The following is a 56,849-nucleotide window of genomic DNA, read 5'->3' on the forward strand; positions in this document are numbered from 1 at the left end:
TTGCATATTCTGCTTGCTTGGAGAAGCTGTCAGCGATTTGGTTCAGTGTGAAGCTTTGCGCCATCCAGTATGCCAGGCCACTTGGGTCTGCTGGGCGATTGAAGTAAGCGATGTAAAGCTTTTGGATGTCTGCTGCTGTGTTGGCCATTAGGAACTCCGGACAAATACAAGAAGAGGAATGTTGCTTAAATAATATGCTATTTCTTAGATCACAACATTATAGAAAGTAATAATTTTATTGAAATGAATTTGTTATGAAATGTAACAATTTTTTTAAATTGCGCACACACTTCACACAGAATGCACCAATTCAAAATATTCATTTGACAAAATGGAACTTATGCCGATGAGCTTGCACCTAACCTAACGTCAGGGTTTATCATCCCGCCCGTTACCATCAGGAATACAGGGACAAACAACATGAAGCTAAAAATAGGTGACCTGGCGAAACGTACTGGCCTGACCGTGCGCGCCCTGCACCACTATGACAAGATAGGTTTGCTTTGCCCAGCAGTAAGAGCGGACAACACTTACCGTCTCTACGATGAAGAAGATGTATTGCGCCTGTACCGCATACAGGCCTTGCGAAGGCTGCAATTGTCGCTGGAGGAAATACGTTCAATACTTGATGATGACAGCGTCAGCATGGGCGATATCGTCAAGCAACAAATCAGCCTGATGGAAAAACAGGCGCGGGAAGCACTGGCCTTGCGCGACCATTTACTCAACCTGTCCGCACATTTGGACGGTGCGCAGTTACCTGTCGTGGATGACTGGCTGACAGCGCTGGAGATGACAGTGCATAGCGAAAAATATTTCACCACAGCAGAACTTGCTGCCTTGCGCCGTCAACGCACGGCATCGGATACGACAGACAAATCTGCACTCATCCATGCCTTGCATGGTTTGATGGAAAAGCAGGTGTCGCCACAAGATGCACTGGCACAATCATTGAGCCAGCGCTGGCTACAGTGCATGCAGGACGAGAGCGGCGGCGACGCAGCGATACTGATCAAGTTTTATCAGATGCAAAGTGAAGAAAAGGCTTTGCAATTATTCTCGGGACTGGACCAGGCCACGCTTGATTACATGGTGCGCGCTCTGGCCTGTGCCAGCCTGCCTTTGTACGAGGCCTATTGTCAGCCGGAGGAGTTGGACATACTACGCCAGCATAGCGTGACAGATGCCGCCGCCTGGCCAGCCCTGATCGCTGCCTTGCATAGCGAATGTGTCGCTGGCAGTCGTGTCAGCCATCCCAAAGTGCAGGAACTGGCAAAAGCGTGGCAAGCACTGTCGCTGAAAAAAGCGGGCAATAAACCAGCATTGCAAAAAAAAATCCAGCAAGCCTTTGCTGAGCAGCCGGAGTTACGCATGGGCATAGACAATCGCCTGTTCGCCTATATACAGTCTGCATTGAAAACCATGGCAGGATAAAATGCCTGTTTTCACTTCTTTCCAATCGCTACCATGAATCAAGCCAGTGTCAGTCATGCAGCCAGGATCTTAATGGAACGGCGACTAAACGGTACGCAGGGTGATGCCCTGCCTGAGACACATCGCCCGCATGACCTGGATGCGGCATTTGCCATACAATGTGGCGTCAGCAAGTGGATGGATCAAGCCATTGTTGCCTGGAAATGCGGCATGCCCGCAGCAGACAAATGGATAGTGGCGCCTATCTATGCAAATGATGTGCGTGAAGCGAATACACAGCCATGTGCGGTATGGGCCAGACATGGCCAGGTCAGGATAGAACCAGAACTGGCTTTCATACTCGCCCATGATTTACCTGCCAGGGCCGCGCCCTATAGACCTGAAGAAGTCGATGCAGCAGTGGCAAAAACAAGGCTGGCACTGGAACTAATTGATAGTCGCTATACGCATGCGGAGCAACTGAATTTTTATGACCACTTTGCTGATGGCTTGTTTAATCAAGGCCTGCTACTAGGCCCTGTAGTAGATTCAAAAATAGCCTGCCAAACCAGTCAGCTCGCCATCAAGTTGACTATCGCCGGTCATGAAAGCATCGCACTGGAAGGACAACACCCGGCTGGCATGCCACGTCTGCCCTTGTACTGGCTAGCAGAATTTTTACGCAGCAAGGGGCTGGGCTTGCAGGCAGGTCAGGCTGTCATTACAGGATCCTATGCAGGCAGCCCGACTGTGCCTGTTGGTGCCGATATCCAGGTGCAGTTTGGTGAACTGAATTTAATACGGACGCACTTTGAAGGAAAATAAACCAGCACCGCGTGGTCTGCCTGAAGTGACAGGCCATTTCCGCCCACGCATCACCCTGCAAACCCTGCACAGGGGTGATGGCTTATTGGGTATGAAACCCAGCGGTGACTTTGGGCCACGCGGTGGCAGTGTGACGGTGGTGGAAATAGACTGGCTGTATCACACCGACACTGGCTTGCGCTGGCAAACTGCAGCGCCCACAGCCTTGCTGAACCGCAGACCACATTCCACCCAACTATTGCACGATACAGATGGCAAGCCTCTGAGTCTGCTGCGTGATCTGGGTGCAGAAGCAGATGCACTCGACAAGGTGTGGGATATAGGCTTGCAACCCTTGCCCGCTGCCAGCCTGCAATGGCGCAACGGCAGCATTGCAGAAAATTTTGGGCCGCTCTGGAGCTTGGTGCAAGAAGGATTTTTTGCCGACCTCTGGGCTGAAAAATTACCTGAAATGCAGGCGTTGGGCTGGCAAGTTATAGTGCGCCCCGGCTTTGCACATGAGAGCGTGCCTGTCGATGCCTGGCATCTCATCATCGATGAAAACACAGGTGCGATTACTGGCAAGCAGGTGGTATCACGCATGCGTGGCCGTAACGAGGTCATCACGCCACTCGGTCTGCCAGCGCGCGAAGGCTCATGGATGCTGAGCCTGGGCATAGAGATCGAAGGTGAGGTACTGGACCTGGTGCCCATGCTGGCACACCTGTTGCAACGCGATGCGCGCTGGTTGAGTGCCAGGCAAGTACGACAGATTGACGACATGGCCATCATACAATTACGCGCCCCTGGTGGCAGGCGTATTGATGCCATCGCAGCACCGCTGAAAGCCATTGTCATTCACATGCTGGATTTGCTGGCAGACAGGCCGCAAGCAGAAGGGCCGGTGCAACTATCTTCCTGGGACAGCTACAGACTGGAAGCCTTGCGCGTCAGCCTGCTCGATAGCCAGCCTGCGCGTGCAGGTGACTATGGAGGTTGGCAATTGCAGGGCGATGTGGGCTTGCGCAGCCTGGCGCAACGTCTGAAAAAAGTTGGCAGCCCGCGTGTAGTGCTTGCGCCAGATGGCTTGGGAGTGACGCTGCGCCCCTATCAATTGCATGGCGTAGCCTGGCTGCAATACCTGCGCGAACAACATCTGGCTGGCATACTGGCTGATGACATGGGTCTGGGAAAAACCGCGCAGGTTCTCGCCCATTTACTGATAGAAAAGCAGGAAGGGCGGATGAACATCCCTGCCCTGATCGTGCTGCCGACTTCACTGATTTTCAACTGGCAAGCCGAGGCCAGCCGGATGGCCCCTGCCCTCAGCGTATTGACGCTGCAAGGGCCAGAGCGCGCAGACTTGTTTGCAGATATCAAGCAAGCTGATGTGGTGCTGACGACTTACCCTCTATTGTGGCGCGACCTTGACGTGTTGAAGGCGCAGGAATTTCATTTGTTGATCCTCGATGAAGCGCAAACAGTCAAGAATGCAGCCAGCCGCAGTGCTGATGCGGTACGACAGATACGCGCCCGACACAGACTGTGCATGACAGGCACGCCACTTGAAAATAATCTGGGTGAACTATGGGCGCAATTTGATTTTTTGATGCCCGGCTTTCTGGGTGACATGCGCAGTTTTTCACGCTTGTGGCGCAAACCCATAGAGGTCAATGGCGAAACCCTGCGCGCACAATTGCTGGCGCAACGGGTGCGTCCGTTCATCTTGCGACGACGCAAGGATGAAGTGGCGACAGAATTGCCACCCCGCACGGAAGTCATCAAGCGCCTGCGTCTGCAAGGTAAGCAACGTGAATTGTATGAAAGCGTGCGCGTTGCCGCTGATGAACAGGTGCGCCGTATATTGCAACGCAAGGGCTTTGACGGCGCGCAGATCACGATACTGGATGCGCTGTTGAAGTTGCGCCAGGTCTGTTGTGACCCAGCTTTGCTGAAAGGCCAGAATCTGCCTCCAGAAATGGAAAGAGCCAAGCTGGAAATGCTTAGCGATATGCTACCTGCCCTGGTGGCAGAAGGCCGCCGCGTACTGGTGTTTTCACAATTTACTGAAATGCTGGAACTGATTGCCACTGCGCTCACTGAACTGGACCTGGCTTATCTGATGTTGACTGGTAAAACCGCAACGGCCAGCCGTGGTGCAGTGGTGGCCCAGTTTCAAAACAAGGAAGTACCCATCATGCTAATCAGCCTGAAAGCAGGTGGTGTGGGCCTGAACCTGACTGCTGCTGACACCATAATTCATATGGACCCCTGGTGGAACCCGGCCGTGGAGGAGCAGGCCAATGCCCGTGCTCATCGCATAGGTCAGGAGCGAGCTGTCTTTATCTATAAATTATTGGTGGAGAGCAGCATAGAAGAGCGCATCATGGGCCTGCAGGCACGCAAGGCTGCGTTGGCTGAAGGTGTGCTGGGCAGTGACACTGCCTTTGCCAGCAAATTCAGTGCAGAAGACTTGCAAGCCCTGCTGGCCCCATTAAGCACGGTGATCTGAAGCTTGTTCACGACATCAACCTGCATGAATTCCCTCCTTGCAGTCGCTTTTATGTCAATTTTACAAATTTTGCATTTTTGTACATTGACAAAAAAACACAATTGGCACATCTTAGTAACAAGTGCGTAGTAAGTAAACGCGCGAGCATGTTACGCTTGAGTAAAATTCCATACGGCAACATACACTTTTCCAGCAGTAGTTTCTTATTGGCAAACTGATCGCCCTCATCGCTACAAGTCGTACGTAAGGTCAGCCAGGCTTCATCTCCGTCAGCAATGTTGAAATGGCAGGTTCTATATGATGACTACTTCACGCAATCGGTACATTGGCATCGTGACGGTGCTGTACTTTTTATTTGCGATGGCGTGGATATTATTGTCTGACAGCCTGTTGACAAGCTTTAGCGATATTGAAGCAATTACCTGGCTATCAACGGTCAAAGGTGTATTCTTTGTTGTCATCACGACTGCATTGATTTTTTTGGCTATGCGTGCGGTTCCGCAAGTAAGTCTTCATGAGCAATCTGCCCTGGATAGTTCGTTGCTTTCAGCCTTTCACTCACAATTTCAGCTACGCTGGCCCATTTATCTGCTGGCAATTGCACTGCCCTTGTCTGTCCTGTTGCTGCGCATGGCGATGGCCCAGAGTTTTGAAAACCGGCCCATGCTGATCATGTTTGTGCTTCCCATCATTTTAAGTGCAATGCTGGGAGGACTAGGCCCTGGCCTGGTGTCAACATTGGTCGCCAGTGTGGGACTAAGCTACTTCCTCATCCCGCCTTTGCATAGTTTTGCCATTAAATCCAATCAGGACATTCTGCAACTGGGCTTTCTGGTGGTGAATGGCATTGCGGTCAGCATACTCAGCGAGGCAGTACGCGAGTCTTTGCAAAAGGTGAAAAATAGTCGTAATTTGCTCGATGCCATCATCAGCGGTACTTCTGATGCCATTTTCGTTAAAGACCTCAAAGGGCGTTATGTACTGGCCAATGAGTCGGTTACCAGGTTCATCGGCAAACCTGCGGATGAAGTCATTGGACATGGTGACCATGATCTCTTCCCGCCAGAGTCTGCTCAATTGATAGCCAAAATCGATCAAGGCGTGTTAAGCAGCGGCCAGATACAGTCGCATGATGAAAGTATTAGAACCCACAGTGGCAAGTCCATCGTATTCATGGTGACCAAAGGGCCGATGCTGGACAAGTCTGGCAACGTGCAGGGCTTGTTTGGCATCGCCCGCGACATCACTGAGCGCAAGGAGGCCGAGGCTGCCCTGCGGGAAAGTGAAGCTGCCATGAAAGTAGCGCAGCGCCTGGCCGCCGTCGGCAGCTGGAACTGGGACGTGCGCAGCGATGTGCATACCTGGTCGGAAGAAGTGTATACGATTTATGGTCGGGACCCGGCGCTGCCACCTGCCGCCTACCCTGAAGTGCAGCAATATTTCACGCCCGAGAGCTGGTCCAGACTGGCCGCAGTAGTGGAAGAAGCCGTCAGGCATTGCACCCCCTATACCTGCGATGCAGAAGTTGTCCGGCCAGATGGCAGCCACCGTTGGGTTATCACCCGTGGCGAAGCCTTACAAGATGCAGAGGGCAGACTGATCAGGCTGCATGGAAGCGTGCAAGACATCACTGAACGCAAGGTCGCAGCCATGCAATTACAAGCCAGCGAAGAGCGCCTGCAAATGGCCATCGCTGCCACCAGCGAGGCGCTGTGGGATTGGGATGTTCCTTCCAACAAGGTCTATCGCTCACAACGTTACTATGAAATGACTGGCTATTCAGAGAATGAAGATACCCAGGATATGGATTTTATCAAGCGCCAGATTTTTCCTGACGATGTCTCTCTGGTCTTACAACATATCAAAAACTACAGGACCACTCACAGCGCCGATATCGATTTTGAATACCGCCTGTTAACCAAGCAAGGTGAGGTCAAGTGGGTGCATGCTCGGGGCCGCGTCGTTGGCCGCGATAGCAAGGGTAACGCCTTGCGTGTGGTCGGCACACTGGCAGACATCAACGAGAAAAAAATTATTGCCGCTGAGTTGCTGGAGAGGGAACAAAGGCTGGAGCGCGTGATGTTGGGCTCGGATCTTGGATATTGGGACTGGGACTTGGTCAACAATACCTTCAAGGTCAGCGCACGTTGGGAAACCATGTTGGGTTACGCACCTGGCGAAATGAAGGTCAGTCCTGAACACTGGTCAGATCATGTTCACCCTGATGACTTGCGAATGGCACAAGAGTCCCTGAACAGGCATATCCAGGGACAAACGGCCAGCCATGAACTGGAATTGCGCCTGATGAGCAAATCCGGCGAGTGGCGCTGGGTGCTGACCAGAGGGGCCATTGTTGCCAGAGGTGAACAAGGCAAACCCCTCATCATGTCTGGCACACACACTGACATTACCGCACAAAAAATGATGGAATTGGCACAGCGCGAGGCTGCCACCGTGTTTTCCAGTAGCTTTGAGGGCATCATGGTGGTCAATCCTCAGGGTTGCATCACCAGGATCAATCCAGCCTTTACCCGCATCACAGGCTATACCGAAAAAGAAGTGTATGGCAAACCCACCAAGATACTGGCATCTGGCCACCACAATGCCAGTTTTTATGCCGAGATGTGGAATGCCGTCAAGGAAGATGATTTCTGGCGTGGCGAAATCTGGAACAAGCGCAAGAATGGAGAAGTTTTCCCGGAACTCTTATCCATTTCTTCGGTTCGCGACGCTGCCGGTGAGATACAGCACTATATTGGCATCTTCACCGACACCAGCGAACTCAAGACCCATGAAGCAGAACTGGACCGCATGGCCCATTATGATCCGCTGACAGGTGCACCTAATCGCCGCTTGCTGGCAGATCGCCTGAGCCAGGCCGTCAACCGCGCCAATCGCACCAATAAGTCACTGGCAGTTTGCTTTCTCGATCTGGATGGATTTAAAGAAATCAATGACAAATATGGGCACACTGTCGGCGACCGCCTGTTGATAGGCGTGACAGAAAATCTCAAGCATGTTCTGCGCGCTGACGACACATTAGCCCGTTTGGGAGGCGATGAATTTGCGGTGCTGCTATCCGACATTTCTTCAGCAGAGGAAAGTGCGATGATATTGGACCGCGTCTTGGTGGGCGTCAGCAAACCGATACAGATAGATTTGAAATCAGTAAGCATCACAGCCAGCATAGGTGTCAGCCTGTACCCGGATGACAATGTCGATTCCGACACTCTACTACGCCATGCTGACCACGCCATGTATCTGGCCAAGGAAGCTGGCAAGAATCGTTACCATCTGTTTGACCCTGAAAATGACCGCAAGGCGCAGCAGCGCCGGCAGATACTGGAAAGGCTGGAAATTGCGCTGGACCAGAATGAATTTATCCTGTACTACCAGCCCAAAGTAGATTTGATCACCGGTGAAATAGTCGGTGCAGAAGCACTGATACGCTGGCAACATCCAAATCGCGGCATACTTTCCCCTGCAGAATTTTTACCACACATTTATGGCAGCAAACTGGAAAAACCCCTGGGTGAATGGGTTATCAAGGCAGCCATACAACAAGCCTACCACTGGCAACTACGCGGCATCAGCATCCGCGTGAGCGCCAATATCAGCGCCCATCATTTGCTGGCACCCGATTTTTGTGACTACCTGCAAGCTGCCCTACGGGCCCACCCATATTTCCAGGCCACCAATTTTGAGCTGGAGGTATTGGAAACCGCCGCCATTGCCGATATGGAACAGGCCGTTGCCATACTCAATCGCTGCCGTCAATTAGGCATACATTTCGCACTCGATGATTTTGGCACTGGTTATTCATCCTTGACCTATCTGCGTAAGTTGCCCGTGGATACCCTCAAGATAGACCAGAGTTTTGTACGCGACATGCTGACCGATGTCGAAGACCTGGACATCGTCGAAGGTGTGATACGCCTGGCCGGTGCTTTTAACCGCCAGGTCATTGCAGAAGGCGTTGAAACCATGGCACACGGCGCTAAGTTACTGGAACTGGGTTGCCGCCTGGCGCAGGGCTACGGCATCGCCCGCCCCATGCCGGCAGACCAGTTTGTTGAATGGTCTGCACGCTGGAAGGCAGAAGCACGCTGGCGCGACTTGCGCACCAAGCCAGCCCTGCAAATTTTGCACTAATTCTGTATCACGCTAACAATCCTGCCGACTTACTTTTTACGGAATACCAAATCCCACACGCCATGACCAAGGCGTAAGCCACGGTTTTCAAATTTTGTCACTGGACGATAATCAGGGCGCGGGGCATAACCGTCAGCAGTGTTTTCCAGCGCCGGTTCAGCACTTAACACTTCCAGCATTTGCACAGCGTATTCTTCCCAATCTGTTGCACAATGCAGGTAGCCACCAGGTGCCAGGCGCGAAGCCAGCAAGGTCACTAATGGGCCTTGTATCAGACGACGCTTGTTATGGCGTGCCTTGTGCCAGGGATCAGGAAAAAACACGTGTATGCCATGCAGGGACGCTGGCACGATCATGTTTGTCAGCACTTCAAAGGCATCATGCTGGATGATGCGCTGGTTTTGCAAACCCATTTCATCCGTCAGTTTGAGCAAGCTGCCCACACCGGGGGTGTGTACCTCAACGCCGATGAAGTTTTTCTCTGGCATGCCAGCAGAAATTTTGGCACTGGTCTCGCCCATGCCAAAACCAATTTCAAACACCGTCGGTGCCTGGCGGCCAAACGCCGCATCGACATCCAGTGGCGCTTTTTGATAAGGGATACAAAAACGCGGGCTCAGGTTTTCTATCGCCCTGGCCTGCGCATCAGACAAGCGCCCGGCACGGGTGACAAAACTACGGATACGGCGTTCAGTAGGGTCGTAAAACAGCGGTTTAATACCGTCAGCAGGTTTGGATTCAGACATACGGAAATGATAGAAAATAGGAAGAAGTTCTGTGGCGCGGGACAGGGCATCAAAGTCATGCTCATGTGGTGAATGTGAACACACATATCAACCATGCAAGACGCGCCCAGCCAGTGCAGACCCGCAAAGTCGATATTTTAACAGAAGGGATGGGTAAGAAGAAATCTGGCTTTTTTGGCATGCAAGCAGACCAGCTTGATTGGTTTGCAGATGATTTGCAGCATTGCACTGCTTTCTGCCAGGACAAAGCTGGCCTTTAGCCTGCGTCTAAGCTTGACCTGATTGACTTCCACAACGGACAAATCCTGCGCCTATGCATGTGCACAGGATTTGTTTTAACTGGCGACAAATGTCGCCAGAAAATAATATCTATCTCTTTTTGACTTCGCAACAGAATTTTTCGTTAGTTTCAGATAATTCTGGTACTGGTGCGCCCAAGATTTTTTCTGCTGCTTTCGCATTGCTTTTATTCTTCTGGCCAGGTGTCAACAACATGCTCAGCTTATCGGTTTCGACTATGCCATACTCTGGCACACACACTGAGCCACCGCAATCAGACTGAAATACGAGCATTGCCTTTCCGGATTTATTTTTCAGGCATGCCGCATCAAAATTACCTGCACCAAGCGTAAACAATTTTTTCTTCTCTTTACCCTTTATGCCATAGAGATCAAATTTCGTCTCCAACGGCCCTCCTTCGTTTTTCATCTGTACTTCGAATTTGCTTTCGCCACAGGTGGTCGTCACCGTTTCAGCATAAGAGGAACAGGTGATAGTTAGCAAGGCGAATGCTGCAGATATAAGTTTGCATAGACTGACCATCAAATTACTCCCTTTAGATTAAAAATCACGAGCTAATCACCTTTTAAAATTTTCAGGTACTGATTTGCAAGTGGCATCACAATATCGTTAGAAATTCCCAGACCACCGTAATTTTTGCTTGGTCCATCATGATGATATTTATATGCATATTCTATCCCCTGCCCACGTTTTTGTGCGAGATTCAAATTATCTACCGTATGTTTTACCAAAGCATCGGCCTGAGTACCGAGATCCCAGCGATTTGCATTGTTTACTCCATAATGCTTCCCCGTTTTATCTATAAACTGTCCGAGGCCAGAAGCGGAAGTTGTGCCAGCAGTAGCATCTGGATTAAATCCTGATTCGGTATGCGCAATCGCCAAAACCAGAGCAGTTTGCTGATCATTTAAACCTGCCTGTCTGGACTTTGCGATAAGGGCATTAATTGCAGATTTCTGAACATCGGGATTAGCATCGCCCCAAACACGAGAATTTCCGGCCATTCTACCGTTTGAATTGTCAATTTGATCGTAGATGTGCGATCCATCAACAATCTGATCCTGACTGTATTTGGCACCCTTCTTTTTCACCAACATCTTAGAATAGTCGATCGGGCTATCAGAGAAATTTTCACTCGCTAGATTTCCGCCATCAATAGAATTCTTCGTACTACCAATTCCAGAACCTTGAATCTGTGCTTTTAATATCTTAAGCTTACCAGCTGCAGCATCCAAAAAACCACGATCTTTTTCAGCTTGAAATCTTGCATCGCTATACTCTGGCACTTGGGTACTTTCATTGAATAAAGTGCCGTAAAGATTCCGTGCCGCCGCTATTCCGTATTGTGCCTTAAGTCTGGCGCTATCCAGTAATGACCTGTTTTGTTCCGCGCTGAACCTGGTATCATTAAATTCGGCAGAAGACCTTGGCTGTCTAATGCTCTCCCAAAGATTCTCCCCTGACTTGAGAAAATCTCTTTTGGCAGCCTCAGCATATTGCATCTTGAGTCTTACACTATCCCAAAAACTGCGATTCCTGTCAGCTTCAAACCGTGCATCACTAAACTCTGGTCGATTGGAATCTATTTGATTATTCGCGATACCAATATTCAATGGCAATTTTTTTCCTGAAGTGTTTTCCTGGTATTTACTTCCAGGCATAGAGCCAAGCTCAGATCTGCGAATGGCATCAAATCGTGCGTCGCTAAAACTAGCGCGATCATTTTTGGGCAGATATACATCTATATGTGAGTCATCTTCATTAGTTGGAGCAGGTGCTGTCAAATCTCGATTTTGATAAATTCCTAATCCATTGGGATCACGCATTGTTAAATAATAATCTATGCCATTGGAAGAGAGGCTTGGCCAGTGTTATGGCAAACAAGACCTCCCAATCATATTTAGAAAATGGCGTTAAGGCTTCTGAGGCGATTTCAAGACTGTATTCTTGCCATGAAGAGGTTTCAGTCCCTATCAGTTTTTCAAATAAATCTACTTTATTTCCATCCATTTTGTTTTCCTTAAAATCACCATTACGGATAAATAGGCGACCACACTGAACAAATAAAGCTAGCCTACATCAACACCGTTCATCAGAAGTTCTTCTACAATTCAATTTAAACGTTCAATCAAACCCCTTACCACATCATCGAGCGGTATCTCATTTTCATTTACATAGGCCAGCAAATTCCTTAGGGCAACCTCAAATCTCCGTGGCAATTGCGCCGACATGTAATCAAGTTGAATGACTGCAGTCACTGCGATGTCCTTGGATGGAGACAGCAGCAAAGCCATCAAAATTGCCAGGCCTTCCCTGTGCTCCAGACAACCAATGGCTTCAGCACAGCGCTCTTGCCAGTAAAGCGGCTTGGCCAGTGTTATGGCAAACAAGACATCCCAATCATATTTAGAAAATGGCGTTAAGGCTTCTGACGCAATCCCCATGCTGTATTCCTGCCATGAAAAGGTTTCTGCTCCTATCAGTTTTTCAAATAAATCTACTCTATTTTCATCCATTTTGTTTTCCTTAAGGTGTGGGAGGTACAATGGGACGTGTTCCGGCAGGAAATGAAGACGTAATAACGCCGTTATCCTTTATCACTTGCCACTGCACACCTCTGTAATTATCAGTGTGCAAAGTGGTCTTCACGCCATTAATATCACGAAGCAGGATTCCTGGTGCATTCGCCGTCATTTGACCAGCCCTTAAAACCTCTACATTATTCCAATCTGGCGGTGCAATAGTATGTATGTTCGGCGACTTTGCTGCTGACAGAGCATATGTTCCATCTTTTCGAACCACAGGCCCCCTGAACTTATCAACTGAAATTGTATCATCAGGATTAATCACCTTATTGGGATGCATAGTATATAGCGGTGATCTCAAGACATCTGGCGAATGCCCGCCAATAATTTGGTTTGTTCCTGATTTGGCTTCGCCAAACAATATTTTAAAATCGGTCTTCGTCATTGGCCCGACAAATTCCTTATAACCAGGCACTATAGATTTATGAAAGCCTGTTGCATTTGGTGTATTGGTAATGCCCCCATTTTTTCTTAAGGTATCGGTATAGTTTGTTGATTGTCCATATCTGACCGGTGCCTGGACCATCTGTGGTTCAGAAAAAATCATGCGTCCAAACATTTCCGCATCTTCTTTCGGCATTCTGGGAAATGCGCTTTTAAGAGCTTCAGCAGTTCGTTCATTTTGCAATGCGATTATTCGACGATTCGCGGCATAAGCCTCTTGCATGTTTCCTTGCGCGTACATTTTCTGCGCATATTTACGTAAACCAATTGAAGTTTGATAGTCATTAATAGATTTCTTTGGAATAGAAGCATCCAAATCATGAGCTAATCTTGCGCGCGCCTGTTCGCGCTGAAAATTATGAACATCTGAAATACCTCGAATCACTTGACCATCCCGGTCTTCAGGGCTTTCAACAAATACTGCATTCCTTTTATAGCCAGCTTTTTGCAATTCCGCCGGGTCATAGGAAGAAAGTAAATTTCTTCGTCCTGATTCTTTGTTGAGTGCAGCGGCATTTTGCAACGATGTATTCGCATCAGGAGTTTCCCAACTATCCGCGGAATCGCTGTCCCATGCTGGATCACTGTAAAGTTCTTGGTCAATCACATCTCTCGTACCACCACTATCATTGGTGGTAAAAAATTGAAAATCCTTTCCTAATGAGCCATTTTCATCACTCTTTCCCAAGTATTTATTTAATAATCCACTGAATTGAGCTGGTTTCTGTGGCGTGTAGAATTTGTCAAAACTTAAAGCAGGCGTCAAAAAATTACTGGCATCGCTGGTTTGTATTTGTAATGAGCGAGAATTGCTTATACCGTTCATACTTGCAAAAGGTATTAACTCATTGCTACTTGGCGTGTAGCCATACTCCCTCTTGAACAATGCTGTCATCGTGTCACCAGCCTTACTCATATAACGCCTGTCAAAATCACCGTCCTGATAATCAGCCTTTTCTGCGCGCAGAAAATCCGATTTCGCCAAATCACCCGGATCGGATATCGCGCTAATGGACTCCGGGCTACTCGGCTGAAATTCTCTGAAACGGGCCATGTCTTGCCCGTAACCAAAATCCATATCTATGCCACGAGCAAATGGTGGTGGTTCTGATCTTAATTGAAGATCATCATAGCCAGTACTCCATGGAGAATAACTTTCATTAGCCCCGTCGCCAGATGTATCGACGAGATAGGGAAGTCCATCCTCTCCAAAAATTCTTTGAAAATTTGCCATTGTTTGTTTCCTTTAAAAATGTATTTGCAATACCTGCTTTAGCCTGTGCTAATGCATAGCTATCAATACAGCGTTAGTTTTTATGGACAAAAAAAAGAGGCTGCCCAAGATAGGCAGCCTCTTTCTCGTTATGCTTGGCAAGTAAGTTATGCCTTCAATCAGATCTCGTGCTCCACTTTTCAAACCGTCCCATTTTCCTGAATAAAAATCGGCAATATCTTGAAGATTTAGGTGTGGGCTATACACATGACCAGGTTTTTGATTCGGAAATGCCGTGTAAGACCTTGGTGGGAAGTGGAGTTTTTTTGCTCCTGCAAAGCAACACGACCTAGTTTACTTCCTGAAGCATTGAAGTCGTAAAGGTCAAAATCACTGCCCCGATACCCAGCCCTTTGTGCGCGCAGAGAATCTGATTTCGCAAATTCGCTTGGATCAGATATCACGCTGATTAAATCCGGGCGTTCCGGCAGAAATTCCCTGAAACGTATCATGTCTTGTCCGTAACCTAAATCCATATCCGAACCACGAAAAAATGGTGGAGGCTCTGAACTTATCTGAAAATCATCCTCGCTAGTATTCCATATTGAAATACTTCCATTAGTCCCGTCACCTGATGTATCGATTAGATACGGAGTCCATCATCTCCAAGTATTCTTTGGAAAATTGTCATTGTATTTTTCCTTTTAAAGTGAAAATGCTACGCAAACTTTTGCTTGAGCTTATGCATAACTATCAATTGAGAATTAATTTTCATGAACAAAAAAAGAGGCTGCCCCAAATGGGGCAGCCTCTTTTTGTCATACTTTGTAAATACTTTTTCTAAACAGCTCGATTGGTACCAGCTAGCAAATCACTAGATAAGCCGCTAACGAAAATCTCATTTTTCAATTTTCGCTTCCACGTTCAGGCTGTTGACAATGATTTTTATGTCTTCAGAATATGCTATTTAAATTGCAGTCTGGCAGCTGGATTATAGGTGACATTTTTTATGACTTTCCCTTGTTTTCTTTCCTTTGAAAAATCCGGCTCGCCATCAATTATAGGCGGCCCTTCGTCTTCAGTAAAAGTGATATCCAAGAGATCTTCATTTTCCCAGGTGGCTTTAACGTTTAAACCACGAGACATTAAAGTAAATTGATCCAACTTGAATTCTTTTCCATCTCTGTTTGAAAGAAAAATTTTCACCTTCTTCTCATTGAGATCGAACCATTGGTCAACCAGAGACATGTGAACATAGCCGTGGTAGATCCAATCCTTATTATCAGGTTGTGCACTGGCGGGAAAATAAAAATGCTGCCCAACATAATGTGTACCTCTGCACGAAGTGATTAAAAGGATCAAAGTAATCAACACACATTTACGCAAGAAAACAAATTTCATTGACGCTTACCTCCATTTGTCTGAGTCTCAGTCCATTGACGCGCTTCTTTTGCCACTCTTTTGACAGTCCCTACAACATCATCATCTATGTCGAGACGCCCGTTTGGCGCTCTTGGGTAGGGAACTCTTGCATGTTTAAAAGCCCCTTCGAGGTCATTGTGACAGTCATTAAGCCAAGGGAGCCACAATCCCCTATTCCAGCCAGGATAACTTTCGATACGCTCCATAAATTCACGAGCAGTCATCCCATCTGGAAGAGTAACACTATGATAAGAATTTTCAAAGCCTTTTCCTCCTGTTCCTTTCGTAATGCCGAAAAGACCGTCACGACCTTTTTGTTGTTCCGTTTCAGGGCTACCCACGTAGGCATGATTTAATCCAGGTATTCCGAAAGCATCGCTGGAATAAACACGTACAGTTGGACGTAAACTTACACCTTCATTACCAGGCCTCGTAGCATTTTGAGAAATTGGGGACGCACTCCTGATCGCTAGTAAGCCTCCCGGTATTGTCCCATTTGATTTCGATGTTCGGGAATTTACTCCAAGTGCAGAATTAGATCCCTCGTTGTTTTGAACATTTTGTGCAAGTGAGTAAAAAGGAATTGAATCAAGATTCAGATTGCCATTCTTAATATTATCAAGAAAGTTGTCACTCATTCGCTTTGTATTGCTACTTTCAGTTTTTTGGGGAACGACGAGCACAGATCGAAGGGGGCTACGCTTGCCACTCAATGTGGCGTATTGATTCAATTCACCAGAGCTTGGTGTGTACCCAAACTCTTTCTTAAACTGTGTTTTTATCTCATCACCCTTTACGTAGGATGCACCCTTATCAATGTCTTGATAATTTGCTTTTTCTGGACTCAAAAAAGCTGATTCCGACAAATCACCAGAATCTTCTACCGCATCATTTGATACCGGGCGCTTCGCCTGCACGCCTCCAAAACTGGCCATGCCCTGTCCATAGTCATCGCTCATATCTGTGCTGTCGACAAACGATAGTGGTTCTGAACTAAGTTCAAGATCACCACCAGCAGCACTCCATGGCAAGTAACCGACATTAAAACCATTGCCAGACGTATCAATGAGATATGGCAGCCCATCGTCACCATAAATTCTTTGAAAATTTGCCATTGTTTGTTTCCTTTAAAAAAGGGATTTGCCATACCTGCTTTCGCCTGTACTAGTGCATGGCTATCAATAGAGTGCTAATTTTTTATGGACAAAAAAAGAGGCTGCCCAAGATAGGCAGCCTCTTTCTCGTTATGCTTGGCAAGTAAGTTATCTAGCCAGGTCGTTTGGTCGTAGCGACCAGATCATTAAACAAGCCATTGACGAAAGGCCAGGCTTGTTCAATTTGGGCTTCCACGTTAAGACTTGTGGCGATGAAGTTGCGTATGATCAGAGCCTTGCTATTGCCTGGTGTCGCAGGGATCAGGCTTTCTATGTCGAGTATCAGTTTCTTGATTTGCTCTTTGTGTTCAGCCAGAAAGCTGATGACTTGCAATATGGTTGCGGCGATTTTCAGCATGGTTTGTCCTTTAAAATTGACATGTATATTTCAAAGTGATGCCGTCGATTGAGTTGACGTAGTCGCGGGCCGAGTCAGCTACGGAATGTGGTGTCGGGCCCGGCAAGTGGGTTGTCACTGGCGACAATTGCCCAGTAAGGATAGTGCTGTAGGCAATTGTTGCAGCAAGTGTCGATATTGCGGGTAAGAGACCGTTTATCTAAGCAGCACGTGCTCTCGATCTATAATGATCTCGACCGGCGGCAAGGATGGGGGGTGACTATTTAAAAATGGGTAGCAGTAGCCACCATCACTTTGTCAGATATGTGATGGTGGTTAGGTTGCTAATTTCAAAAGGCTGGAGGTGACGGGAGGTACAAAGTATTCTCGCTGGACCTACATTTTTTTGGGACAATTCGGCTCGACATCATATCCCAGGGAAATATACAAATGACTGAGTTTCTTCTTTCCCTCCCGTCTGATCAAATGCATTCCCTCTGAGCTATAACAAGTTGACACGGTTGAAACCACTTTTTTATCAGTGATTTGAAATTGCATACCTTTGGCTTGAACATTCACATTTTTCCCAATAACAGCAAATCCAATAAAAGGATCTGGATAAGAGACGGAATTATTGAATTTCAAGCGATATGCGTGCATCTTCCGATTACTCAACTCATCGGCAACAACTTCATCAGACTCTAATTGAATTTCCTTCTCAATTACTGCTTTTGTGCAGCATTGTGCTTTGCCACCTTTACAAGGAAATTCAAGCTGAATTTCCTCCAATTCAGATAAAACTCCGGCCGTAAATAGCAAGGGAGGCTTACCTGGGAATACTTTTACAATTCCATCGAGTGTCGTTGCCGCATATATTGACTGGGATAGTAATATTCCCATTGATAGCATGAGTGTATTCTTAATTTTCATTATCTGACCAGTGTGGTTTAGATAAAATATCAATGCCTGCAGAAATTAAATCCTCTTTCCATCTATCAACGACGATACTATAAATATTTTCAAAGAAAATCCGCGGCTCATTAATACTCCATGCTGTTGGCAGGTAAAGGGAATCCGATGCATTATGATCTGGATGAAAAATCACAGAAAAATCAAAATACTTGTTATCCAACGCATTTTTAAGTACGAGGACTAATTCAACTTTATGAGCAGCGGTCAATGCCAAAATTCCTCCACAAAAAAATATCGATCAAACAAAGTTTTCAATTGTCCAGATTTATTAGGATCAAATTGATTAAGTTCTTCTCCCAAAGTTTCTTCTCTGTCATAGACATCAAAACAGTTCAAAAAATCTTCTGGGCCAACAATAAAATCTGCACTGCTATTAACATGTTTCAATCTCATAAGTATTTACCAATTTGGGAATGCAGTAAATGGGGCATTCAAATTTTTATCAAAACCAACCGTCCACTTTGAAAGGTTGGAGTTAAAAATCGGCGATGCAGGCACTTGTGAGTTGGGATTAAACCCTATATCAGGCTAAATGCCTATGGGTACTTGGATGAAAATCTCGAAAAAACGGGCAATGTCTTGCCCGTAGAGTCTCAAAGTAGAAACCATCAACACATGGGTTGAAAACATGCACTAGATACTAAGTTTCTTTTTCCAGCCATGATTGCACTGGTTGAATATCGAATTCTTCATGGCTCCTTTTGTCGATATCCACAATCATATTCTTGAGATAGGACTCAAGAGCTGAGAATTTGACCCAAAAATGAATAGGTTGACCATCCTCATCAAGGCGAGAAAAATCAGGCTTACTCTTGTACTTCAAGATTAAAGGCACGTCTCTATACTTCCAGACGGGTGTTTGATGTATCAGACACCAAACACCATCTTCGTGCACTTCAATAGGAATATGATAGCTCTCATAGACAGTATCAAAATTAGTTCTATGGAGAAAAAACAATCCTAGCTCGCCACTAAAACTTGGCAACTCACGCCATCCTGCCTGACCACAACCTTGCACTTTCAACCGCTCATGCCCAAAACTAAAATAGCGATGTCTGAATAAGTATTTGGTTCTATAGACTGTACCTAACTCCAGAATACTTTCATCGTCTTCCACATAGGGAAGCCTGGCGAGTATCAAATCATTATATTTTAACAGTCGTTTGAAAGAATCTATAAATAGAAACATTTAATCCCATCTCCTGCAAAATACGATTATCAGGCCTACATACACGCACAGCGTATGTGATCAGATTCACTTTTATTGCTTACAACTGTACTATGGCTCAATCTAAATTCACATTATAAACTGTAGTCATTGCTTCCAAGGTGTAGCGCCAGCATCAATCATCCTAGGAATATACTTCAAGAGTGTACCTGAATTTTCCGGTATCGGCAGTCCTAAGCTTGCCGGATATGTTGCACAATTATATGGAGTTTTCCCACCACCTCCAGGCTTAAATGAATAAGGAAATTCAGGCAATGGAACTTCCACGCCGCGTGAATTATGAAGCTGCTGTGCCAGTTCAAATTGTGGACGTGTAACGGGAATATCTAGTTTATATACAGTCTGTTTGCCTAGCCCACCTCGAGCTTGAAGATTACTTTCCAATGCTTGCTCAAAAAATTCTCTATCTTTGTTTATGATCCCAGGAACGACCTCTCCTTTTCGCAATCTTGCTCCTGCATTTTCTATGTCACTCACTATTTTTGGACCATGCCCATATATTGTATTACCTCTATCAAAGCTGTATCCAACATGACCGTACAACAGGAGAGGATTTGAAATTCTTGCCGTCAATTCCTTGGTACCAGGTGTAGCAAACAATGAGTACGAATATGGTTCGTATCCACTGTCAGCCCCAAAATTATTGGTCACTCTTTCGGCATCAATAATCTTTTTTTCCTGAGATGCAATTATATTTGCACGTCGCATCGCATTGACGGACTGCATGCCTAAGTTCAAGGTCTTCCCAGCTCCAATGCCCAATGCCGTGCCAGCCAATGAACTCCCCTGAACACGCCCCTCCTCTCTTCCTGCGCTTGCGAAATCACCCTTCCTTGCATCCAGAAATGCGCGGCGCTGCTCGTCTTGCATACGCTTGCCACCTTCTATGAAAGCAGACGGAAAATCGTTGAACATGGAACCTACTGCTGATGGAATGTTCGGTATGCCTTCAATCAGATCTCGTGCACCACTTTTCAAACCGTCCCATTTTCCTGAATAAAAATCGGCAATATCTTGAAGATTTAGGTGTGGACTATACACATGACCAAGTTTTTGATTCGGAAATGCCGTGTAAGACCTTGGCATCATGCGCATCTCCTCCTGATTAAGAAGACCCCGATTGCTGACCCCTTTATCATTTCTGGTAACCGAAGATATGCTCCTTATGTCTTCATTACGCATCAATTGTGCGGTTTTCTTTGGATAGACAGGGCTCTGTTGAATGCGCTGAACTCCCTGGTCGATTTTATTTCCTGATGCGCCGAGACCAAATTGGCCAAAATCACCGTCCTGATAGTCCGCTTTTTCTGCGCGCAGAAAATCCGATTTCGCCAAATCACCCGTATCGGATATCACGCCGATGGATTCAGGTCGATTTGGCTGAAATTCTCTGGAACGGGCCATGTCTTGTCCGTAACCGAAATCCATCTCTATACCACGAGCAAATGGTGGTGGTTCTGACCTTAATTCAAGATCATCACTGGCCATGCTCCAAGGAAAATAGCTGTCATTAGCTCCTTCGCCTGATGTATCAATGAGATAGGGAAGTCCATCCTCTCCAAAAATTCTTTGAAAATTTGCCATTGGTTGTTTCCTTTAAAAATGTATTTGCCATACCTGCTCTCGCCTGCGCTAATGCATAGATATCAATAGAGCATAATTTTTATGGACAAAAAAAGAGGCTGCCCAAGATAGGCAGCCTCTTTCTCGTTATGCTTGGCAAGTAAGTTATCTAGCCAGGTCGTTTGGTCGTAGCGACCAGATCATTAAACAAGCCACTGATGAAAGGCCAGGCCTGTTCAATTTGCGCTTCCACATTCAGACTGGTGGCGATGAAGTTGCGTATGATCAGAGCCTTGCTATTGCCTGGTGTCGCAGGGATCAGGCTTTCTATGTCGAGTATCAGTTTCTTGATTTGCTCTTTGTGTTCAGCCAGAAAGCTGATGACTTGCAATATGGTTGCGGCGATTTGCAGCATGGTTTGTCCTTTAAAATTGACATGTATATTTCAGGGTGATGCCGCCGATTGAGTTGAGGTAATCGCGTGCCGAATCAACCACGGAACGTGGTATCGAGCCCGGCAAGCGGGTTGTCGCTGCCGACAATTGCCCTGTAAGGATGGTGCTGCAGGCAATTGTTGCAGCAAGTGTCGATATTGCGGGTAAGAGACCGTTTTTCTAAGCAGCGCGTGCTCTCGATCTATAATGATCTCGACCGGTGGCAAGGATGGGGGGGTGACTATTTAAAAATGGGTAGCAGTAACCACCATCACTTTGTCAGATGTGTGATGGTGGTTAGGTTGCTAATTTCAAAAGGCTGAAGGTGACGGGAGGTACAAAGTATTCTCGTTGGACCTACATTTTTTTGGGACAATTCGGCTCTACCTCATATCCCAGGGAAATATACAAATGACTCAGTTTCTTCTTTCCTTCACGCCTGATCAAATGCATTCCTTCTGAGCTATAGCAAGTCAACACTGTTGAAACCATTTTTTCGTCAGTGATTTGATATTGCATACCTTTGGCTTGAACATTCACACTTTTCCCGATAACAGCAAGCCCAACAAAAGGATCTGGATAAGAGATGGAATTGCTGAATTTCAAGCGATATGCATGTATCTTCCGATTGCTCATCTCATCGGTAACAACATCACCAGGGTCTAATTGAATTTCCTTTTCAATTACTGCTTTTGTACAGCATTGTGCTTTGCCACCCTTACCAGGAAATTCAAGCTGAATTTCATCTGCTCCAGATAAAACTCCAGCAGTAAATAGCAAGGGAGGCTTATCAGGGAATACTTTTACAATTCCATCAAGAGCTGTCGTCGCGTATATTGACTGGGATAGTAATAATCCCATTGATAGCATGAGTGTATTTTTAATTTCCATTATCTGACCAGTGTGGTTTATCGGATACTAACTTTCGCACGCCATAACTTGCCCCCACGGGATAAAGATCACTTTCCTTATCTACTCGGACGGCATTACCATTTGCATCAGTAACGGTGCCTCCAAGCAAACCAGTAACCCTCATGTCTAGCACTACTTAAGCTGTGCATCGCGAAAAGAGTACAGGTGGATATCTGGTATTTAAAACAGCTGAGCTTTAAATGACAAAGTCACCTCAAGCATAAATTTAGCCTCTGGAGATTTCTGCTGTCACCCACATCAACCCTACACATGCCAGCAACATCTCTGGATTGAAGGCTATACATCCCGGCGCTGTCTGCATTCTGGTACTTGACGCCGACTTTTGTGGTGAATCCACCAGCTCATAAATCTCATCCGGATGGCCCACGTGTCTGATCACCCAAGTGACTACTTTTCCGCGTTCATTTTCACTTCTTTCCCATCCAAATTCATACGTATCCTGACTGGAATAGAAACCGGTCTGGATGAAAAAATATTTCTTTTTGAATTTGTACTCGGTCGTCCCAAATCGAAAATAGGAACGGGCATCGGTGGACATAATGAACTGGTCACCTTTGCGAATATCCAGTCTTTGTTCTTTCCAGATGAATTCATAGGAACTAACATCAAATGAATCTGATACGCATTTTAATTTACCGTTAAAAAATGATGTTCTACCCAGTTCAATCCACATTATGACGCCTCAGTTTTTATTGTTTACGTTTCCTTAGCTCCAAAGAAACGCCAAAGCCAGGAAAAGCCTTTGAAGAAAGTTCAAAATTTGATGATGGTGTCATCATACTATCACCACTCAAATTCTGACGTAAACCCGGCACAACTTCCAGTTTTACAGGCTGTCCTAAAACGCTGACACTTTGTGGGAGTGGAATTGGAATGGCGGGAAGATTTTTTTCCAAAACATTGTCAAATTTTGGCGCAGAATCTCCCCAGCCATAGGTAAACCGACTAACTTGATCAAGCAAGCCATTTGCCTTCCTGCTCTTGTATTGTAAGCCGACGCCATCGTTCCCTATCATGAATTTCTTATCTCCATACTTGACGGCCAGCCTGACGGTATCAGGCGTCACGTATCCTTCGCCGATTCTCTTTATCGTTCCACCAATCGCATCTTTGACGTCATTTTGCAATGTGCCATTCATAGCCGAGTCATATGTTGAGGCCGTTAATTTTCCGAGCCCCAGCCCTGCATCAATCAAATTGAATCCCAATTCACGAGGATAACTATTATATTTCGCTATTTTTCCTAAAACACTATCGCCTTCGCTCAAAATTATCTCGTCATTTCTTTTTCGGGTATGAGCCTTCAGATCATCCCAGACCGTCCGCATATCGTCATATGACTGAGAAAAACGTGACGGTTCATCCAATGAATTTGTCAGACTCACACGCATTGCACGCTGTGCATCCTGCATAATTCTCAATTTTCTCGCTTCATCGGCACGAACATAGTTTGGGTCGGCATCTTTTTCAGCCTGAGTTGTCCGCCACAAGTAGCCATTGGTCAGTGGATCACTTTGTGCTGCCTCTCTGCGCTTTTGAACAAAGTTGGCGTTTCCGGCCCAATAATCCTTGAACTGACCTGGACTGACATCAATCTGATGCAGGCTGTCCAGGCTTGGGCTGTTTATTACACGATTCACGCCCAGTTGATGTGCACTCCGCATACCATTCAAATTGGCATACTGAATCAACTCACCGGCGCTTGGCGTATATCCATAATTCTTCCTGAATAGTGCTGTCATGGTGTCACCGGCGCGGCTAAGGTCTCGTTTGTCAAAGGCGTCGGTTGCATATCCAGATTTTTCTGATCGTAAGAAGTTGGACTTGGCCAGTTCAACATCGTCATCTATCGCGCCCCGACCTGGCATGGCAACGGGGGCAAATAAATTGCTACTGTCAGACATGGGCAGACTGTAGCCAAAGTCACGCTGTGCTTCTGCATAACCCGGCAACATCCCTGGGTCAGACCTGAGTATGCTCAGATCATTTAAGTAACTGCTGTCTTCATCAAGCTTCAAATCCTTATACAGATCAGACAAGTCAGATTCATCTTCGTAAAGTTTGTACGCCATATTTTTCTCTTGATACGGTTGAGGCGTGCATTTGCATGCCTCAGGTGGTTTAGGTAATATTTTCTAACAGAACGGATGCACAGAATCCTGCCTGTCAGCATATGTTTGTAAAAGCGGCGATGGAGGATTTTCTTGTGTGGTGAAAATGATTTTAGTTCGGGCGTTTGGTCGCAGCGACCAGATCATTAAACAAGCCACTGACGAAAGGCCAGGCTTGTTCAATTTGTGCTTCCACGTTAAGACTGGTAGCGATGAAATTGCGTATGATCAGAGCCTTGCTATTACCTGGTGTCGCAGGGATCAGGCTTTCTATGTCGAGTATCAGTTTCTTGATTTGCTCTTTGTGTTCAGCCAGAAAGCTGATGACTTGCAATATGGTTGCGGCGATTTGCAGCATGGTTTGTCCTTTAAAATTGACATGTATATTTCAAAGTGATGCCGTCGATTGAGTTGAGGTAGTCGCGCGCCGAATCAACCACGGAATGTGGTGTTGAGCCCGGCAAGCGGATTGTCGCTGTCGACAACTGTGGTGTCAGGCTGATGTTGCAGCGCGGCTGTTGCCATAGGTGTTGATATTGCTGGCACGCTGCCGATGAAACTATGATCTTCGATTGGAGCGGGTTGCCCTGCTTTTGCTGGCAATAGACCGACTCTTTTAGAGGTAATGACAGGGAGCACGACACCGACAAGACTGACGACGCCAATAGCAACACCATTGAGCTGTTCTGAGGTGATGGCCAAATGGATACCAAATGCGTCACCAAATTGCGCCAGCGCACCCAATGCTGCGGCCAGAGCGGCGACTGAGATGCCGCCGTTTTTCCAGAGTTCAACATTGCTGATCTCGCTGCCTTTGCGAAAAAGATTAATGACTGCATTGATTTTTTCAAACATGATCTGTCTCCCATAAAGCATTGTTTGCCAGGCGGTTGACCCAACCCGCACCAAAGGTAGGCCAGTTGGATAATTTGGTGTAGAACTTGATGCGGTGAGCAAGCATGCGTTTGAGCAGTTTGTCGGCATTGAACTTGCCAACTGCTGCCAGGGTGATGGGGCCGATGATGCCGTCTTCAGCGACACCAACGGCACGTTGCAGCAATCTTGCTGCCGTGCCAGCTCCGCAGTTGACCGCGCAATCGAAGAATTCAAAGGCAACGACCAACGGGAATTGGTCCAGCTGATTAGCATCCCAAAAATCACGCTTGTAAAGTGCTTTGGCTTGCTCTGCCGTGAGCGCTGCAATATCCAGCTTGGGGTAGCTACGCTGGCTGATACCGAACCGGGTAAGTTTGCCAGCATCCAGCGGATGGTTGCTGGTGCCACCTTCGTTTTTTAATATGGGAGCAATGCAAGTATTAAAGTTGTTCATGTTGATGTTCTTTCCATCGTTGTTCTGCTTCTAGTCTTTCAATTTCTGTTGTTTGCAGGCTGACCCAGCGCTGGCGTAGCAGAATGAGCGAAATCGCTATGCCGATGAACATGGAAGCAATCGACAAGTAACCTTGTAGTTCGGCAATTGAACTTAAGGGTGCAATTGCTGTGGTAATTGCGGGTACGGCCAGCGCGGCTTTTGGGTTGTTGACGACAGCTTCCAGCACCTGGCTGGCGGCAGTTTGAGCATGATCTGGTAGTTTCATGAAGTAAGTCCTATCGATAAATTGCCAGGGAAATCTGGCTGTGATTTTTTCTTTCCTTTAAGCTGGACGGACTGCAATGCGGCGATCTTGAGATGCCTCGAGGATGAGCCTGCAAATAAAATACAAAGATAGAAACTTGGCTTTCATCTTGCATTCCTCTCTTCATCGTCATGTGATGTTCATGGACAGGCTTGTGCTTGTGTAAGATGTTCAAAAACAAAAACCCGCCAAAGCGGGTCATTTCTTACTCAACTTAGATGGTCTGGTGCTTACATCGCAAGAAAAATTGGCTGCAAAGCACTGAGCTCATTCGTTGCAGTTTTCCGTTCGATGCAATGCCAAGCTTGATAGTAAGCAATATCGATATCAGCGACGGCAGAAAGTTGGATAAGGATCGTCAATATTGCTTGCCTCGAAATTGTCACCAGAAAAGCGCTGTACATCAGGGAAGTATGCCCTGCCGCCAAGAAAAGGTTTTGTGGGATCGCCCTGTAGAGCTCGCCGCCATGGATCGAATTTGCTTCCCGAAGTAAGCTCTGCTGTTGCCTGATTGGTCAGTTGTCGTAACGAATCACGTCTGGCTGACAAGGGCATTGAAGCATTTTCTAAAGCCAGTCTGCTCCTTAATACTTGCTGTTGTTGCCGATCTTTTGTAGTTTGCAAAGTTTGCTGGTAACTTTGCATCGCTCCACCTAAAGCCTGCCCGAGCGAAACTGGTGTACGAGAAGGCCCGCCAGCTTGCAAGAGCGCCATAGCGGCAGCCATTTGCGCCTGCGATTGCGGGTCATCGCCCCCGCCTGAAAAAAAATCTAGTAGTCCCATCTTTGCCTCTATTTGCTATGTTCATAAGGTGTAAACACTGGCTGACTTCCATCTGCGACTACTTGATTTCCGCCAGAATTGGTTCCACTGAATATTCCGCCAAACTGCTTGAACAATTGTGCACCAGCCATCGCGCCTCCAAGGATATTCGCGCCGGTGTTTTGGTAAACCGGTGTTGTTCCAGTGCTAGTTTGCGTGCTGCCAAGGTTCGCATAGGGAGAAATCAAGTTGTTGATTTTCCCGGCCTGGTTCAACGCATAATCATTTTGATTGTTTGCATAGCCGTATTGTTGATTCGCCAGATTTGAAAGCAATCCGGCACCAGTTGCCTTGTTCTGGCTGTTGAGCTGATCCATATTGAATAAAGCGCCAGCATTGTACTGATTGGCCCCTTGCTTGTTGTTCAGGTTAGCCATGTTCATCTGCTGATTGCCGCCGTACTGCATAGCATTGGCGGCATTTAGTGCTGCGGCATTGAACTGATTGTTCTGCAGTAATTGGCTTAAGTAGTTATTGCCGACACCGGCGTTAAACTGGTTGTTCTGATTCAACATTTGGGCATTGGAAAGGTTGGTTTGATTCTGGAAACCTGCGTTCTGACCAGCTACGTTGAATTGCTGACCTGACAGACCTGCCAATGCAGAAAGCTGATTCTGCCTGTCTTGCCCATACGCCTGCGCCTGGGCAGCCACCGCTGCATCCGTTTGATTTTGGGCTACTTGCGATAATGCCCGGGTCATGTTTCTTGCAAGGGAGTCCGCTGCTTTTCCTTCAGCCAGACCTTGGCGAGAACCGCCATACTGACCATTGACAATCGCATCTCCTCGAATAGATGGCAGCAAGTCTTGCTTGAAGCTGGTCAGCATGTCGTCTTTGAGATTTTGGAAATTAGCGTTACTTTGGTTCAAACCTTTTTGTATGGAACCAGCAAGAAATGGATTGTTTCCCAACTGTCCGTAAATCACATCGCTATATGCGTGATTCAGATCAAGACCATTTTGCCCTGGCGCATTGATCAGGCTGACATTTGCCGTATTCGCATTTGCAGTGTGCGGTCCTTGATTACTAAAAGGGAAAGCCGATTGAGCGACGTCGAATGGCGATGTGTAGCCACCCTGCGCAGCCTGCATCTGATGTGCTTTTCCGCCACTATCAGACAATGCCCATGAAACATGCCGCAATTGCCCCATATCGAAGGGCAAGTCGTTGTTCAGATAAGCATTATTGTAGTTTCCGAACGACTGCAGACCTTGATTTTGTGGTTTGTCAAGCAATCCTTGAAAACGAGATAGCAAACCCTGCGATGCCGGATTGTAATCTGACTCCGCATAGACAGGCCGACCATTGGCATCTGTTCCGGTTGGTTTCGCGCCATCCTTGAGTGTCTTCCCGCTACCGTACAAAATTGCGGCCATGCGAGGATCTATTTCATTTTTTACGGTCTGAGTTGTAGGTGCAGATTGTGATGGACTGCTGCCGCGACTACCAAACAACCCTCCAATTATTGGCCCAGCTATCATGCCTAATGCTTTTTCGATGCCCATGTCCTTGTACTCCTGTAAATTTCACCGTCTTGTTTGAATCCGAGTGAAAGTAATATTTTTTTACCATCTTCTGTTGATGCTCTTGAAATCGCTTCACCGTATTCATTAATGATTCCGGTAATTGTCCTCAAAGCGACACGCCCAAACCATTTCCCCTTGAGAGTTGGGTCAACACAACAATGGACTTCGTTACCCAAAACCAGCATGGCACCTGCCAATGTACCCTGGTAATGAATCGGTACTGCTTCAAATTCTTTTGTCAACACTTTGAATTCATTCAAGGTCATACCGCCTAGTCGAGACTCAACCGCCGCGAAAGATTTTTCTATTGCTTCACTCCTCAACATTTTCAACGCAGCCCGCGCTTGCTATTCCCCCTTGATCGGGGCTGGCATTCCTCATGACTTCTTGAGCAATCGTCACCAGTGTTTTCGGATCATTGGCGTAATGAGACAATACTTGCATCCACTTGTCGGCATCGGGCAACTTTGCTGCGTGCAATTGCGATACTATTTTTTGCACAGTCTGAGGCGTCGGACTTTGCATCAGCATGGAAGCCAGTTTTATAGGGTCCTTGCTTTCTTTTTTCATGTTGAGCAGGCCGCGGCCAGGCATGGCTTGAGTGTCGGAACTAAATAATGTGTCCATAATTATCCTAAAAGTATCCAGGCCGATGCTGCGCCTTTGTAGTAATAGATTCCGCCACCAGAGCCGGGATTCCATAGCGTTCCGTCGGCATAGCTGATATCTCCGTCCCTGGGTTTGATTGGGGCAACGGTAGTTTTTTCTAAATGACCTAATCCATTCAGACTGATGGCTACCGCTATTTTTTGCAGTTCAGACATAAAAAAACGCTGCATTTCTGCAGCGTCTGTAGGTACTTGCCCAGGGGCGTAATTAACAGTGCCAAGATTGGATGCTCTCACCATGCCCCCATTGTTTCTACGTCAAAATCGAAAGAATCAAGCCGCCATTGAAATGCGGTCCCCGTTGCGAATTTGATGGCTATGTAACGACCTGAAACGAACAGGTCCGATGCGACACTTGAACCTATGGTATAGGTCACATCCGTATAAGTTGGGTCTGCATAAGGTGTCGCCGCTGTTCCTACACTAATGATTACAGTTTCCCCAACGTTCCCGGATATTCTTGCTCTGATACCCCTGACGCATTTGATGCTTTCAGCTGTATCAAACGAAAGCCCCCGACGTTCCAGATAAGCTGGGGGTATGCTACCGTTGAAGCTTGCTGAGGCATCGAGCATGTACAGTTTTCTGTCATTGGATGCCATCAAGACACGGGCAGAATCCGGTGTATAGTCTGGTCCATTCCAGAATGTCAAATCTGAATCCCACGAATCGGAGTCTTGCCCCCAGGCTCCGCCCAAGTCTGTGGACACAGAACCGTAACTTGCATGATTGACATTTGGCAAATCACGAAATGACACCGTTTTGTCTACGAAGTTGTACACCATGGCCTGGTCGCAAGCGCTTGCCCCGATTGATGGATAAGCGAGGTAAATCTCGTTCAGGAAAGGATTTTTGAAGCAAAATACCAATCCCCGGTTTGTTACATCAATGTTTTGAAAAAATGACCTGCGTGTCTGTTTGTCTAATACAGATGTGACCGACTGTCCATCATGAACGATGACATCTGAGCCAGTAACGACAAAGTGCCAGCCATCAAACTCTACCGCACAATTGCGATTCAGCATGCCAGACATTCCCATTATTTTAGAGAATCTGAATACTGATTGCCCGCCAACATAATCCATTCTATGGGTAGAGTTTTCTGTATAAATGATGAATGAATCCCGCAACGACAAGCCATCCACGATAGGACTGATGGCTTCAGCAAGATCAGTTTCACCAGCATCCTTGGTGGTATCTGCCGAGTCCCACGTTGATGGAAATGCCCCTGGATCAGCAGGATGCGACCATTTCACCAGAAAAGGTTTATTGATGCCAGCAGCGGTGACATTCAGGGCAACCAGAAAATTTTTGTAAGCCCGTAAGGACTTACAGTAAGTATTGGTAGGCCAGTTGACCAGATCAACGAATTTGTTTGAGCCATTCAAGTCCCAGGTCATTGGTATTTTAGACGTGTCACCTACATTCACTATTGGCAATCCAGATAAGAGGGCATGCGTCCATTGATTGACGACACCATTACGCGGTGTCAGATGCGTTATGTCAGTATGTGTTACAGAACCACCCGAATAAGTCACAGCATGTGCTTTTCCCGCAGACAAATATACCCAATACCGATTCCCGGATATAGTTACAGCAAATACATACTGGGGTATCACTGCAGGTGAACTATAAACCTCCCCATGACCATAAAATTGATATGCATAGCCGTCAATGAAACGGATGTTCCGGGCATCTGTCCAGGCATTGATGGGCAACTCATGCTGTGACAAGTCTTTGTTGACACCATATTGACCAACTTGCTGCACTTTAACGAGAGCCATATGCACTTAGCAATCCGTAGCGATTTTGACTGACCAGTTGTTGCCCCTGATCTAAGAGACCTTTTGGCTGCTGGAAACTGTTTTGAAATCCCTGGTTTTGCTGACCATACGGGTTCTGCTGATTTTGTTGACTATGTAAACCATACGGGTTTTGCTGGTACTGCTGAAATGGATTTTGTAAATGACTGTTCTGTACGCCATAGCTATAGGGATTCGGGTGTCCTTCTTGTGACTGCTGATTTGCCTGCTGCTGCCCCCAAGCCCCTTGGTTGTGCCAATAGTCCTGCGCTCCGGGCTGATTCGGACTAGACCAGTCCGTATTCACTGCCTTGTTATAGGCGTCTGTCCGCTGGAACGGCTGCACATAGGGGTTTTGTGCTTGCTGTTGTTGCGCCTGTGCTGTCTGTTGTTGATTTGCAGGAGTCTCCATCCCGGCCATGCCATATGCCTGACGCAGATTGAATAACTGCTGCTGCGCATTATTGTATGCGCCATTGTTGTATGCTTTTGCATACGTCTGATGCTCTTCGTCAATTCCACCCAATTGCTGCAATTGCTGAGGAGCCAGTTGAAACATTTGTTGCCGCAGGAATTCCTGTTGAGCAGGATTCATGGATTGCGCCTCAGCAATCCGGCGCTGCATATCGATCAGTGGATCGCTGGCGTACATACCAGATGACGGAACACTATCAAATGGCTTGACCGCCAGCTGTTTTTGGCGATTGGCAGCAGCGGTTGCCAATTCGGATTGCATGCGCATAGCGGCAAGTTTTTGTTCGTAATCCGGGCGACCACTTGCGCCAGGCATACCCAGATCACCAGCCTGATAAGGACCACCAACATTTCCCAAAGCTGCCATCCTCGCGTTCTGGGCAGCCAGGTATTCCGCTGTAGGCATCCCATTTGCTGTCCCAGATTTTGAACCGGCATTGCTCGCTTCTATCGATGTGGCGTCATTAGCTTGCGTACTCGCAGCACTTTGAATATTGCCAGATCCTATACCCTTGCCGCTTACCATGTTTTGCGCTGCAGCAACCTGGAAAGCTTCACGAGCTGAAACTATGCCCTTAGTTTTGATCTCCTTGTTCCAATAGTCGATGCCTGCCTGATCACCCACTTTGCCAAAAGGCGTGTAAAAATCAGCTGCCGAAATTCCGTTGGTGTGAACAGAGCCGGATTCCTGAACAGTACCAACACCTCGACCTGAGATTAAATTGTCGCTGGCCGCCTGGTAGAAAGCTCGCTGAGCTAACTCCTGACCTTTGTTGGCAATTTCCCGGTTCCAGTAATCAATACCGGCTTGATCTCCGGTTCTACCAAATTGTTTATACCATTCGGCGGCATTACCGTTACGCAGTTGCGAGCGTTGGTCAGTCGGATCTCCAGCAACACCATTAGCACTAACTGCCATGAATTTTCTCCTCTATTAATGGTTTGGTGAATGCCTTGCCATCCCAATGGTCGCCAATGGAAACCGTATCATCACAAGGGATGTAAGTAGCCACCATGCCTAAAGCTATATTAACTACGATGCCTTCTTGAATTTCTGCGCTTTTCATGATTACCACCAGTAAATGATTACAAGGCCGTCACCTCCCTTGCCAGTGACTGCGCCAACAGTTCCGTCAACTCCACCGCCACCGCCACCCGGCAACCCGCCGTCTACACCATTTGCTCCCGGCGAATTTGCGCCTCTCCCTCCCCAACCACCGCCGCCCTGCAGTGCGCGCAAAATGCCATTTTTGGGTGAAGAAGACCAGGAACCGCCAGGTGCATATTGACCTGATGCGCCAGCATTTTGTTGATAGCCTCCCCCACCACCTGCAGAGAAAATGCTGCCGCCACCTTGATTCGAGGCACCTGCACCTCCGCCGCCCCATACAGCGTTTCCTGGAGACGTCAAACCATGAGACCAACCATGTGCTCCACCATAGTCAGAGGATGCGTTTGCATTGATGCTACCGGAGAGTCCATTTCCACTTATGGTGGGATTTCCCCCTATCCTGCCAGAGCCAGCGCTTGCTATCCCGCCACCACCGGCACCATCACCGCTCCTCCCTGCCCCGCCATAGGCTTCCACAAAAATTCCTAATGCTGGACTACCAAACGACGATTTCCCGCCGGTATTCCCCCCTACATGACTGCCTGGCGAAATTACCGCTGCTCCGCCTGCACCAACCACAACAGGACAATTTGTCCCTGGCTGGAGCGTCAACGCCGTGAAAAACTGCCTATTCCTTGCTCCGCCCCCTCCCCCACTTGACGCAGAAGCAGAACCTGCGGTGTAGCCACCGCCACCACTACCGCCGCCACCAAACACGTCTACAATAAAGTTCAGGGCCTGTGGCAAAATGAAACTGCCGGACCTTTCGAATATCTGGTAGTTTGGCGATCCCATTGGAGCGCCTGGAATTCCTGGAAAACCTGAAGACATAGTCAATAATCCCCCATATGTACACGCACACGCCAGCCTGCAGTCACTGAAGTACCGACAGTGGCATAGAGTGTATAACCAGCTGGAATAGCGCGATTCAATGGAATAACCACTTTCGTCTGACCCGCGACCTCGCTCAATACAGTGGCAGGCAGACTAATTTCTTCCCACAAAATATTATTTGCAGACGTCGTCGTAGCAGAGCCATTATTGAGAAATACACGCAAGACTGATGCCGCATTTGTTCCAACTGGCAAGGCTTCAACGCTCTCTACGAACGCGCCATTCGGGCCTGCTGCAAGAGAAATTTGCGTGACAGGACCAGTACCATCTTTACTGGTATTTGCTACAGTGATCGGAGCTGATATCAGAACCCTGGGTATCAGCGGGAAAATTGGTGAAATATTTGCTGCCATACTTATCCTCAGAAATTGTTGTATAAATACAGTACACTCGCGGCGTTTGTCCCCCAACTCGCGTTAGCACCATCCGTCGTCAGCACCTTGCCCGCATTCCCGGTTTGTCCAGGCAAAACAGGAGAGAAAGCCTGCGCGACAACAAAAGCGCATGTAGCGACTTCGTTGGTAGCCGTTCCTGTCGTTTTGGTTGCAGCGGTGATTGTTGCAGCAGTAAAGTCCTGAGCCCCTGCCCATATTTGACCATCGACATTACCTTTTGCTGACATGCCTGGTCCACTCAGTTTGCCCGACACCGAAAAATCACCTGTGACGATCTGATTCCCGACCATAGTCAAATTCCCCGTCATGGTCTGATTGCCAGTCCGCAGCAAAGTCTCTGACCCTGCAATAATGACGAAATTTGTACCGTCATACATCAACAGCAATGGCTGGTTGGCAACAATGTCACCGGCAGTAGGCTCTGCCCCCAGCAAAGTCTTGACAGGTTTTGCGCCGAGACCAGACACATTCACTGTCAGAGCACCCGTACCTGCATAGACTGGTCGATACAACAGCATCAGCCCGGTCGTGTATGCTAACAAAGCAGTTGCTGGATTCAAGACATGCGCTGCCGCTGTACCCGTTTCTGCCGCAGTAATAATCACAGCACCAGTGAAACCAGCGAAGCATTCCTTCAATACCGTTTTTAGCATACGGATATGATCATCACCTTGAGATTTTGGATCAGATGCGGTTGGATTCGTGATCGTCAAATCATTGATATAGTTTGCGGTTTCCAGTGCCATTATTTAGCCCTCACTTGCATGGTTGAACCTGAATACCAGTCTATGGAATTAATGGCGTCCACACTTTGCAAATACAGTTTTTCAAAGGTAGGAATACGCGCATCATTCATGATGAAAGGCTGGGCTGCGCATAAAGCAGCGTACAGGTACGCGTTGGGAAAAGCCGCCAGCAACCAGTTCGTCGTATTGATAGTTGACAAAGCTGGTATGCGCTGCTGATAAGTCAATTCCAGTTGATAAGCTGCATCCGGTACCGGTGCCAATTGCAGCTGTTGGCCAATGACAGAAAATGCCACTGGTGTGCCAGTTGCGGCACCTGCGTGATCAGCGCTGAGCTGATCTGGAGAAGCATAACGCAGCACCGTCACCGGATCGCTGCGCAATATCAACCTCCTCATTTCCAGCATATCAAGCGGCAAGTTCACATAGGCATTGCCAGCTATTGTCGGTAGATTGCTGCGTACATCCATGGGTCGTGCAACAATATCCGACGACATCTTGGCCTCAGCCAAAGCAATAAAATCAGCAATGAACGGTGTCAGATCAGTACGATGCAACCAGCTACTCACGGCTGTCTGCAGACTTGCATAATCAGTGATAGCGCTCATACCTGGCCTCCCCAGACACGAAAGGCAGACAGTGCAGGATCAGCCAGCATGCTCTTTACATGCACGGCTTCCGCCATGAATTCCTGGAAACTGATACCTTTGTCATTCAGATATTTCTCTACGATCACCATGGGGAAAGACGCTGCATGCCGCATATCAGCCGAACCATGCTTTCCTTCCTTGTGCAGCGCTTGAGTATGCTCAGCAATGGCCGTGCAATCCTGCACACGCTCAAACGTAACATCACCACCTTCTACATGGATATTGGTCGTGACTGCCATTACATGTTCTCCAGTGGGGAAACCTGTACGACACCCGCAGCAGCCACCTGTATCGCGGCGATCCTGTCATTGCCATTCACACTCAGGATGACCGCGTCGCCAGGCTGCACCTGCAAATCAGTGCTCAAAGCAGTCGCAGATGATTTTCCAAGTCGCACACAAGCTGGCGCGGTCGCCGCGACACGGATAAAGCGCGGTAATTCACCGCTGGACATTGTTGGAATAGTTGCAGATGCAGACGTACCCGAAGTGGCGATTGCCACCCCGGTGGTCTGACTCGACACGGTGATGTATCCACCATTCATAAAACCTCCTGCGCTTCACAGCGTTTTGATTCAATTGAAAAAGGCGGGGCTTGCACCCGCCAGCTTTTTATGTCGCCATCAAAAACCGATGGCTGCATATTCGAACATCAACAATTACAAGACGTCGTAAATCGCACCATGCGCTTTCGGTGCACGGCATTCCAGCGTGTACTCCACCACCAGTTCACGCTGTACTGCATCGCCTGTCGTCGCCAGTTCGATAGTGCTAAACGGGCGCAAATAAGCCAGAGCCAATTTGTCGGCCTGCAAGACAAACACATCACGCGCTGCCTGGAATCGGTTCGGTACCACCTTCAAGGAACCAAAGTCAGATACATACACATCAATCGCAGCATACAGCTTGGCGTCTTCCGACTTGTCAAAGCGTGTAGCATTACCAGAAAATGTAGAGAAAGTCTGTTTCTGCGCCGGGCCAACCATGATGGTGTCAGGCTCGCCACCAGCGCTATAGCATTTCTGCAAGACGTTCTTCAACTGTGCTTCAGTAAAAGCGCGCGGTGTACCGACCGTGCGGCCAGTGTTACCGGTATACGATGCCAAAGTACCGGCATTGTTATCGACATTATCAACTACCCAACCGATCAAACCACGTGCCTGGCGTGGCGAAGTTGCTGCCACATCGAGTTGACACAGAGCCGACTCCATATCACGCTTCAACTCCAGTGAAGCCATGGACAACTGATAAGCCAGTTCATCCTTGCGACCCGCCGGGTTCATCGCTTGCTGGGTACCAGAGACGATCACGGTCTTCGATGCGATTTGCGTACGATTACTCAAGCGCACAGTCGGCGTCACGCTCTTGGCCGTGGCATTATCACCCTCTGCTTGCGCATTGGTGGTCACTGCACTGGCCAAGTCCTGCGTTTGCCATTCATGCAAAGTATTGCTGGCCTTGGCCTTGGCCGCCATATTCATCAAGGGCGTAGTGGTAGGCGAAATACGATAGATAATATCGCTGAGATCTTCCTTGTTACCGATTGCACTGGTCGTTACATAGGTATTGCTTGGTGCTGTCATAGATTTCTCCGGGGTCTCGCGACCTTAAATAAATTTTGCAAAAAGGGATGCAGCGTCTTCAACTCTGCCGGATTTGGCAAGACGCTGCATGGCAGCCTGACGACCATCACCACCGGGCGATTCGCCCACACCCGGTCTGACTACCTTTTGCGGTATGCTCGTCACACGTTTGGCTGCCGCATTGGCTTTAGACATCATGGCGTCGTACAACATGGCTTTGCGTCCCAGCAAAACTGCCTTGTGGTCGGCAATGCTGTCTACCAGATGATGTTCAAAACCTTGCTCCAATAGATAGCGGCGAATGGCGTTACTTTCAGCCTCAGCCTTTCTGCTGTCTTTCCAGTCCGGTAGCTTGGCAAGAAGTTCTTCTTGCTGCGTATGGAGCACAGACTGCAGATGGTGCGCCTGCTCTGCCTGGGCAATATGCGCCAGGTGTTGTTGTTGCTGAATATTTTTCTGATAGGCTGCTTGTCTCCTTTGATAGAGGTGCTGCTGTTTCAGATATTCAGCCGGGTTATTGTCCAGCAAATGTTCCCAGTCTATCTGCTGTTGCTGGTTCAAAGCGCCTTCGATTTGCGCCGCCATCTTTTGCAGATTGCTGGCATATTCCTGGCGCTCCTGGGTAGCCCGCTGGATCTCAGCATCAGCGGCTTTACGCTGCTCAGCCACTTCCATGGTCTTTCTGGTATAGTCGGATTGACGCAAGCCGTTTTTATAGGCATCTGCCAGTTCTGCCTTCGATAAATTGACAGTCTTGCCATCTACTACTATGGTGACAGCCTCATCATCTCTGGCGTACAAGTCCTGTTCTGCATCCTCAGTGACAGGCTCTTCAGAAAAAGTATCATTTCTGTCCCGTCGACCACTCAAGTCATCCAGAACTTCCTTCTCCAGAGCCTGAGCACTCTTTTCATGTGCCTGAGGTTCCAGAAAGGCGCCCATGGCTTGCGCTGCACCATCTACATTCAAAGCACTACTTGTGGGTTCAGTTACCTGATTGTCCATATTCCATCTCCAATCAATGAATGGGACTTCCACCCATTCCCGGCGCCTCACGGCGTTAAGATTTATCCGGCAGAAAAACCGCTATCGCGGCCATCCAGTGTGCCGGACTAACACTAGACTTTGATAATTTCACCACTATTGAGCTGATAAGCAGCCTCGCCACATGCCACTCTGACCCAGCCCTTGGCTGTCTGTATCATCGCCACCGTAGGATGCGGATGAAAAGCCATTGCAACAGAATCCTTCCAGCCCTTGAAATCTTGTACCGCCTTCACCAGTTCTTCAAACGATGCATCAGGCCCTGTTTGTGCTCCACTTCCAGTTGCGCCAGCTTGCCGGTTTCCAGCGTTGTATCGAGCTGGCTTTTGAGTTTCTTCAACATGGCCAGATACATCCAGAGTTTTTCCCGTCCCTCGGCGTCGCGTGCTGGAGAGTTTTTCCATTTTTCTGTGACCTCATTTTCTATATCAGCAAATGCCTGCTGATAGGCTTCATTCTCCAGCACTTCCCTGCCGCGGCTGGCTGCGTGTACGCGTTGTTCAAATGTGCTCATCATTCACTCCTGTCAGTCCATTTGTCATTTCGGTAGTCATTCCATCCACGAAGCAAGCATCCAGTTGTGGTTGCGGCTGCATCTTTGCCTCCGCTGTAATACGGGCGACCATCATCCTGGTTTCTGCCTCCAACTGCGCTTTCCAACGCTCAAACTCCATGCGCTGCTGGGCAAGCTGTGCATCCAGTTGCGCTTTATGCTGGCGTTCCTGCATATCATTCTGCGACTGCGCCTGCTGTTTTTGCGCTTCCAGTTGCAGTTCACGCTCGCGCAACATGGCTTCCTGCTGCAATTCACGTTCACGCATTTGCATCTCCATCATGTGCTTTTCTTTACTGGCCTGCATTTGCATCTGTGTTTTTTGCTGCTCCGCCTGCATCTGCATTTGTGCAGGATCAGGCGGTGGTGGCGGTGCTGGTGGATTTTTAGCTGGATCGCTAAAAAACTTGTCGCCATTCTTAAAACCCAGCAAGCGCGCCAGTTCAGAACTCGATTGGTAAATCCCTTGCGGATTCGCTATCCCCAAAGGAAAAACCTTCTCCTGCTGCGCCAGCAAGGCCATCAGATGATTCACTTTCTGGTCTTTGTTACCCAGACCTATACCAACATTGATACTCACGTCAAACTGGTTGCGCCATTCACGCGGATCAATATCCACCCAGCCATTTGATAATCTGACCTGTGCCTTCTTGTCCTGATGCTGGCATATCAGTTTCAACACCAGTTTGAACAACTCAGTAAAACCTTCCGCAAAGTTGCGTGAGATCAAATCCAGACGCATATCCGCCTTGTTGGTGATGATATTCATCCCCTGCGCAGTCTGGTTCAAGCCATCAGAGTCATTGCCCTGGCTATAGCGCGTCCAACCTGTCTTGTTTTCCAGGTCTTGCTGTATGTAATCGAGCAGGCCCATGGCTTCGCCAGTATTACCTTGCGCCTGGTCAAGTCTGCCCACCGCGCCGGGCTGTTTGATACGCACCACACCACCTGGGCGCGACGTCAGCAAATCATCCAGATTCACCTGACCTTCCACTGCGTAATAGCGGCCATTGACGTTCAAATACAGATTATCAAGCTGACTGCGCAGGATACTGGTCTTGGTTTTCTGGCTTTCCATCGCCAGATCGGCAATCGACAGACCAAAAAAAGTATGCGGCAATGGCACAGGCGTAATATCAACAAAGGGGATGAAATCCACCTCTTCATTGTCAAGCAACTCATTACCCGCCACAGTTACCTTGCGTAATTCACTGATGCCATCACCGTCAAAATCACAACGCACATAAGCTTCCGTGATCCAGATCTTGCGTTGACTATCATCGGCACTCGTCGCTTCGTCTGACAAATAGGCATTTTCATCATTCCAGCTCAGTCGCTGTACGCGTTCCAGATTCAAGGCTTGCCCCTGATCTTCGCCACCGATATTGTCCACGTTCTTGTAACCCATGGATTTCAGCTCAGAGACCGTGCGTTGCACTCTGTGGCCGACAAACTTGGCTGTCTGTATGTCCTTGGCATTGCGCGCAATCAGAAATTCTTCAGGTGGCACATTGTCGATCTGTATCTTGCCGCCAGTCTTCACGCGCTTGCAAGTAATGTCATACAGCATTTCAGGTGGCTGTGCCTGAATTTGCTGTAACTGCGCTTGCAACTGCTGCACCGCTGGATTAGCTGGCGGCATATTTGGCTGACCAGGTGGCTGTCCGGGTTGCTGAGCGTTCGCTTGTGGTGCCTGCTGCATTTGCAGACTGATTTGCTGGTTAATCTGTTCGACCGCCTGCTGACGCTGTTTGGCATCATCCTCATCCGGATAAGTCTGCTGAGCTATCACCTCAATTTCAGGATCATCCAGGATTTGCGCCAACTCTATCTGATTCAGACCTTTATATTCTTCTTTCGCCTCTTCAAAACGCGTATCCCACCACACCTTGACGATACCATTTTTTTGTAGCAGAGCGTCCTTCATCCACACATAAGCTATCTTGTGACCATTGTTCTTTTTAAAGAACAGGTAATTGATATACTCGGTCGCCGCCTTGGCCCTGGCTTCGTCGTCCGGGTTTTGCGGTTCAAATTCGACAATTGAATCACCACCGCAAAACGTCACCATCAATTGCGGCAGCATAGACTCTATCGTGTCACGCACATCGGTAGAAACTACCGATGAACGCCCATCCACTTCTGGCGGTGACAAATCACCAACCGCCAGGCCAAGATAATAATATTCCGCCTTTTGCCTGGCTTGCGACAAACGCGAAGATGAATAACCCAGGCTCTGGCGCATTTCTGTCTGCACCAGTGCTTTCAATTCGTCTTGAGATAAAGCTTTAGCCATTCCATCCTCTATGCATAAGTAAATTTAGGGTAATTCAGTTTGCCGCCCCATTCTTCATTCGACATCGCCTCCGCATTGATGCAGATATAGCGCAAGTTGTCCGCACCATGACTGAACTCGTCATGCAAGGGTGCGCCCGCTTCATTCGTGCTTTGATTAATCACGCGACGGTAACGCTTGACGCACTCAATCAGACGCGCAGTTTTATCCGCATCAAACCACAAGCGTCCAAATGTCATGCGCGTCAGACGTATGCCATCTTCCACACTCATGCTCGGCGTGATCGCCACATCCCAGCCCAGAGCCGTCATGATTTCTTCTGCGCTCTTGCCAGTCTTGAAGTCCTTGTTGCGGCCATCGTGAGGTAAAAATAGTTTTCCCCAATTCATATTCTTTTGCTTCAACAAGGCAGAGTAATAATCCAGGGTTTGATGGCTGTCTTCCAGGTATTCAATCACCCGCAATTCCGAACTTTGTCTCTGCACCAGGCTGATCGCCATTGCATCATTCCAGCCCAGGTCCACCACTACATGCACTTTCAGCATGGGGTCATACGGCACATGACAAATCCTGCCCTGTCCGCCTGCAACTTCGTGGTAATAAATAGCGCCACTTACCGCAGGTTTACATTCACCATCCCAGATATTCTTATAAGCTTCAGGTTCACGCTGCATGCAGGTTTGCCTTTCTCTCTCCAGCACTTCCGGGAACCAGGGGTTATCCCGCCAGTTCATCAAAATCGAGACACAATCATGCGGTGGCCGTGCGACAAAACGCTGATGGGTAGGATCGGTTTCCAGTTCTGGGTTATAAGTCACCCAGATTTCGGATCCGGCAGTGCGTATCGTCGGTATCAAAATACTCCATGACCTATCTGAGACACTCTGACCTTCTTCTATCCACACCTTGGTACAACCTTCAAAAGACTTGATACTGTCAGCCGTCTGGTCAGACAAACCACTGAAATAAAAACGTGTGCCATTCATGCCGCGAATTTCTGATTCATACACCTGATAGAAGTTGCTTAGCCCAAGAGCCGCGATCTGATCACGCAAAAGCTGGTGCACCGATTGCTTGATCGACTTCTGCAATTCACGCGCACATAAAATCCGCTCCACATTCTGCACACCCAGCAATAGCAAGGCGCGGGCAAAGCCCCAGGACTTGCCACTGCCACGGCCTCCACGCGCCACCTTGTAACGCGCAGGCTGGAATAAAAATTCCAGTTTTTCAGGGAATTCACATTCAATTTGCATTGGGCTTGACCAGTTTGATGGCAATATCACTAATCAAATGCTCGCCGTTTTCACCTGCACCATTGACTTGCAAGGGTAAAATCTTCAGATACAGCACTGTCCAGAATGCTTTTTCATTGGTCGGGTCTTCACGCGCCCATTGCGCCAGGCGCAAAGCACCGCCGAGTTCCTCACCTGCTTTGGCAATCGCATCCCTGACAGTCAACGTCGACTGGCTTACTGCTTTCTTCGGTCGCCCGCGTGTCTTGGGTGCTGGTTTCGATGTAGGCGTGGATACAACATTAGCCTTCGCATTTTTGCTTTCACTCATTAATTTTCAGGATGCCTTGCAGCTTGTCCTGCTCCAGGTTGATCAGTATTGGCCCGTCCGGGAATCATGGGCAGCGCATCTGCAAGGACTACTTTGCCTGCGCACATTCCCATGATCCCCGTCAACGCCTGAAAAGATTTACCTGTCTGCTGCTTCGCGTTCAGTATGGTCAGCACGATGTGTAGGGTGATACGCTTGCAATCACAAACAGGTAAAAGCCTGAGCACCAGCACAAACATGCTGCGCGGTGCGATTCTGACAATTTTCTACACTCATCAACAAAATTCGCCAACAAAACGCAGAAAACAAAAAGCCCCGCTGCTTTACAGTAGCGGGGCCAGATCAACTCTAACAAATCAAATTCTTTAGGACGCAAAACGCCCTGAGTAGAACTATATACTGATTATTTAATCAGTGCAAATTTTTCTTAAGCTCCAACATTGACAGGGAAATTCCCTGAAAATACGGCGCAGAAGATTATAAAAAATCCTGAAGGTCAAAACCAAAAACCCCACTTTTTACAAAGCAGGGCTCGTGGTTTTTATCTGAGGGATACTACAACTTGGCAACAGGACGCAGCTCGCCCTGAACAACACTATATACTGATTATTTAATCAGTGCAAATTTTTCTTATTACAGCCTAACACATAAACGCGGCAAGAAAACAACATCTGAATTCGACCCAACGAAAGTTTTAATAAATAAAAATAATCAATAAAAACAAGGCGTTAAAAACCAAAAACCCTACTTTTTTCAAAGCAGGGTCCGTGGTTTTTATCTGAGGGATACTACAGCTTGGCAACAAGGCGCAACTCGCCCTGAACAACACTATACACTGATTATTTAATCAGTACAAATTTTTCTTAACACAGTGTTTCGTATGAGAATCACAAGAAAAAACAGCGTAGATAGCGGCAGACAGCTGCGCCGGCAAGCCTGTGTATTAGCAAAGAAATAGGCGCGCAAATTCCACAAGATCAATATAGACACAAGGGCTTGCTTTCAGTCATATAATTATCCAAAGCAAATTTTTGGCTAAGAGGCCGTTCGAGATCTGTAGCGAGCGGGCATCAGCGGGGCCTGGGGAACAAGAACGCAGCACAAAAAGCGGAGTGTACTCACGTGCATGAGCATTTTGAGCAGCAAATGATTCCGCGTAGACTCCGGTTGCGCACGCGCAGTAAGATCGTGAACTGGTTCCAAGATCGCAAACAGGTTCTAAAAGTGTTCACTATGGGGAGCCAGGTATCTTGCCCGTATCATCCTTGAACAATGCCGACGCTCTGGTCGTAAGGAATCTGCAACTTGCTTTCGTCTATATCCTGTTTGGACGTATCGCCTTGTTGCTGGCAATTCCTCCCGGCTATGCCATAGCCGTATTCCCTCCGGCAGGCATTGCCGTCATCGCCGTACTGACCGGAGGTTATCGCCTCTTGCCGGGTGTGGCCCTGGGTTCATGCCTGTTCAATCTGTGGATAGGCTGGGAAGGCCAAGGGCAACTCACGGTAGCTACAATCGCTCTTGCCCTGCTTGTTGCCACCGGTGCCCTGTTGCAAGCCGTGGTCAGCACCTATCTCATCAAAAGCCTTGTTGGCTACCCGGCTGCACTGGATACTGAGCGCCATGTTGCCCTCTTCCTCCTACTGGCCGGTCCGGTTGGTTGCCTGATCAATGCAAGTATTGGAATTTTTTCCCTGTTCACCCTGGGGTTACTGCCAGTGACTGACATGTTTGGCAACTGGCTTACTTGGTGGATAGGTGACATCCTTGGTGTCCTGATCGTCGCACCATTGGTCATGATACTGATAGGACAACCTCGTACTATCTGGAAATCCCGTCGCCTTAATGTAGGCGTACCTTTGCTATTGACCTTATCCGTCGTTGTTTCCATCTTCCTCTACGTGCGCGAATCTGAAGTAGAAAGGCAAACAAAAGAGTTCGAAACCGAAGCCAGCCGAATGGTGCAAGCCATACAGCATAGATTCGATTTCCAAAGCGAATTCCTGTGGAATATGGAACGGTTTTTTACCAGCTCCGAACATGTCTCGCGGGAAGATTTCGGCAGCTTCGTCAGCAAGGTACTGCAAAGAGAAAGCACCATCATCGCTGTCGATTGGGCGCCCGTGGTGATGCATGGCGACAGACCCGCCCATGAAGCCAAAGTCAAAAAAGAAACTCACATTGCATCCGGCATCAAAGAGAGCCTGGACAACATTAATTTCCGGTCTGCAACAGAACGCCCGTTTTATCTGCCCATAGAATATGTCGAACCATATGCAGTCAACCAGGCCGCTATGGGATTTGACCTCTACTCTGAAGCTGGCAGAAAAGCTGCCATAGAAAAAGCGCGTGACACCGGTCAGTTGATTGCCACTTCACCACTCAACGTTATCAGGACGGACAGATCAAAAAGTGGCACTGGTAGTCTGATTATTGTTCCTGTCTACTCACGTAACAGCTCAGTGTCAACAATAGAACAAAGGCGCGCTGCTTTTCGTGGCGTCGTCCTCAGCGTATTGCACATAGATGAACTAGTCAGGCAGGTTTTTTCTGAAGAAACACGCGCCCAGGTCCTGTTCCGCTTGCGTGACCTCAATAGCCCCGCTGACAAGAGCGAAATCTACAACACCCTGGGCCAGTATCCCACAACAACCCGATTCCACAGTAGCATCCTGCTCGGCGACCACCAGTTTGAATTCACCGCCCGCCCCTCGCCTGTATATTGGCAACTGCATCGTTCATTGTCTGCCTGGGCCACCCTGATAGGCGGCTTATTCTTTACCAGCCTCATCAGCGTGTATTTACTGGTCGTCAGCGGCAATGCCTTTCATATCGAACACAAAGTCAGACAGCGTACGCTGGAACTGCAAGCCAGCAAAGAAGAATTGATACGCAGTGGCCTGCTACTGCAAACCGTCATGGAAGGCACAGAATCCTACATCCATGTACGCGATCTTGATGGCCGCTACCTTTACATCAACAAGGAATACGAAACCGTCTTCCAGATGAAGCGTGAACAACTGATAGGCAAAACCATAGAAGATGTTTTTCCCCCAGATCTAGCGAGGAAGTACCGCAGTGCAGAACAAACCGTCATCGCCACCAAGACCGCCTTGCGCACTGAAGCCATGGTGCAGCAAAAAGATGGCATGCATACTTACCTCGTCGTGCGTTCCCCCCTGATCAATGCCAATGGTGAAGTCTTTGGGGCTTGCGGTGTCGGCACCGACATCACACAGCGCAAGCGGGATGAAATTGTCCAGTATGAAAACCTCATGTTGCTGCAAGCGGTCATGGATAGCACCGCATCGGCTGTCTGCTTGCGCGACAAGAATGGCTACTACCTCTACGCCAACAAAGAATACGACAAGCTCTTCAAGCCCGCCAATATCGCCAGCCTGATCGGCACAAGCGTCTTTTATGTCTTTTCCAGAGACAAGGCAGAGCAATACATGCGCATGTCTGCTGAAGTCATCCAGACCGGGACCATACGCCGCACAGAAATCTCCCTAACAATCGAAGGGATCGACACCACCCACATCCTCATGCTCACGCCCTTGCGCAATGAATCGGGCGAAATTTACGGTATCTGCACTGTCGGCACAGATATCAGCCAGCGCAAGAAATCCGAAGAAGCCATCCTTGCCCTCAATGCTCAACTGGCGGCCACCACCGCCCTGCAAAACGCCATACTTGACAGCGCCAACTTCTCCATCATCGCCACCGACACCACTGGCCTCATACAAGTCTGGAGCAAGGGCGCAGAACTCATGCTGGGTTACTCTGCAACAGAAATGATAGGCGTGCAAACACCAGTCTGTCTGCATGACATGGCTGAGCTGACTAACCGGGCCGCAAAACTCAGCCAGGAATTTGATATACAGGTAAGTGCCGGCTTCGGAGTCTTTGCCTTGCGTGCATTGCGGGGCATGGCTGATGAGAGTGAATGGACATATAAACGTAAGGATGGCAGCCACCTGCCCGTCATGCTCTCAGTGACCGCACTGAAGGACAGCAAAGGTGATATATCCGGCTTCCTCAACATCGCCTACGACATCACCGAGCGCAAAAAAGTCGAAATCATGAAAAACGAATTCATTTCCACCGTTTCCCATGAATTACGCACCCCACTGACCTCCATACGCGGCGCACTGGGTTTGCTGATGGGCGGTGCGCTAGGAAAGATGCCTGACAGTGCCGAAAAAATCCTCGACATCGCCACCAAAAATTGCCAGCGCCTGGTCAGGATGATCAACGACATCCTCGACGTAGAAAAAATAGAATCAGGCAAGATGGAATTCAATTTCGCCCAGGTACATTTGATTCCTGTATTGGAACAGGCCATCGCCGCTACTGCCGCCTACGCAGAACAGCACCAGGTCGGCCTCAGGCTGCAAACAGCAATTCAAGGCGAAGATGCCGACATCGTCAGAATAGACACCGACCGCATCACCCAGGTCCTCATCAACCTGCTCTCCAATGCAGCCAAATTCTCACCCCACGGTGCCAGTGTTGATGTGCTGCTGACCTCGCAGCCAGGGCAATTGCGCGTCGCCATCATCGACCAGGGCATAGGTATAGCGGATGAATTCCGCGATCGCATCTTCCAGAAGTTCGCCCAGGCGATTACTTCTGAGCTCCAAAGAAAAGGCGGTACTGGCCTGGGCCTGAGTATTTCCAAAGCCATCATAGAACATCATGGCGGACAAATTGGTTTTATCAGCACCATCGGTAAAGGCAGTGAATTCTTCTTTGTTCTGCCGATAGACAACAAATGACTATGTCAGCTTCGCGACGGTGCGATCAAGGGAAGTTTAATCAGAAATTCTGTACCCTTACCAATGACAGATTGCACCGATATGCTACCGCCAAGTACACCATGAACAATATTATAAGAGATATGCAGACCTAATCCTGATCCCCCCTGTCCCAGTTTGGTGGTAAAGAAAGGGTCGAATATTTTTAAGATATTCTCTTTCGATATTCCGCAGCCGTTATCTTGAAAAGAAATAATCAGCTTGCCATCGCTGTCATTATCTGTGCAGGCAACCAGTCTGATCATGCCTTGCTCGCGTCCATCGAAAGCGTGGATCAGTGCATTGTTAAACAAGTTGACAATGATTTGCGTCAGTGGTCCAGGAAAACTGTCCATGTTAATGTCTGGCTCGACATCAATTTCCAGGCTGATTTTCTTTTGCTTTAACTGCAATCGCAGTGTCAATTCAAGCTCAAGAAGAATTTTTCTCAAGTTAAAGCTCCTGCGCATCTCACTGGTCTGATCAACTGCGATAGTTTTAAAGCTGCTGATGAGCTCTGCAGCACGTGAGATATTATTGACCAGCAAGACATCAGCTTCGCTAATTGTCGAAAAGAGACGATCTAAATCGGTTCTTTTCAGCCTGCCATTTTCATAAGCTTGATGCGCTTCCTTGATTTTATCAGACAGTGTAGTCGTAATAGTCAGCGCATTACCTAGAGGTGTATTGAGCTCATGCGCTACTCCTGCTACAAGCGATCCCAGGCCAGCCAACTTCTCCGAATAAACAAGTTGGTCTTTTGTGTCCTGAAGATGCTGCAGGTGCTCTTCTTGTAATTTATAGGCGTGTGCCAGCTCACTGGTTCGTCGCGCCACACGATCTTCAAGTTGTTGGTTCAACTCTGTTATCTCAGAAATTTTCCTATTGATTTCGTTTGCCATGATATTGAAGTGCTGGCTCAGGATTGCCAGTTCATCGCTACCAGATACCTGAATAGAATGAAGATAATCACCAGAGACAATTGCCTGACTCGCCAGGGTGATTTCCTTGAGACGCCGGGAAATTCTCATACCCAGAAAAAACATAATCGCGAAAACAACAAGTAGAACTGTGCAGCTTCTCACTAGAGAGTTGCGCTGCTCCTTGACTACCGCATCGACAAGACTCCTGGTCGATAAGCCATACTGCAAATACCCCTCTTCACGTCCGGGCAGCAAAAGTGGATTGCGAATATGAATTTCAGTGCGTTTTAAAGCTGAGGTTTCAAGTTGATCGAGTGTGTCAGGAGCAGGAATCTCGCGGGGAGATGTAAAGGTGCTCAGCAGGATACGCTTATCATTGCCACCGATAACAACATAAGTCACGCCATTGTCGACTTGCTCATCAAGCATCTCAGTAAAAAAAATGCTCACTGTCTTCAGGTCACCTTGTCCCAAATAAGTTGACACCGTCATGTTCAGCAGCTTCGAAGTCTGAGTCACGTTGGCTTTAACATTTTGTATGACCGCAGTGTCCAAAGTACGACTGCCGTCATAAAGCACCGCAAGAATCAACAGGGAAAAGGACAAGACGGCAGTGACAGTGAAGTAGCCAAGCAGTGAATTTAAAAAAGAAAGGGCTTTGACTCTCATTGAATTTGCACAATATTAAGTGCCGGTCGAATATGCGCTTGATACAATTTCAGCCGCCTTCAGACTTTAATAATTTTCGGCCCAGGAGTCAATTGCCCATCCTGTAAGTGGTGCATATGGTCAATAGCAAGCTTGATTCCCATGATGGACCACTCAAGACCTGACGAACCAGACGCTGGACACTAATACCAAATGGACTGCCGTTGGCAGTCCATTTCGCTACTGAAAATTTTCTATGCCCTGTCAAAATGTCCCTTGAACAGAAACCGACAATAGCTTGGAATCACCAAAAAATTTATACGGATAACGAGACTTGTCTTTGGAAATGTCGTACTGCACCTTGAGTGAAGTATTTTTCATAAAATCCCAGCGCAAAGACAACACGTGCGTTTTTCTGGACTCAATCGGCTCATTCACCGTGGTGTATTGCGAATAAGTGTACATCGGTGTGAGCGAACCATAGTTGTAGCCAACACCGATCAGAGCATACTTATAGACATTATTGATCCCCAGTGAAGGCTCCACTTGTTCGAACCTGTCGATCTCAGATTTGATCAGCCAGTTTTTGTAGTCCATATTGGCAGAGATGCCCATGATTTTCGTCGGCTGGTCCTTGACAATATAAGTCGTGCCCAGAGTAGGATCACTTTGAGAAGCTGTTTCATTATGACGCATCATCATTGCACGAAAATCAAAAATGCCATTGTTCACCGATATTGATCCACCCAAAATCTTTTTCCATGAATCATCGGTAGGCGTGGTGTAGTAAATTTTCGTGTAATAAGCATTATTTTTTTGAGTGAAACTGCCTGTCCAAGCAGCTGCAGTCATCGCCCAGCTAGAGTCACCCAACTGCCTGCGGTAGCTGACGTTGGCACCGTTATAAGCATAAATTGGCCAGCCATACACGTCTGGCGCAGGGCGTACCCAGGGATAAGCGTAACCTATGTAAAGGTAATCACTGTAGTAATACAAGGGAATACGGAAACGCCCCGCCTGGAAAGTGAAATCCGAGTCAACTGATGGCTGCCAGGTGATGTAAGCCCAGTCTACCGTTGGCTTTGAACCTTCGTTAGGATTGAGTGCGCGCGAAACAAATTGCGCCGTCGCAGAAAGAGTAGGGCTGAATTCTTTTTTGATCTGTATGCCAACTAATGACTCCTGATCAAACTGCCAGCCCTTTTCTTTTTCATAGACCCCAGTATATTCCCATGCCTGCACGGTACAAGGGCACTTCCATTGCTGGTAAGTCCAGGGGGCAGAACTCCCTTGCGACGAACCACTCAAGACCTTGGCACCTGTCAGGCTATAAAATCCGGTCAGCTTTAGCGAACCACTTTCATCCAGATCAATGGCATTGGCCAAAGCGGGTAACAACATCAACGCCAGCAATATTTTTTTCATCGCATATCTCCTAAATGGCTTATCAGCGCTTCATGTTCAAGGAACAATGGCGACCACTTTAACGCTGTCATCGACGGCAGATTTGTCTATGTAACCTATGGCATTTTGATTTTCACTCACATACTTCTTGACCTCAGCACCTGTCTTGAATTCCTTGGGCGCTTTCGCCTTTCCTGTAAAAAGCAGCTTGGACCAAATAGCCTGAACTTGTGCAGGTTCTTTTTCCAATACCTTTTTATAGAAATCGGCGCGTGCTGGTGAGTTTTCCGGCAACTCTACCGGAGAAAAAAGTGTAGAGCCTCCCAGATAGAATTGTGCGACCTGAGAGAGAAACATCTTTGTGGCTGGATTTTGCGGATGAACGATAATCGCTAACTCCGCCTTTGCTGAAACGCTCGCCAATGAGAGTAAAAGAGCAAGGACAGCAACCCGCTTATGGAATTTGAAGATCATCACACTTCCTCCAAGAAGGGCAGCAATAGGAGAAACAATCTATACCCTCGTATTGCCGATTCAAAACAGACGCACATGAGATTCTTAAGCTAAAACCAATGAACCAGAATGAAGCATTCCTCGATTTTTCGTTTTACCAAGCAAATTCACTATCCATTTCTAAGCCTAGAGTAACATTGTCCAGAGCAGAATTGAGTGAGACAACTCGACTTTCATCAGGCCACTGTTGTATTCCCTTCACAGCGATCGTCGAAGCTCACTGGACAGATGCACTTCCGACATCAGTCTTGGTATTTGAAAAATCTTCCCAGCAAACGACATTGACAGACACCGATTTCCAGAATGATGTAAACACGACATTAGAGCATCGCTCTAACATCCTTGAATCGGTAAACGTGCCAGCAATCCTGATGAAAGAGTATCGACCGCCGATGACCGTTTCATGACATAGAGCAAGAGGTCGTTACTGCGCTCCCTGGCCGTGGCGCTACCTATGCCAACACCGTCATACAGAAAAGTAATTGCCAATGGCAATGCTGATTTATCTAAGCGCACCGCGCTACAGACCAACGCCCAGGAATAGACATCTCCCCCATGAGAGAACTGGCCGACACTGTCAAACAAAACACCGCTGGTGCCGAACATGCCAACAACAATGCCCTTTTCGCATCAGCCTTGGCGCAGAAAGGCGGCATTGCCTTCCAGACCATCATGCTCGCCTTGAACTTATCTGTAGGAGCCACTAGCGTTTTGGAACAAGGCAAAGGCTCTGCCGCCGTTGCGACTCAAATGCACAATCTTGCACAGCGTTTTTCTGACGTTGCGAAAGAAATCAGAGACTTGACAGATTTATCGCAATGGCACACCTGCCCACCCCAATGGCCCAATGCTGAACCCTTTGTTGAGAGATTTTACGACTCGGCATAAGCTGATCAGGCCGCATCAGCATTTGTATGGGCATACGCCTGCCGAAGTCTGGAGAGGTATTAACCCGTACATCACGCCACCTAAATTTGTACATCAGTTTGAGGCTTGAGATGGTTTGTTGCAGGGATAGCATTAGGCTCAGGATCACTGACCACAACCACCCAACTCTATGCAGATACCCGTTTTACCTAACGGCTTCCAGGTTGCACCATGGTCAGAACTTTTAAATATGTCACGGAAAGTAACAACATACATTGCACCAGTCTTATCAACCTCGACGTCACGCATGGTGCCGCCAAAATCATGAGTTTTCGCTGTCTTTCCATCCAGACTGAAAAGTAACTCAGGTAACGGAGGATAATCAGGCAAATAATTTTAGGTGTTCGCGCCGACTAAAATATAGTCAGTTTTGTGTCCAGCCAAACCAAAACCTTCACTTTTTTTGCAAAACTTGCAGATCAGGTGAAGGAATTAGGTTTAACTGAACGCTGAACGGGGCAAGTGCGTCACCTGCACATCTGGCTGCTGGTCACTATTTCATTCCCATTGTCTAGTAGGTAATTTACTTTTTATTTTTTCATCGGCTTTATGCAATGCGTCTGTCATAGAAGCGAAATATGTATTATTTCCATCCGACGCCTTTTCAGGAGTCGTAGGTAGAGTCATTCCTCTCCAAGAAACATGGCATGGACCACATTTTTCATCCAACCCTAGATTGACGATCTCCAAAGTCATCGTGCCTTTGCTATTATCATCGCTAATGCCGTTAGGGAAAAAATCAAAAACCATAGACACATATAAACTGTTGGGATATGAGGTTCGCTCTTCCTTCCGAAATGTAAAGCCCTCTCCTGAATGTGCCTCTTTGTAAATCTGTATCAACTTTTTTAATTCGACATTTTTATAAACTAAAAATGGCTGGACTGGGCGTTGTGCATGCAAGTTCGGCACCAATATCACTCCAAGTAAAATCATCAAAATTTTTAGATGATTTTGAAAAATTATTCCAGAAAGTTTTTGTGAAAAAATTTTTTTGAAAAAATACATAAATTACTTCCTGTAAATAAACGCAAAACCTCCGTCAGATTTTGCAAAATTTGCAGAGCAGGCGAAGTGGCTTGGTTTAACTGACCGCTAAACAGGGCAAAAGCAGCAAACAAACATTAGCCTGCTTCGCAAGCCTGGAGCTTATGCTTAGGAATTTCAATTAACTCCATCGTATCTGCCACTACCCGCCAAGCGACTATGACATTTTTAATTGGAACAGCATCAAACGTTTCAACATCACCTCGGACAAATGCATTGTAACGTTTACCACTTGAGTCCCCTTTTAATTTACAAGATCCAATTTCCACAATATACGTACCTTTCTGTGAATGGCGATCAAAAAAATTAGCCACATCTAATGCCGCATTGCCCAAGACCAATTCCCCTACCAATTGGTCTTTTTCCATATGCACCCTGCTACGCCACAATACAAACTGCTTTTGCTGGCTTTTACATTTCAACAAAAAATAGGTATTAAACTCATCTCTATCCCCGTCACTCTCGGGTGCAACCTGACTTGAAATGCCAGACGCAGTAATGACTATACATCCTTTAGATAATGAACTCGCCCCGGTATTGATAAAGTCACCCAGATTTTCGGCTAATGCTTGATCGCAACAAATGCTTATCATTAAGGCCAATAGAAGTTTATGCATTTTTAGTTAATAAGTAATGTTCAAACGAACCTTTTATCATTCAATGTATTAAATGGCATTTTTATTCGATTAGCATGGTGAATACTTAAAATAACGCCATCAATTTTTAGCATTTTTTCACCTTTTAAAAAATACGAGATATCGCAATAATCAGAGGTGAGCTTCTTCGTTGTACTAACGTTGAAAAGGGCATCGCATTTCCTGGTCGCGGCGAGAACTGGAGTATGAACGCTACGTCCCCTTGGTTGAAGCTGATCAACTCTGTTTCCGCAATCGTTCGCTTCCAACTTTGAGTGCGTCCACCAAAAAAATCTGGAGAAAATGATTGAATCAAGACGTCTTTGTCTATCGTGAATGTCCCGGCAAAGCAACTTGGGTCACAGTCCCCTACTTGTGGCGCAGGGCCACGCTTGGCAAGCCCCCAGAGATTGTCAGTCACATTTTCTGTGAAAGTCCAAAAATCAAATGCATGATCTCGGTAGCAACTGATCCAATTGCCATTGGCATAGTAGCGTATGTAGTGAAAGCGAACGCCATGCATGCGCACGCCAGCATGCCATTCTTCCCACTCTCGAGGGCCAGAAGCATAGAAACCGTCAAATAAGAGCTTTGCTGTCATGATCAATTTTGTCATGTGAGCCAAAGAATTAGTGTACGTTCAAACAGTCACGCGTGGTTAAGAGGGACTCATTTGCCTGAATACGATCAGAATTCTATATCGCTTTGCCACCCCTTTTTGAAAAGCACACAGGCAGGTGCAAATGAAGGCAGAAAATCCCGAAAAAGGACTTGCAGAGAAAAAGCCTTTTTTCGCTTGCAAGTGAGAATGATTCTCATTTATAATAAATTCAGTTACAATACATTGATCGCAAAAACTCCCCTTTTTGCGATGCTCCCAGCCTTAAGCACGGTGCAATATTTGTGCTGGCCATGGAGCTGAATACGATACGCACCAGCCAGTCGCCGCTAGCCAGTGTCCAAATTTTTAATTAGGAAACACGATGCTAAGCAAGACGCAAATCGCCCTGGCGCTGGGTATGGCATGGGGCATGGCTCCGGCAATCACTTTTGCACAGACTCCCGGCCCGGTCCCGCCAACAGAAGCAACTACCCTTAAAGATATTAGTGTCACCTCTACCCGCACTGCCCGGACTGTCGATAGTGTGCCTAACACTGTTACCGTTATCCCTGCTGCCAGGATAGAGCAAGAAGGTGGGCGCGATATCAAGGACCTGTTCCGCAATGAACTGGACATCAGTGTGCGCGCTGCCCCTACCCGCTTTACAGCGGCTGGCAGTTCGGTTGGCCGCCCTGGTAATGAAGGCATCAATGTCCGTGGTCTGGAGGGCAATCAGGTCTTGATGCTGGTTGATGGTACGCGTGTACCGGGTAGTTTTTCGTTTGGCGCATTTGCGACAGGCCGTGGTGATTTCCTTGAACTTGATGGCATCAAGGCGGTAGAAATTTTGCGTGGGCCTACGTCTACGCAGTTTGGCAGCGATGGTCTGGCTGGTGCAGTCAGCTTCCGCACGCTGGACCCGTCTGACCTGCTCAAAAAAGGTCAGTCTTTTGGCGGCTTCGTTCGCTCTGGCTACGCTAGTGTAGACCGCTCATGGCGCAATACTGCTGCAATCGCTGGCGACAATGGCAGTTGGCAAGGTTTGCTGCTTGTCAGCGACCGCCGTGGCCATGAGACAGAAAACCGTGCTGACAATGATGCAAAAAATATCAACCGCACCAAACCTAACCCTGTTGATTTCAACGCCCAATACCTGCTGGGTAAAGCCATCTTCAAAATCGACGGCAACCAGCAAATTGAAGCCAGTGTAGAGGCGCAAAAACGCACGCAGGATACTGACGTCTACTCCGCACGCGCAGTTCCACCACTGGCATCTACCAGCACACTGGACATGGATGCACGTGACAAGGTAGAACGCAACAAGCTCAGCCTGGCGCATCGCTATAAGAACCTGAACTCCAGCTGGTTGCACAATGCCGAGACACGTCTTTACTGGCAAGATGCCAAGGTCAGCCAATACTCGGCAGAAGACAGGAACACCGCGGCTGACCGTACCCGCGACAATCATTACAACACCAGGATCATCGGCTTGTCCAACATCATGGAAAGTAATTTCTCTGGTGTTGTAGAACAAAAACTCAGCTATGGCTTTGACTGGAACCGTACAGAAGTAGCTGGCCTGCGCAATGGCACGGTAGCGCCATTTGGTGAAAGCTTCCCAGCCAAGCCTTTCCCTGATACGACGTACACCGTCACTGGCGCATTCATCCAGGATGAAATCGAAGCTGGCAAACTGAGCATTATCCCCAGCCTGCGTTATGACCATTACAAGCTCGCTCCTTCCAGCGCAGGCTACACTGGCGGTGCGGTCAGTACCTTGTCTGACAGCGCAGTCACACCACGCCTGGGCCTGGTATGGCAACTCGACGCTGCGTTTGCACCTTATGCACAATTTGCCAAGGGCTTTCGCGCACCTACTCCTGATCAGGTCAACAATGGTTTCACCAATCTGGCATCCGGCTACACCAGCATAGGCAATTCGCAACTAAAAGCAGAACGTGCAGACAGCTTCGAGATTGGCTTCCGTGGCAAGGTCCAGGGTTTGCGCTATTCATTCGCCGCATTTGACAATAGCTACAAAGACTTTATCAGCCAGCAAGTAGTACGTGGCACCGGTACGCCTGTTGACCCACTGGTATTCCAGTACATCAATCTGGCCAAGGCACAGATCCGTGGTGCAGAAGCACGTGCAGAGCTGCAAATCGACAGCAACTGGCAAGCGACTGCTGGTGTCTCCTACACCAAGGGCGACAGCGAAGTTGCTGGCGTAAAGACGCCGCTAGACACCATCAACCCGATGAAATTGCTGGCGGGCCTGCGTTATGACAGCGCTGCCTGGGGCGCACGTGTGCAGTTCCAGCATCATCAAGGCAAACAACTGGACAGAATAGCGCCAGCAGCCACACCACAGTTTGCACCAGGTTCTTATCACGTCGTTGATCTCGGTGTGTACTGGAAACCCATGCCCAAGCTGACAGTCAACGCCAACCTCAACAATGTATTTGATACCAAATACTGGGCCTGGTCTGATGTACGCGGCCTGGCCAGCAACACCAACGTCAAAGATGCATACACCGCCCCTGGCCGGAATGCCCAGGTATCTGTCCGTTATGACTTTTAACGAATTTTAAATAGAGGAACCGTCATGCCAGCCCAACATTTGACCCCGCAGCAAAACGCTCATGTACGTGAACAATTCGCCAGCATGCGCCGCGAGAAAAAAGCCAGACATCGTGACATCGCCATCGCACTGGAGATCAGTGAAGGCGAGCTGATCGCCGCCCATGCAGGAGCGGCAGCTATAGAAAGTAACTGCCTGTTGCGCGCCACCTGCCTGCGCGCAGAGTGGCCAGACATCATGGCCGCAGTAGAAAGCCTGGGCGAAGTCATGGCCCTGACACGCAATGCCTCTTGCGTCCATGAAAAAACTGGCAGCTATAGCAAAATCAGCCACAACAACCATGTCGGCCTGGTGCTGGCAGGTGAAATCGATTTGCGGATTTTTTATCAGCAATGGGCATTTGGTTTTGCCGTGACTGTGCAAACAGAAAGTGGTGAAGAACGCAGCGAACAAAAAAGCCTGCAATTCTATGATGCCACCGGCACTGCCATCCACAAGATCTTCATCAAACCACAAAGCAATGTGGAAGCTTATGAAGCCCTGGTGGCACGCTTCGCTGCTGTTGAACAGCAAACTGGCATACCAACAAAAGACGCCGCAGAAAAAATGCTGGAACTGGCTGACAAGGACATCGACATTGCTGGCTTCCGTCAGGCCTGGGCATCGCTGCGCGACACCCATGACT

At 47.8% G+C, this 56,849-nt stretch carries 62 protein-coding genes (1 of these 62 running past the window's edge); 10 read left to right on the forward strand and 52 right to left on the reverse strand.

The window, feature by feature from the left end:
* The first annotated feature begins 420 nt into the window (after positions 1–420).
* From H8L47_RS24915 to H8L47_RS24930, 4 genes are all read left to right on the forward strand, one after another.
* Positions 421–1,434, forward strand: a complete 1,014-nt coding sequence (locus H8L47_RS24915; protein ID WP_186956388.1) for a MerR family transcriptional regulator — start codon at positions 421–423, stop codon at positions 1,432–1,434.
* A gap of 33 nt (positions 1,435–1,467) precedes the next feature.
* Positions 1,468–2,238, forward strand: coding sequence for a fumarylacetoacetate hydrolase family protein (locus tag H8L47_RS24920; protein WP_186956389.1), 771 nt, complete (start codon positions 1,468–1,470; stop codon positions 2,236–2,238).
* Positions 2,225–4,729, forward strand: coding sequence for a DEAD/DEAH box helicase (locus tag H8L47_RS24925; RefSeq protein ID WP_230413902.1), 2,505 nt, complete (start codon positions 2,225–2,227; stop codon positions 4,727–4,729). The genes H8L47_RS24920 and H8L47_RS24925 overlap by 14 nt, the downstream gene beginning before the upstream one ends.
* Before the next feature lie 297 nt (positions 4,730–5,026).
* Positions 5,027–8,881, forward strand: a complete 3,855-nt coding sequence (locus H8L47_RS24930; protein WP_186956390.1) for a PAS domain S-box protein — start codon at positions 5,027–5,029, stop codon at positions 8,879–8,881.
* A gap of 29 nt (positions 8,882–8,910) precedes the next feature.
* On the opposite strand, the gene trmB is transcribed toward H8L47_RS24930, so the two are convergent.
* Complete coding sequence (gene trmB / locus H8L47_RS24935) at positions 8,911–9,627, reverse strand: tRNA (guanosine(46)-N7)-methyltransferase TrmB (protein WP_186956391.1); 717 nt, start codon at positions 9,625–9,627, stop codon at positions 8,911–8,913.
* 74 nt (positions 9,628–9,701) lie between these two features.
* Between trmB and H8L47_RS24940 the strand changes: the two genes are divergently transcribed.
* Positions 9,702–9,887 carry a hypothetical protein gene (locus H8L47_RS24940; RefSeq protein WP_186956392.1) on the forward strand — a complete coding sequence of 62 codons (186 nt, stop codon included), beginning with the start codon at positions 9,702–9,704 and terminating at the stop codon, positions 9,885–9,887.
* A 109-nt stretch (positions 9,888–9,996) separates the two neighbouring features.
* On the opposite strand, the gene H8L47_RS24945 is transcribed toward H8L47_RS24940, so the two are convergent.
* From H8L47_RS24945 to H8L47_RS25160, 44 genes are all read right to left on the reverse strand, one after another.
* A complete protein-coding gene (locus H8L47_RS24945; protein ID WP_186956393.1) occupies positions 9,997–10,410 on the reverse strand; it encodes a hypothetical protein in 414 nt (137 codons plus the stop codon).
* 71 nt (positions 10,411–10,481) lie between these two features.
* A complete protein-coding gene (locus H8L47_RS29545; protein WP_222616675.1) occupies positions 10,482–11,753 on the reverse strand; it encodes a phage tail tip lysozyme in 1,272 nt (423 codons plus the stop codon).
* On the reverse strand, positions 11,746–11,937 hold the full coding sequence (locus H8L47_RS24955; protein ID WP_186956394.1) for a hypothetical protein: 192 nt from the start codon (positions 11,935–11,937) through the stop codon (positions 11,746–11,748). The genes H8L47_RS29545 and H8L47_RS24955 overlap by 8 nt, the downstream gene beginning before the upstream one ends.
* Before the next feature lie 101 nt (positions 11,938–12,038).
* Positions 12,039–12,443 carry a hypothetical protein gene (locus H8L47_RS24960; protein ID WP_186956395.1) on the reverse strand — a complete coding sequence of 135 codons (405 nt, stop codon included), beginning with the start codon at positions 12,441–12,443 and terminating at the stop codon, positions 12,039–12,041.
* A 10-nt stretch (positions 12,444–12,453) separates the two neighbouring features.
* Entirely contained in the window at positions 12,454–14,190 is a 1,737-nt protein-coding gene (locus tag H8L47_RS24965; RefSeq protein ID WP_186956396.1) for an EndoU domain-containing protein, read from the reverse strand.
* Positions 14,191–14,417: 227 nt separating this feature from the next.
* Positions 14,418–14,705 (reverse strand): hypothetical protein, encoded by a 288-nt coding sequence (locus H8L47_RS24970; protein ID WP_186956397.1) that lies wholly within the window; start codon positions 14,703–14,705, stop codon positions 14,418–14,420.
* Positions 14,706–15,132: 427 nt separating this feature from the next.
* Complete coding sequence (locus H8L47_RS24975) at positions 15,133–15,570, reverse strand: hypothetical protein (RefSeq protein ID WP_186956398.1); 438 nt, start codon at positions 15,568–15,570, stop codon at positions 15,133–15,135.
* Positions 15,567–16,706 carry a hypothetical protein gene (locus H8L47_RS24980; protein ID WP_186956399.1) on the reverse strand — a complete coding sequence of 380 codons (1,140 nt, stop codon included), beginning with the start codon at positions 16,704–16,706 and terminating at the stop codon, positions 15,567–15,569. Before H8L47_RS24980 ends, H8L47_RS24975 begins: the two co-directional genes overlap by 4 nt.
* Positions 16,707–16,857: 151 nt before the next feature.
* Entirely contained in the window at positions 16,858–17,103 is a 246-nt protein-coding gene (locus H8L47_RS24985; protein WP_186956400.1) for a hypothetical protein, read from the reverse strand.
* Between the two features lie 375 nt (positions 17,104–17,478).
* Complete coding sequence (locus tag H8L47_RS24990) at positions 17,479–18,012, reverse strand: hypothetical protein (RefSeq protein ID WP_186956401.1); 534 nt, start codon at positions 18,010–18,012, stop codon at positions 17,479–17,481.
* Positions 18,002–18,268, reverse strand: coding sequence for a hypothetical protein (locus tag H8L47_RS24995; RefSeq protein WP_186956402.1), 267 nt, complete (start codon positions 18,266–18,268; stop codon positions 18,002–18,004). The genes H8L47_RS24990 and H8L47_RS24995 overlap by 11 nt, the downstream gene beginning before the upstream one ends.
* The gene (locus H8L47_RS25000; RefSeq protein WP_186956403.1) at positions 18,259–18,447 is read right to left on the reverse strand and encodes a hypothetical protein; all 189 of its coding nucleotides are present in this window, start codon (positions 18,445–18,447) and stop codon (positions 18,259–18,261) included. The genes H8L47_RS24995 and H8L47_RS25000 overlap by 10 nt, the downstream gene beginning before the upstream one ends.
* A gap of 247 nt (positions 18,448–18,694) precedes the next feature.
* Positions 18,695–19,243, reverse strand: coding sequence for a hypothetical protein (locus tag H8L47_RS25005; RefSeq protein ID WP_186956404.1), 549 nt, complete (start codon positions 19,241–19,243; stop codon positions 18,695–18,697).
* A 126-nt stretch (positions 19,244–19,369) separates the two neighbouring features.
* A complete protein-coding gene (locus H8L47_RS25010) occupies positions 19,370–20,866 on the reverse strand; it encodes a hypothetical protein (protein WP_186956405.1) in 1,497 nt (498 codons plus the stop codon).
* 148 nt (positions 20,867–21,014) lie between these two features.
* Positions 21,015–21,260 (reverse strand): hypothetical protein, encoded by a 246-nt coding sequence (locus H8L47_RS25015; protein WP_186956406.1) that lies wholly within the window; start codon positions 21,258–21,260, stop codon positions 21,015–21,017.
* Positions 21,261–21,636: 376 nt separating this feature from the next.
* Positions 21,637–22,170 carry a hypothetical protein gene (locus H8L47_RS25020; RefSeq protein WP_186956407.1) on the reverse strand — a complete coding sequence of 178 codons (534 nt, stop codon included), beginning with the start codon at positions 22,168–22,170 and terminating at the stop codon, positions 21,637–21,639.
* A 247-nt stretch (positions 22,171–22,417) separates the two neighbouring features.
* On the reverse strand, positions 22,418–22,885 hold the full coding sequence (locus tag H8L47_RS25025; protein WP_186956408.1) for a hypothetical protein: 468 nt from the start codon (positions 22,883–22,885) through the stop codon (positions 22,418–22,420).
* Between the two features lie 16 nt (positions 22,886–22,901).
* Positions 22,902–24,284 (reverse strand): hypothetical protein, encoded by a 1,383-nt coding sequence (locus H8L47_RS25030; RefSeq protein WP_186956409.1) that lies wholly within the window; start codon positions 24,282–24,284, stop codon positions 22,902–22,904.
* 151 nt (positions 24,285–24,435) lie between these two features.
* Positions 24,436–24,681, reverse strand: coding sequence for a hypothetical protein (locus H8L47_RS25035; RefSeq protein ID WP_186956410.1), 246 nt, complete (start codon positions 24,679–24,681; stop codon positions 24,436–24,438).
* A 74-nt stretch (positions 24,682–24,755) separates the two neighbouring features.
* Positions 24,756–25,178 (reverse strand): hypothetical protein, encoded by a 423-nt coding sequence (locus H8L47_RS25040; RefSeq protein ID WP_186956411.1) that lies wholly within the window; start codon positions 25,176–25,178, stop codon positions 24,756–24,758.
* On the reverse strand, positions 25,171–25,653 hold the full coding sequence (locus tag H8L47_RS25045; protein ID WP_186956412.1) for a glycoside hydrolase family 108 protein: 483 nt from the start codon (positions 25,651–25,653) through the stop codon (positions 25,171–25,173). Before H8L47_RS25045 ends, H8L47_RS25040 begins: the two co-directional genes overlap by 8 nt.
* The gene (locus tag H8L47_RS25050; RefSeq protein ID WP_186956413.1) at positions 25,640–25,921 is read right to left on the reverse strand and encodes a hypothetical protein; all 282 of its coding nucleotides are present in this window, start codon (positions 25,919–25,921) and stop codon (positions 25,640–25,642) included. Before H8L47_RS25050 ends, H8L47_RS25045 begins: the two co-directional genes overlap by 14 nt.
* A 366-nt stretch (positions 25,922–26,287) precedes the next feature.
* Complete coding sequence (locus tag H8L47_RS25055) at positions 26,288–26,743, reverse strand: hypothetical protein (protein WP_186956414.1); 456 nt, start codon at positions 26,741–26,743, stop codon at positions 26,288–26,290.
* An 8-nt stretch (positions 26,744–26,751) separates the two neighbouring features.
* Positions 26,752–28,287 carry a hypothetical protein gene (locus H8L47_RS25060; RefSeq protein ID WP_186956415.1) on the reverse strand — a complete coding sequence of 512 codons (1,536 nt, stop codon included), beginning with the start codon at positions 28,285–28,287 and terminating at the stop codon, positions 26,752–26,754.
* On the reverse strand, positions 28,266–28,568 hold the full coding sequence (locus tag H8L47_RS25065; RefSeq protein WP_186956416.1) for a hypothetical protein: 303 nt from the start codon (positions 28,566–28,568) through the stop codon (positions 28,266–28,268). The genes H8L47_RS25060 and H8L47_RS25065 overlap by 22 nt, the downstream gene beginning before the upstream one ends.
* A gap of 52 nt (positions 28,569–28,620) precedes the next feature.
* Entirely contained in the window at positions 28,621–28,878 is a 258-nt protein-coding gene (locus H8L47_RS25070; RefSeq protein WP_186956417.1) for a hypothetical protein, read from the reverse strand.
* A 59-nt stretch (positions 28,879–28,937) separates the two neighbouring features.
* On the reverse strand, positions 28,938–29,132 hold the full coding sequence (locus tag H8L47_RS25075; protein ID WP_186956418.1) for a hypothetical protein: 195 nt from the start codon (positions 29,130–29,132) through the stop codon (positions 28,938–28,940).
* Positions 29,133–29,209: 77 nt separating this feature from the next.
* Positions 29,210–30,760 (reverse strand): hypothetical protein, encoded by a 1,551-nt coding sequence (locus H8L47_RS25080; protein ID WP_186956419.1) that lies wholly within the window; start codon positions 30,758–30,760, stop codon positions 29,210–29,212.
* On the reverse strand, positions 30,747–32,171 hold the full coding sequence (locus H8L47_RS25085; protein WP_186956420.1) for a hypothetical protein: 1,425 nt from the start codon (positions 32,169–32,171) through the stop codon (positions 30,747–30,749). The genes H8L47_RS25080 and H8L47_RS25085 overlap by 14 nt, the downstream gene beginning before the upstream one ends.
* Positions 32,161–32,319 carry a hypothetical protein gene (locus H8L47_RS25090; RefSeq protein ID WP_186956421.1) on the reverse strand — a complete coding sequence of 53 codons (159 nt, stop codon included), beginning with the start codon at positions 32,317–32,319 and terminating at the stop codon, positions 32,161–32,163. The genes H8L47_RS25085 and H8L47_RS25090 overlap by 11 nt, the downstream gene beginning before the upstream one ends.
* Before the next feature lie 2 nt (positions 32,320–32,321).
* Entirely contained in the window at positions 32,322–33,158 is an 837-nt protein-coding gene (locus H8L47_RS25095) for a hypothetical protein (RefSeq protein ID WP_186956422.1), read from the reverse strand.
* Between the two features lie 38 nt (positions 33,159–33,196).
* Positions 33,197–33,610 (reverse strand): hypothetical protein, encoded by a 414-nt coding sequence (locus tag H8L47_RS25100; protein WP_186956423.1) that lies wholly within the window; start codon positions 33,608–33,610, stop codon positions 33,197–33,199.
* Between the two features lie 8 nt (positions 33,611–33,618).
* Positions 33,619–34,398, reverse strand: a complete 780-nt coding sequence (locus H8L47_RS25105; protein ID WP_186956424.1) for a hypothetical protein — start codon at positions 34,396–34,398, stop codon at positions 33,619–33,621.
* Positions 34,398–35,006, reverse strand: a complete 609-nt coding sequence (locus tag H8L47_RS25110) for a phage adaptor protein (protein WP_186956425.1) — start codon at positions 35,004–35,006, stop codon at positions 34,398–34,400. Before H8L47_RS25110 ends, H8L47_RS25105 begins: the two co-directional genes overlap by 1 nt.
* A complete protein-coding gene (locus H8L47_RS25115; RefSeq protein ID WP_186956426.1) occupies positions 35,003–35,287 on the reverse strand; it encodes a hypothetical protein in 285 nt (94 codons plus the stop codon). Before H8L47_RS25115 ends, H8L47_RS25110 begins: the two co-directional genes overlap by 4 nt.
* A complete protein-coding gene (locus H8L47_RS25120) occupies positions 35,287–35,571 on the reverse strand; it encodes a hypothetical protein (protein WP_222616676.1) in 285 nt (94 codons plus the stop codon). Before H8L47_RS25120 ends, H8L47_RS25115 begins: the two co-directional genes overlap by 1 nt.
* A 135-nt stretch (positions 35,572–35,706) precedes the next feature.
* Complete coding sequence (locus tag H8L47_RS25125) at positions 35,707–36,630, reverse strand: DUF5309 domain-containing protein (RefSeq protein WP_186956428.1); 924 nt, start codon at positions 36,628–36,630, stop codon at positions 35,707–35,709.
* A gap of 24 nt (positions 36,631–36,654) precedes the next feature.
* The gene (locus tag H8L47_RS25130; protein ID WP_222616677.1) at positions 36,655–37,635 is read right to left on the reverse strand and encodes a hypothetical protein; all 981 of its coding nucleotides are present in this window, start codon (positions 37,633–37,635) and stop codon (positions 36,655–36,657) included.
* A 113-nt stretch (positions 37,636–37,748) separates the two neighbouring features.
* Positions 37,749–37,910, reverse strand: a complete 162-nt coding sequence (locus tag H8L47_RS25135) for a cupin domain-containing protein (RefSeq protein WP_186956429.1) — start codon at positions 37,908–37,910, stop codon at positions 37,749–37,751.
* Positions 37,907–38,188 carry a hypothetical protein gene (locus H8L47_RS25140; RefSeq protein WP_186956430.1) on the reverse strand — a complete coding sequence of 94 codons (282 nt, stop codon included), beginning with the start codon at positions 38,186–38,188 and terminating at the stop codon, positions 37,907–37,909. The genes H8L47_RS25135 and H8L47_RS25140 overlap by 4 nt, the downstream gene beginning before the upstream one ends.
* Positions 38,175–40,523: a portal protein gene (locus H8L47_RS25145; protein WP_186956431.1), complete on the reverse strand. Its 2,349-nt coding sequence runs from the start codon at positions 40,521–40,523 to the stop codon at positions 38,175–38,177. The genes H8L47_RS25140 and H8L47_RS25145 overlap by 14 nt, the downstream gene beginning before the upstream one ends.
* Before the next feature lie 8 nt (positions 40,524–40,531).
* Positions 40,532–41,779 (reverse strand): PBSX family phage terminase large subunit, encoded by a 1,248-nt coding sequence (locus H8L47_RS25150; RefSeq protein WP_222616678.1) that lies wholly within the window; start codon positions 41,777–41,779, stop codon positions 40,532–40,534.
* Positions 41,769–42,089 carry a hypothetical protein gene (locus H8L47_RS25155; RefSeq protein WP_186956432.1) on the reverse strand — a complete coding sequence of 107 codons (321 nt, stop codon included), beginning with the start codon at positions 42,087–42,089 and terminating at the stop codon, positions 41,769–41,771. The genes H8L47_RS25150 and H8L47_RS25155 overlap by 11 nt, the downstream gene beginning before the upstream one ends.
* A complete protein-coding gene (locus tag H8L47_RS25160; protein WP_186956433.1) occupies positions 42,089–42,328 on the reverse strand; it encodes a hypothetical protein in 240 nt (79 codons plus the stop codon). Before H8L47_RS25160 ends, H8L47_RS25155 begins: the two co-directional genes overlap by 1 nt.
* Positions 42,329–43,339: 1,011 nt before the next feature.
* On the opposite strand from H8L47_RS25160, the gene H8L47_RS25165 reads away from it, so the two are divergent.
* On the forward strand, positions 43,340–46,867 hold the full coding sequence (locus tag H8L47_RS25165) for a CHASE domain-containing protein (protein WP_186956434.1): 3,528 nt from the start codon (positions 43,340–43,342) through the stop codon (positions 46,865–46,867).
* A 5-nt stretch (positions 46,868–46,872) separates the two neighbouring features.
* Here H8L47_RS25165 and H8L47_RS25170 read toward each other — a convergent pair whose 3' ends face one another.
* The 3 genes from H8L47_RS25170 to H8L47_RS25180 all read right to left on the reverse strand — a co-directional run bounded on the left by H8L47_RS25170 (position 46,873) and on the right by H8L47_RS25180 (position 50,334).
* Positions 46,873–48,477: a sensor histidine kinase gene (locus H8L47_RS25170; protein ID WP_186956435.1), complete on the reverse strand. Its 1,605-nt coding sequence runs from the start codon at positions 48,475–48,477 to the stop codon at positions 46,873–46,875.
* 243 nt (positions 48,478–48,720) lie between these two features.
* Positions 48,721–49,881 (reverse strand): porin, encoded by a 1,161-nt coding sequence (locus H8L47_RS25175; RefSeq protein ID WP_186956436.1) that lies wholly within the window; start codon positions 49,879–49,881, stop codon positions 48,721–48,723.
* Positions 49,882–49,917: 36 nt separating this feature from the next.
* The gene (locus H8L47_RS25180) at positions 49,918–50,334 is read right to left on the reverse strand and encodes a type 2 periplasmic-binding domain-containing protein (RefSeq protein ID WP_186956437.1); all 417 of its coding nucleotides are present in this window, start codon (positions 50,332–50,334) and stop codon (positions 49,918–49,920) included.
* A 98-nt stretch (positions 50,335–50,432) separates the two neighbouring features.
* Between H8L47_RS25180 and H8L47_RS25185 the strand changes: the two genes are divergently transcribed.
* Positions 50,433–50,780: a hypothetical protein gene (locus H8L47_RS25185; protein WP_186956438.1), complete on the forward strand. Its 348-nt coding sequence runs from the start codon at positions 50,433–50,435 to the stop codon at positions 50,778–50,780.
* A 148-nt stretch (positions 50,781–50,928) separates the two neighbouring features.
* Positions 50,929–51,261: a methyl-accepting chemotaxis protein gene (locus H8L47_RS25190; RefSeq protein ID WP_186956439.1), complete on the forward strand. Its 333-nt coding sequence runs from the start codon at positions 50,929–50,931 to the stop codon at positions 51,259–51,261.
* A 144-nt stretch (positions 51,262–51,405) separates the two neighbouring features.
* Here H8L47_RS25190 and H8L47_RS25195 read toward each other — a convergent pair whose 3' ends face one another.
* The 4 genes from H8L47_RS25195 to H8L47_RS25210 all read right to left on the reverse strand — a co-directional run bounded on the left by H8L47_RS25195 (position 51,406) and on the right by H8L47_RS25210 (position 53,598).
* Positions 51,406–51,549, reverse strand: coding sequence for a hypothetical protein (locus H8L47_RS25195; protein ID WP_186956440.1), 144 nt, complete (start codon positions 51,547–51,549; stop codon positions 51,406–51,408).
* A gap of 249 nt (positions 51,550–51,798) precedes the next feature.
* A complete protein-coding gene (locus tag H8L47_RS25200; RefSeq protein ID WP_186956441.1) occupies positions 51,799–52,308 on the reverse strand; it encodes a hypothetical protein in 510 nt (169 codons plus the stop codon).
* Between the two features lie 116 nt (positions 52,309–52,424).
* The gene (locus H8L47_RS25205; RefSeq protein ID WP_186956442.1) at positions 52,425–52,964 is read right to left on the reverse strand and encodes a hypothetical protein; all 540 of its coding nucleotides are present in this window, start codon (positions 52,962–52,964) and stop codon (positions 52,425–52,427) included.
* 124 nt (positions 52,965–53,088) lie between these two features.
* Entirely contained in the window at positions 53,089–53,598 is a 510-nt protein-coding gene (locus tag H8L47_RS25210) for a hypothetical protein (RefSeq protein ID WP_222616679.1), read from the reverse strand.
* A 367-nt stretch (positions 53,599–53,965) separates the two neighbouring features.
* Here H8L47_RS25210 and H8L47_RS25215 point away from each other — a divergent pair, with 367 nt between their 5' ends.
* Both H8L47_RS25215 and H8L47_RS25220 read left to right on the forward strand, forming a co-directional pair.
* Positions 53,966–56,164, forward strand: a complete 2,199-nt coding sequence (locus H8L47_RS25215; RefSeq protein WP_186956444.1) for a TonB-dependent hemoglobin/transferrin/lactoferrin family receptor — start codon at positions 53,966–53,968, stop codon at positions 56,162–56,164.
* A 24-nt stretch (positions 56,165–56,188) separates the two neighbouring features.
* A protein-coding gene (locus tag H8L47_RS25220; RefSeq protein WP_186956445.1) for a hemin-degrading factor crosses the window boundary here: on the forward strand, positions 56,189–56,849 show its 5' portion. 452 nt of this gene lie beyond the right edge of the window; only the first 661 of its 1,113 coding nucleotides appear in the window; the start codon lies at positions 56,189–56,191; its stop codon lies off the right edge, out of view.

The sequence above is a fragment of the Undibacterium umbellatum genome (assembly GCF_014284125.1).
Lineage (GTDB): Bacteria > Pseudomonadota > Gammaproteobacteria > Burkholderiales > Burkholderiaceae_D > Undibacterium > Undibacterium umbellatum.

What these genes read in the sequence shown, in the direction of transcription:
- H8L47_RS24970 (WP_186956397.1), bottom strand. Translation starts at nt 14,705, where the DNA reads ATGGATTTAGGTTACGGACAAGACATGATACGTTTCAGGGAATTTCTG.
- H8L47_RS24990 (WP_186956401.1), bottom strand. Translation starts at nt 18,012, where the DNA reads ATGAAAATTAAGAATACACTCATGCTATCAATGGGAATATTACTATCC.
- H8L47_RS25025 (WP_186956408.1), bottom strand. Translation starts at nt 22,885, where the DNA reads ATGTGGATTGAACTGGGTAGAACATCATTTTTTAACGGTAAATTAAAA.
- H8L47_RS24930 (WP_186956390.1), top strand. Translation starts at nt 5,027, where the DNA reads ATGATGACTACTTCACGCAATCGGTACATTGGCATCGTGACGGTGCTG.
- H8L47_RS25095 (WP_186956422.1), bottom strand. Translation starts at nt 33,158, where the DNA reads ATGGGATCGCCAAACTACCAGATATTCGAAAGGTCCGGCAGTTTCATT.
- H8L47_RS25075 (WP_186956418.1), bottom strand. Translation starts at nt 29,132, where the DNA reads ATGTCTGAACTGCAAAAAATAGCGGTAGCCATCAGTCTGAATGGATTA.
- H8L47_RS24915 (WP_186956388.1), top strand. Translation starts at nt 421, where the DNA reads ATGAAGCTAAAAATAGGTGACCTGGCGAAACGTACTGGCCTGACCGTG.
- H8L47_RS25180 (WP_186956437.1), bottom strand. Translation starts at nt 50,334, where the DNA reads ATGATCTTCAAATTCCATAAGCGGGTTGCTGTCCTTGCTCTTTTACTC.
- H8L47_RS25105 (WP_186956424.1), bottom strand. Translation starts at nt 34,398, where the DNA reads ATGGCACTGGAAACCGCAAACTATATCAATGATTTGACGATCACGAAT.
- H8L47_RS29545 (WP_222616675.1), bottom strand. Translation starts at nt 11,753, where the DNA reads ATGCGTGATCCCAATGGATTAGGAATTTATCAAAATCGAGATTTGACA.
- H8L47_RS25215 (WP_186956444.1), top strand. Translation starts at nt 53,966, where the DNA reads ATGCTAAGCAAGACGCAAATCGCCCTGGCGCTGGGTATGGCATGGGGC.
- H8L47_RS25210 (WP_222616679.1), bottom strand. Translation starts at nt 53,598, where the DNA reads ATGACAAAATTGATCATGACAGCAAAGCTCTTATTTGACGGTTTCTAT.
- trmB (WP_186956391.1), bottom strand. Translation starts at nt 9,627, where the DNA reads ATGTCTGAATCCAAACCTGCTGACGGTATTAAACCGCTGTTTTACGAC.
- H8L47_RS25110 (WP_186956425.1), bottom strand. Translation starts at nt 35,006, where the DNA reads ATGAGCGCTATCACTGATTATGCAAGTCTGCAGACAGCCGTGAGTAGC.
- H8L47_RS25175 (WP_186956436.1), bottom strand. Translation starts at nt 49,881, where the DNA reads ATGAAAAAAATATTGCTGGCGTTGATGTTGTTACCCGCTTTGGCCAAT.
- H8L47_RS24980 (WP_186956399.1), bottom strand. Translation starts at nt 16,706, where the DNA reads ATGGCAAATTTTCAAAGAATTTATGGTGACGATGGGCTGCCATATCTC.
- H8L47_RS25130 (WP_222616677.1), bottom strand. Translation starts at nt 37,635, where the DNA reads ATGGACAATCAGGTAACTGAACCCACAAGTAGTGCTTTGAATGTAGAT.
- H8L47_RS25145 (WP_186956431.1), bottom strand. Translation starts at nt 40,523, where the DNA reads ATGGCTAAAGCTTTATCTCAAGACGAATTGAAAGCACTGGTGCAGACA.
- H8L47_RS25100 (WP_186956423.1), bottom strand. Translation starts at nt 33,610, where the DNA reads ATGGCAGCAAATATTTCACCAATTTTCCCGCTGATACCCAGGGTTCTG.
- H8L47_RS25195 (WP_186956440.1), bottom strand. Translation starts at nt 51,549, where the DNA reads ATGCGTGACGTCGAGGTTGATAAGACTGGTGCAATGTATGTTGTTACT.
- H8L47_RS25045 (WP_186956412.1), bottom strand. Translation starts at nt 25,653, where the DNA reads ATGAACAACTTTAATACTTGCATTGCTCCCATATTAAAAAACGAAGGT.
- H8L47_RS25140 (WP_186956430.1), bottom strand. Translation starts at nt 38,188, where the DNA reads ATGAGCACATTTGAACAACGCGTACACGCAGCCAGCCGCGGCAGGGAA.
- H8L47_RS25055 (WP_186956414.1), bottom strand. Translation starts at nt 26,743, where the DNA reads ATGGGACTACTAGATTTTTTTTCAGGCGGGGGCGATGACCCGCAATCG.
- H8L47_RS24920 (WP_186956389.1), top strand. Translation starts at nt 1,468, where the DNA reads ATGAATCAAGCCAGTGTCAGTCATGCAGCCAGGATCTTAATGGAACGG.
- H8L47_RS25205 (WP_186956442.1), bottom strand. Translation starts at nt 52,964, where the DNA reads ATGCATAAACTTCTATTGGCCTTAATGATAAGCATTTGTTGCGATCAA.
- H8L47_RS25150 (WP_222616678.1), bottom strand. Translation starts at nt 41,779, where the DNA reads ATGCAAATTGAATGTGAATTCCCTGAAAAACTGGAATTTTTATTCCAG.
- H8L47_RS25170 (WP_186956435.1), bottom strand. Translation starts at nt 48,477, where the DNA reads ATGAGAGTCAAAGCCCTTTCTTTTTTAAATTCACTGCTTGGCTACTTC.
- H8L47_RS25090 (WP_186956421.1), bottom strand. Translation starts at nt 32,319, where the DNA reads ATGAAAAGCGCAGAAATTCAAGAAGGCATCGTAGTTAATATAGCTTTA.
- H8L47_RS25015 (WP_186956406.1), bottom strand. Translation starts at nt 21,260, where the DNA reads ATGCTGCAAATCGCCGCAACCATATTGCAAGTCATCAGCTTTCTGGCT.
- H8L47_RS25060 (WP_186956415.1), bottom strand. Translation starts at nt 28,287, where the DNA reads ATGGGCATCGAAAAAGCATTAGGCATGATAGCTGGGCCAATAATTGGA.
- H8L47_RS25115 (WP_186956426.1), bottom strand. Translation starts at nt 35,287, where the DNA reads ATGGCAGTCACGACCAATATCCATGTAGAAGGTGGTGATGTTACGTTT.
- H8L47_RS25185 (WP_186956438.1), top strand. Translation starts at nt 50,433, where the DNA reads ATGAACCAGAATGAAGCATTCCTCGATTTTTCGTTTTACCAAGCAAAT.
- H8L47_RS25035 (WP_186956410.1), bottom strand. Translation starts at nt 24,681, where the DNA reads ATGCTGCAAATCGCCGCAACCATATTGCAAGTCATCAGCTTTCTGGCT.
- H8L47_RS25160 (WP_186956433.1), bottom strand. Translation starts at nt 42,328, where the DNA reads ATGTTTGTGCTGGTGCTCAGGCTTTTACCTGTTTGTGATTGCAAGCGT.
- H8L47_RS25000 (WP_186956403.1), bottom strand. Translation starts at nt 18,447, where the DNA reads ATGAGATTGAAACATGTTAATAGCAGTGCAGATTTTATTGTTGGCCCA.
- H8L47_RS25190 (WP_186956439.1), top strand. Translation starts at nt 50,929, where the DNA reads ATGAGAGAACTGGCCGACACTGTCAAACAAAACACCGCTGGTGCCGAA.
- H8L47_RS24975 (WP_186956398.1), bottom strand. Translation starts at nt 15,570, where the DNA reads ATGAAATTTGTTTTCTTGCGTAAATGTGTGTTGATTACTTTGATCCTT.
- H8L47_RS25200 (WP_186956441.1), bottom strand. Translation starts at nt 52,308, where the DNA reads ATGTATTTTTTCAAAAAAATTTTTTCACAAAAACTTTCTGGAATAATT.
- H8L47_RS25085 (WP_186956420.1), bottom strand. Translation starts at nt 32,171, where the DNA reads ATGGCAGTTAGTGCTAATGGTGTTGCTGGAGATCCGACTGACCAACGC.
- H8L47_RS24955 (WP_186956394.1), bottom strand. Translation starts at nt 11,937, where the DNA reads ATGGATGGAAATAAAGTAGATTTATTTGAAAAACTGATAGGGACTGAA.
- H8L47_RS25080 (WP_186956419.1), bottom strand. Translation starts at nt 30,760, where the DNA reads ATGGCTCTCGTTAAAGTGCAGCAAGTTGGTCAATATGGTGTCAACAAA.
- H8L47_RS25030 (WP_186956409.1), bottom strand. Translation starts at nt 24,284, where the DNA reads ATGGCGTACAAACTTTACGAAGATGAATCTGACTTGTCTGATCTGTAT.
- H8L47_RS25070 (WP_186956417.1), bottom strand. Translation starts at nt 28,878, where the DNA reads ATGAAAAAAGAAAGCAAGGACCCTATAAAACTGGCTTCCATGCTGATG.
- H8L47_RS25020 (WP_186956407.1), bottom strand. Translation starts at nt 22,170, where the DNA reads ATGGAAATTAAAAATACACTCATGCTATCAATGGGATTATTACTATCC.
- H8L47_RS25125 (WP_186956428.1), bottom strand. Translation starts at nt 36,630, where the DNA reads ATGACAGCACCAAGCAATACCTATGTAACGACCAGTGCAATCGGTAAC.
- H8L47_RS25005 (WP_186956404.1), bottom strand. Translation starts at nt 19,243, where the DNA reads ATGTTTCTATTTATAGATTCTTTCAAACGACTGTTAAAATATAATGAT.
- H8L47_RS25010 (WP_186956405.1), bottom strand. Translation starts at nt 20,866, where the DNA reads ATGGCAAATTTTCAAAGAATTTTTGGAGAGGATGGACTTCCCTATCTC.
- H8L47_RS24965 (WP_186956396.1), bottom strand. Translation starts at nt 14,190, where the DNA reads ATGGCAAATTTTCAAAGAATTTTTGGAGAGGATGGACTTCCCTATCTC.
- H8L47_RS25040 (WP_186956411.1), bottom strand. Translation starts at nt 25,178, where the DNA reads ATGTTTGAAAAAATCAATGCAGTCATTAATCTTTTTCGCAAAGGCAGC.
- H8L47_RS25050 (WP_186956413.1), bottom strand. Translation starts at nt 25,921, where the DNA reads ATGAAACTACCAGATCATGCTCAAACTGCCGCCAGCCAGGTGCTGGAA.
- H8L47_RS24960 (WP_186956395.1), bottom strand. Translation starts at nt 12,443, where the DNA reads ATGGATGAAAATAGAGTAGATTTATTTGAAAAACTGATAGGAGCAGAA.
- H8L47_RS24985 (WP_186956400.1), bottom strand. Translation starts at nt 17,103, where the DNA reads ATGCTGAAAATCGCCGCAACCATATTGCAAGTCATCAGCTTTCTGGCT.
- H8L47_RS25155 (WP_186956432.1), bottom strand. Translation starts at nt 42,089, where the DNA reads ATGAGTGAAAGCAAAAATGCGAAGGCTAATGTTGTATCCACGCCTACA.